The organism is Microcoleus sp. Z1_A1 (genome assembly GCF_036700305.1).
GTDB lineage: Bacteria > Cyanobacteriota > Cyanobacteriia > Cyanobacteriales > Microcoleaceae > Microcoleus.
On sequence record NZ_JAUBOR010000030.1, the window covers coordinates 16,034 to 73,704 of the forward strand.

Sequence of the window (57,671 nt, forward strand, 5' to 3'; positions counted from 1 at the left end):
AGCTTGTTTGGTGTCAAAAACACCACCAAATTTAGGAATTGTGGAACAGGCATCTTGCCTGTTCTTCCAAGCTTGTTTGGTGTCAAAAACACCACCAAATTTAGGAATTGTGGAACAGGCATCTTGCCTGTTCTTCCAAGCTTGTTGATAATGATACAACATATGAGTTTATCCTCACCTACTGAAAGCCAGAAATATTTTTTGCACTAAATTTGGTTTTTCCTCATTGAGATAACGATAATGTTTCCAAAGTTGCCAATAAGGACTACCCGATTTAATCGGTATTCCAGCCCAGTGAATATATTTTAACCTTTTGCCTTTGTCATAAAGAACATAATCTATTTCTTGAAAATGTTTAGAACCAGCCCAGCTTCCAGGTTCGGTTGCTGAATCTTTAACCAGGTTGCAGCGTTTGGGAATCAGTTTAAGAATGATATAATTTAGTATAGGTTGATCGGTGACATTTTGAGTAAAGTCAAAATATTCTCGATGCTGCGAACATTCTTGCAAAATTTCATACATTTGCGATTCTGTAATCGTTCCTTTTCTCGAAGCCCAAAAGCCGCTGTTGAATACATCTTGAAGCTGTGAGTCTGTAAAGATATTTTGTTCTTTTACAGCGGGTGAAAATACATTTCGCAGTTTTTCGCTGAGGTGGTGATAGTCGCAGCAAAAAAAGTCTACTTCTGATAGTTTGTTTAAGTTGGCTGCGATATCTTCAAAGACGATGATATCGGTATCGATGTACAGAAATTCGTCAAGGGGGCCAAACCAGGCGGCGAGTTTTCGCATTTTGTTGGGGAGGGCTAAAAAGTTGCGATCGAACATTTGGCCAATTTCTCTGGTAAACTGTTCCACAAACTCCAGATTTGGGAACAATTGCACACCGTGGAGACTGCTGAGTGCGGCTGCGACTTGCTGATAATTGTCGTCGAAGGGAATCAGAAAAACAGGTACTTGACAATTGTACAGACGTATGCTGTTTAGAAGGGCGATCGCACTTTCGATCACCTTATCATTCGCAACAATATAAATACCGCGATTCATACATTTATCCTCAACCTTCTCAATACCCTGGTTAACAAATTCGCCCCAGAAACCTCAGTATAAGACTTGGGCGCTTGGGCAAAAATCGGACGCTTTGACGGTTCGCGGAGATAGCGGTAATGCAGGAACAAATCGCGATAGGGAAACTCAATATTTTCCCCCGCACAAACTCTCCGAATTAAATCCGGCGGCACACCAATATAATGAATGTAAGTAAGTCGGTTTCCCTTGTCGTACAAAATCTGATCTTGCTCTTCAAAATGTTTAGAAGTGACACTGCACCCAGTTTTTTCGCCATCCGGGAGGCTATAAGCAAAATTATAGCTATTCATCCCCGTTTTCATCACCATATAATTGAGCAACGGCTGTTCTCCCGCACCTTTATAGAGAATTTCCGCCTCGCCCGATTGCAGTTGAGCTAACAGCCATTCCCTAGTATCTTGCTCAAACAATCCTTGCTTGCTGGCGTAAAATCCCGAACAAAATATTTCCGAGTCTATCCGATTTTGCTCAAAAACTTCGAGCAGTTTCGGCGACTTAATATTGTATACTTTAGTTGGAGCTCGAAATTGAAAATCATAAACCACAAAATCCGATTCCTCTAACTTCTGAAAAACCGCATCAAGGGAATTCATCACCAAAGTATCCGCATCCATATAGATAAAATTTTCAAACGGGCCGTCGAAAGCGCAAAAGCGCCGATGTGCGCCGTAAAGCCGGAATTTTTTGCGATTCAAACGCTCTGGTGCGGCTGCTTGCATGAATTTATCCCATCGCTGGATTGATGCGCTATCTTCATAAATAAAGACGTTGGGACGGTTGACAATTTCTGCTTTGATTTGCTCTATTTGGTCGTCGAAAGGATAAATACAGACGGGAATAGTTGAGCCTAAGATAACTTCAATACTGTTGAGCAAGGCAATTAGTTGGTCGTAAACTGTATCGTTGGCTAGCGTGCAAATTCCATTCATATATAGTTGCTCAATTATATCGTGTCCGCTCGATTAATCACGATTTAAAGCTTTCAAATAAAAGTCTATCGGCATCGGGCAAAAATGACAAGACATAAAAATCATCGCCGGATACTACAAACCGAAAACGAGAGACTACGCTAAAACACAAGCCACGCGAAAACCAACGTCTATAGCCCGGAAGCTAGCCGAATATCTAAGACGAGTGGCACTGCGGCAATATACCGCAGAATATTCCCAGGAACCGCCACGCTGCATACGTTTATCATTTGCGCCAGTTTCCCAAGAACTTCCGTCAGTTGGTGCACCGTTATAGTTTTCGTGCCAGGTATCGCTGCACCACTCCCAAACATTGCCGTGCATATCGTACAGTCCAAAGGCATTGGGGGTAAAACTCCCGACATCCGTTGTTTCTCGGCTGCGATGATAAGAGTCTGTGGGGGGAGCGTTTGCGTAGGCAGGGTATTTGTCATGGTTGACTAATTCTATGGTAATGGTTTCCCCAAAATGAAATGGCCCTGTTGTACCCCCACGACAGGCGTATTCCCATTCTGCTTCACTCAGGAGGCGATATTTTTTCCCGGTTTTTTCTGAGAGTTTGTCGCAGAATTTGACGGCATCTTGCCACGACACACCTATTACAGGACGTTTTTCACCTTTGACAACCGATGGATTTTTTTCCATCACTGCTCGCCACTGTGCTTCGGTGATGGGATACTTACCAGCAAAAAAAGCGGGTACTTTTACTTGATGCTGCGGACTTTCCCTCTCTTTTCTACCTTCTTCTGTTTCTGGCGAACCCATCATAAATACCCCGTCGGGAATCGATACCATTTCGAGCACAACTGAGTTCCCTAAGTCTTCAGGGAAGAAGCGAGCAAAGAACTGACTACGGCTGTTTTCCTTTCCTGTAGCATCGACTGCGATAACATCAAATTCAAAAGAGCTACGTAAATGTTGTTGAATCTTCTCCTCATCTCTATTTCTCAGCAGCGAATAGGCGGCAAACTTCACCGCCATTGATCCATCTTGCAGTGCCCCAATTATTAAATCTAAACCTGCATCTCCATATTTGAGCGCTTCAGATAGTGCAGCAATTTTTACCTCAAGAATCGGTGAAGCCAAACGACTCTTAACGCCGGGAATCCCACCTAAAACAGCAGCACCTATGGGGGGAGGATTTTGACCGCCGAGTACGGCATCGTATTCTCTGGGTTGATTTTGGTTTTCTGTCATGGCGCTATTTCCTAAGATGCAAAGTTAGACAGCCAATTGAGCAAGTTTAATTCGTGGAGAATGATTTGTCTGGCTTCAGCAATTTTTTCCCTCGCTTCATGCCAATAATCCGGCGTAGCTACAACCTCTTTAATAAATTCTACTCCTTTCTCATCCAAACTCGGCAGCCGCAGAAAACTCCCCGCCGGCAACAACTTATCGGCCGCCGAACCGCCGTAATAAATTGGCAAACACCAAGCTAACAAAGCATCCCAAAGCTTCTCGCTGACATACCAATCGTTTTCGGCATAATTTTCAATAGCTAAGTTGTAATAGTATGGTGCGACGGCGTGCCATTTATTGTTCATAGTGCCGTTTCCGCGCGCCCAAGTTGGCAAGTTTCGCCCGTAAAGGTCAAAGTCTAATTCTTGTGCTTGCAGCAATTTGATAAAGTCTAATCTGTGGCGGTGATTGGCGGTGCGGCTAACACCTGAAGTAATCCAAGAACAGGATTTAGTTTTCGGCGGCGCCGGCATTTCATCTAGTTCTCGAAACGAGTTAGAGTGATACCAAATCGCGGGCATATAATCGGGTTTTGGTGCGAAATCGTCGGGCCCGGAAACGTAACCGCAATAAAGTTTGGCTTGTTCGTAGTTGGCTTTGGTAATCTCAATTACTTCTGGTAATGGCGGCTCGCGGATCAGGTAAATTATGCGTTCCTTGGGGACACCGCGCAATTTTTCTCGAATGTCGTTTTCGGGATTTCTGGGGCTTGGACGGCGGATTTTGTCGAGCCAGGATTGCTGTTTGGAAGGTTGGGGAAAGTCGAATTGATACATGAGTAAAAAGTCTGGTTCGGGGTGGTTGGCGAGCATTTGAATGTTGCCCCAGTTGCCGAAGTTTTGGGAGGTTTGTTGCCACAGCCAGTCGCTTTGACTCATGCCTGGATAGGTGGTGATTGTGCCGATGATTTTTGGGTTCATATCTAATAATAAATCTGGTTTTTGCGTGTGGGCGGGGCGGGTTTATGAGATTTTTTATTTGAGGCGATTATGGTTGGTAAAACCCGCCCCTACGGATTTTAAATGTGGTTTTTGCTTTTGGCAGGGCGGGTTTATGAGATTGTTTATTTGAGGCGATGATTGTTGGTAAAACCCGCCCCTACGGAATTTTGAATTATCGGATATCGCACTTGCTGATCCACATAACCCATAATTCTCTCGATCCTGTTTTCCCACGAAAATTGCTTGACAAAATCCATTGTTTCTGCATAACCTTCGGTTTTCCTCGGATATTCGGTTAAACAATCTCGAATGCTTTGCGCGAACTGGTGCGGGTTATCCGGTTCGCACCAAGTTGCTGCTATATTTCCCGATTTAAATTCCATTAAAGACGCAATCTCCGTCGCTACAATCGGGGTTCCCGATGCCATGTAATCAAAGAATTTTAAAGGAGATGTGAATGTCGCGGCTTCTGTCAAACAGTGCGGGTGAGTCAAAACATCGGCTGCTTGCAGCAAGCTAGCTAGTTGATTTTGAGGGAGGTAGCCGAGAAATTTAATGTTGTTAACTTGCTTGGATTTGGCTAATTGCTGGTAGGCTGTTACTTGGGATGAATCACCGCCGGCGATCGCAAATTGAACCAGCGGCAATTCCTTAGCCACATCCACCAACATATCGACACCTTTAAACGGGTAAAGTCCCCCTGCATAAACTGCTAAATGCCGTCTGTCATCTTCTAATAATTGCTGTCGCCAATTCTGGGCTGCTTCTGTTTGTCTCGCGAGAAACAAATGGTTAAAACCATTGTGCAGTGTAATTACTTTTTCCGGCGGCATTCCATTCTTAATCATGCTGTCTCGGACAGTATGGGCAACAGTTACGGAAATCTGAAACAGAGGATTGCGGATAATTTCTGATTCAAATTGCTTGTTTTCATGGTGGTGCTGTTCGTAGATAGCGGGAATACCGTTTTTAATGGCAGCTTTGACAAAGTTCCAGTCGCGGCTGTGGACAATTTGAGTCGATTTAAGCAGGTGAATCGGTAAGTAGTATTTTGATACTATTGTACTCGCACTCGTCCACTTGCTGTCGCAAAGGTCGATCGGCCACGGCATCGGTAAATCTGCTACTTTTAATTTATCTTGAATATTGTAAATTTTGGCAAGTTTGTCATCGGGTTTCCTGGGTTGAAAAGGAAAAAGCCAATCAACTGGATTCAAAGCACTCCAGCCTTTGCGGAGATATACCAAAACTGCTGGTAAACCGAGATTTGCTGCGGCATTGGCAGAGTGTGCAACTTGAACTAAGCTTGCTACATTGGGTTGCGGCAAGATATTTCTGGTAAAAAATACATAATATTTAGACATGGTAATTGGTAGTTAGTAAATGGTAATATCATGTCCGATCGATTGACCGCGATTAAAGGCCGGGGCGGGTTTACAGATTTTCCCGTTTTTATTCAATATCTTGGTGAACCCGCCCCTACAGGAATCATGGTTAATTGACCGGACATGATATAATTGGTAATTGGTAATTGGTAATTGGTAATTGGTAATTGGTAATTGGTAATTGTTGACTGTGCAGACTGTTGACTAATGACTACTTTTTAACTGCCTGACGCTTAATAGTATTTTCTATAAATTCTAAAGTAGTGAAAATATTAGCAGCAGAATGAAATGATTCTCTGATTAATTCGTCTCTTTCTTCGGGAGAGTCTACCATTTCATCTACTAGCAATTTGAGGTAAGCTATCATGGGAGTCAGGCGGGTGCGAATTTCGTAAGAACCTCTAATTAGAGCTTCATCGCGAGCGGTTTCTTCGGCAAATTGCACTGAATACAAGCGAGTGTAGTATCCTCCTTTTGCTAGCAATTCTTCGTGGGAACCCATTTCTACTACTTGCCCGCGATCGATCACGGCGATTTTGTTGGCTTTTTGGACTGTGGAGAGGCGGTGGGCGATGACTAAGGTGGTGCGATCGCAACTCAATTTCTCGATCGCCGCTTGTACGTACCTTTCCGAAACCGTATCCAGCGAACTCGTTGCCTCATCTAAAATTAAGATTTCCGGGTTTTGCAGCAGGGCTCTAGCAATTGAAATTCTCTGACGCTGCCCTCCCGATAAAATCACGCCCCGATCGCCAATTTGAGTATCCAACCCCTCCGGCAACAGTTGGATAAACTCGTAAGCATTAGCTCCCTTCGCCGCTTCCACAATTTCTTCCTCAGTCGCTTGAGGCCTAGCGTAAGCAATATTTTCGCGCACTGAAGCATTAAACAAAAACGTATCTTGGCTAACAATACCCATCGCTTGTCTGAGACTTTTCAGCTCAAATTCGCGCAAATCTCTACCATCGATCGAGATATGACCTTCAGTTGGATCGTAAAATCTCGGCAGTAAATCTGCCAAAGTTGATTTGCCAGAACCCGAAGTTCCTACCAAAGCTAAAGTAGTGCCGTGAGGTAGAAATAAATCAATTCCTTGCAGAACTAAATTCTTGTGATTGGGATAACTAAAAGATATTTTATTAAAATGAATTCCCGATCGCAAATGAGTGTAAGGCACAGAACCGTTCAGCATAAATGGCTTGTCCTCGCAGCTCAAAAAATCATTAACCACCTCTACACTAGCCGACGTATTAGCAAATTGACTGCGCCCGCTATTCAACTGTGAAATTAAAGGAATTAACCTAAAAAGTACCAATAAGTAGGTTAATAAAATTGTAGCAATAGACTCTATCTCATTCGCAAATATGGTGCGGCCTATAAATACAATCAGAATTATAACTATCAAATTAACAACTTCGTTAATTGGGGCGATCGCCGCATAATTTACCTGAGCCTGAAAATCCGCTTGTTCTCGCCTTTGAATTAAATACTTGATCCGCTGATACTCCCTTTCCTCGTTCCCAGTTGACTTGACGAGCCGAATCCCCGTAATGGTTTCCAGCACCCTAACCGAATAATCTTTCGACATTTCAGAAAGCAGGTGGCCAAAATGCTTGGAACGGTTAATAATATATTGATTTGCCCAAGCAACTAACGCCAGCAAAACTGTAGCTGTCACCGTCAGTTTCCACGAGATAGAAAGTAGCAGGCCCAGAAACACCAAAACCGTGATTGACGTAGTAAACATTCCGATGGCCGTACCAACTGCACTAGCAGTCCGACCAATCTCTCCGCCCAATCTATTAATTAAATCCCCGACTTTTGTTTTAGAGTAAAAATCTAAATCTACTTCTAACAACAACCGCAAACCTGCTTCTCGCAAATCAAAAGTCAGAGAGCGCGTCAGAGAAGTAGCTACTAAAGTATTGATATAACTCGCAACATTTTTTAAAAAAATTGCCAGCACAACCGCCCCGGTCATCAACATTAAACGCTGATTTCCGGGCATTCCCTCAAAGGGATACATCAAAGTTTTAATTAGAGGTGGAGCACCCCGCAGCTCGATAGTTTCCTCTAAAAAACTTAAAAGCACTGGTACAATCAGAGTAGTGCTGATACCGTTGAATAAAGCGCCAGAAAAGCCCAGCATCACAGTTAAGAGAATCCTGCCGGGATATCGTCTGGCAAATTTTAGGAGTAGCTTATTGGCAGACATGAAGCATTCCCAGCTAAACAGTACGGCATCTTAAAATATTCTTTAATAACAGCCAGCTTTTCTTCCTCCATTGAGTCGTTTTAAAATAACATTTACATACCTGCGATTATCTCTGAAAGTATCGGTTTCATTGCTTGAATACTATATTTTTTCACACATCTTTCCCTAGCTTTCATTCCTTGTAAATTAGCCGCTGTCAAATTTTGAAATATCCATTGAATTTTTTGTGAAATTTGAGCGAGAGAACTCGGATCGACTAAATAACCCGTTCCTCCTAAAATTGATGGAATATCCCCCACTCGCGTAGATAAAACAGGCTTAGCCATTGCCATACCATCTGTCAGCTTGAGCGGAAACTGAGCCACGGCTGTGAGAGTTTCTCGCTGAGGAACAACGACAACATGAGCCGCCGCTACAACCGACGGCATCGTCTCCACTGGAAACCTTGGCAGTTTAATAATCCAACGTCCCCATTGTTTCACAAGTTTATCATCATAATCATCATAAGGACTCCCGCCGACGATCGCTAATTTTAAATCGGGTTCATTTAACTGTTCGAGGGCCATCAAAACATCCTCAACACCTTTGTGAGGTCGCGGCGCACCGGGAAACATTAAGATTCTATACCCGGACAAGCCGTAACGCTGTCTGCTCAATTCAGGATTGTATTTAGCAGGGTCGAACATTGCAGTATCCTTACCATTAGGCAAATATACACCACCAAAACGCTGTTGTAAAAACTCAGTATCAACGGTGACTGCATCCGCACGGTGAATGAGACCTTCCATCCACTTGAGATAGAGGGGATGATCTGGTTCTCTCAATTGACCGTTATGTTTAAAAATATCTCGATAAAGTTGTTTGAAAGAGGGACGGTATTGCCATTCATCTCCCCCGTACCAGCTCAGTTCCCAGTCGTCTATATCTAAAATTATAGAGTGGCGAGTCGCCAGTTTTTTTAGCAGTGATAATCCAAAGCTTGTAGGTTTAGGTTTAACTGCATAAATAATATCCCCATCTATTTTTTTCCAAAGTTTTTGAGCATCCATTAAAAACCCCGGATAATTTTTCCCCGGTATCGCACATACCGGGATGTCTCTGGGAGGAGTAGCGTACAATTCCTTGCCAAACTGAAATCCAACAACTTCTACATCACATTTAAGCTCTATCAAGACTTGAGCTAATAAAAAAGCACGAATTGCACCTCCTCCTGACAAATCGCTCACTACTAATGAAACTTTCACTGAGTATTTTGTTTAAAACATTTGTTTAATTTTCCTGCTTAACCGAGCTTTTGTCAAGGCGATGGGGACTCACGCACTCCCGACCAAAGCAACCAGGTTTTTAACCACGGGAAAGGGCAGCAACGCGTCTTTTGGTAAAAAAACACAATAATGAACCCAAGACTGTTATTCAAGCCAGCAATAATTCTTCTAGGTAAATTTTCGGATATGTTGAGGCTAATTTTTTTGTGTTTGGGCAAAACTTTGTTGCTTTTGATGCAGTTTGCCAACAAACTTTAATTATTTTAAACGCCAGGGATTGTTAAGTTGATTTGGTAAAAATATTTTAGCCGTGCGATCGACTATTCTAGTAAAGAGCGATCGCGTCACGTTCTTCGCGTACTGAGGGCGGTAAGGATAAGTGCAGTGCATTACTTTAATCGGTTTGTCGATCGTATAAACATCTTTCCACTTATCCAAGTAGTTGTAAACCGGGGACAAAGTTGTCATTTTCGGTTTCACTGATTCAACAGCCGCCGCAAAAGCTCCCTGGTCTTTCAACAGTAGCACATTTTGATGCGCCACTACCATCTCGAAATATTTCTTAAAGTTTATAAACAATTCCTGAGTTTTACTGCTTTTCGTAAAACCGATAAATCCGCCATTGTATTGAACGCTATTTTCATTTAGCGGCAACCCGACAGACTGCAAAGTTGACAGAATATCCTGCTTGACTCTTAATAAATTTGCAGCTTTAGCAATCGCAGGCTGCACATCTTCTGTTATCAGCAAATCTACTTCATCAAGATAGTCAAAAACTTCATATATTGGCGATAGCAAACAAATATCGCAGTCCAGATAAATAGTTTTCTCAAAAGGAGATTGTTGATACAAAGCCAGCTTAGCTAGCCGCGACGCTAAAACAGGATTTTCGTGAGACGGTGCAGGTTTCAATATGACATTTCCAAACACCTGAAGTAAAGGATATAAAATTAGAGGGACTCTATCTATTAAAATAATAATTGGTTCGCGGTGAAACTTCCTGACTGAAGCTAGAAAATGTATGCAGTCTTGAAATGAGTACAATCCAATTAAAATGGTGATAAATCCTCTATACATCTCTTTTCTCTAGCGATAGTAAAAATTGAAATTTAATAAGGCAATTAACTGTGTTTTTAATAACCTATAGAGATATTGCCAATGCTCAAACTGCAATTTATCCCAAACTTTATCCCAAAAGGTTCTTACTTGATTTTTTTGCCAGTCCCAATGAGCAAAAGAATGCTCCATACTTTGAGCGAGTTCCTGCCACCCGTCATTACGAATATTCCACCCAACTTTAGCAGTTGCTAACCCAATGGGATTACCGTCTTTTGTTTTGACTTTTTGCACTTCAAAAAATCTTCCAATCTTTCCCCATTCTTGAATAAACTGAATTTCTTTCCCATTGTCTCTCGCAATTACGAACAAATTTTCTTGAACAAAACTTACAGGTTCCAATGGTATTTCTAGCTTTTTTGCTAATTTATCAATTGCCTCTTTTCTACCTGGCAAAGATTGATTAGGTGGATGTTCTAGAATGGGAATAAACCCTTTACAAGTAATTCCTGACATCCATTCTCTCTCCGGCACTTTTCCTATGATTCTTGTATCTGCATCCACAAAGATTGCCACTCGGAATAATTCTAAGGCTTTTTTTAGTGCAAATCGTTTATCATTATAACAATAATCTACACCTTCGCGACTTTTTTTAAAAGCGAAAACATTCGTCAAATTCTGAAAGTCATTTGGGTAGTCAGTACAAACAACTAGCATCGTCCCTAGAGAATGAGTTTCTAAGTCTGCTGCTAGTTGTTTGGCTAATTCGCAATACTTTTTCCCAAAAGCTAAGGTGCAAAAACAAAAATCTTTGTGACTGTTTAACATTATTTTAGACTCAATTTTTGCACTTTTTTTATTTGACTTTATGCTAAGTGTGACGCTTTTGATGCCACTGCCAAGCATGGGAGATAATATCCTTAATGTCGGGATATTCTGGAGACCAACCCAAGATTTCGATCGCCTTTTTGCTGCTGCCAACTAAAGCAGGCGGGTCTCCTGGACGCCGATCGCACTCAACAGCCTTAATCTCTTTTCCAGTCACTTGGCGAGCCGTTTCTATCACCTCTTTCACCGAAAACCCGCCCCCATTGCCCAAATTAAAAAAATCTGATTTGCCACCATTTAGCAAATATTCTAATCCCAAAATGTGAGCAGATGCCAAATCGTTAACGTGAATGTAATCCCGAATGCAAGTACCGTCAGGAGTATCGTAATCCGTGCCAAAAATCGCGATCGAATCTCGTTTACCCAAAGCCGCGAACAACACCAGCGGGATCAGGTGAGTTTCTGGATTGTGATCCTCTCCTAACAACCCGTTCGGGTCAGCCCCAGCCGCGTTAAAATAGCGGAAACAAACAGACTTGAAATCATACGCAGCGTCAAAATCCGACAAAATCCGTTCTACCATTAACTTAGTAGCACCGTAGGGATTGATCGGGTTTTGCGGGTGGTCTTCTGTGAGCGGGATTTTCTGCGGTACACCGTAAGTCGCGCAAGTAGAAGAAAACACAAATTTCTTCACGTCAGCAGCGATCATTGCTTCCAAAAGCGTAATAGTGCCGATGACATTGTTGCGATAATATTTAGCTGGGTCGGTAACAGATTCGCCCACGTAAGCGTAAGCCGAAAAGTGCATTACCGCATCAATCTTGTGCGTAGCAAACAAGTTATCGAGAAGAGTGCGATCGTTCGTGTCGCCAACTACCAACTCCACCTGCAAAGCCCGATCTACTAAATCTCTGTGACCGTAAACTAAATTATCCAAAATCACCACACCGTAACCGGCGTTTTTCAGCGCTAATACTGCGTGAGAGCCAATATATCCAGCTCCGCCCGTCACCAAAATAGTTGGTTTGTCTGCACTCATTTTATTCTGCCTGTTTTTGTAGCTGGGATTGCTAAGAGCCTTGTTAATTTGAGACTGCCACAACTGACGCCTTCACACTCCGCGTGAGCCGGAGAATTCAAGCGAAATATATAGGCTTTGCTGTGCCCGACGGGACGATCGCACTCCTAAAAAACGCTTTTTATACTCCAGATAGATGCTGACTGTGCAAGTCTTTGTTTTCAATCGATAAACTTGAGGCGACCAATTTGGATATAATCAAATATCCGATTGATTTGATGTCGATCCTCTTCTGAAATTTTATCATCTGACAGGATAGCCGAAGTCAAAACTAAGTGTTCCCTGCGAGTTATCTTACCAGACGCTACAATCCGATCGACTTTTTGAGAAATTGTTAAGTTTGATTTGTTGTGAGATGTTCGCATTTATTCGATCGCTTTTATGCCAAAATAGTTAAAGCCGATTGTAGTTATTGACTCAAAAATGGTGCGTACTCGACCGCAAATCAATTTGCTGGCACAGCAGAAATAACGTATCCGAGTTTTACATCCCAAGTTTTACATCCCAAGTTTTACATCCCAAGATAGATATGCGGACTTAATAAATCTGCAATCAGCCTTCGGATAGCGTTCAGAGTAACTTAATTATATAATATTTTTCCGAGAGAGGCACTTTTCTATGCAGGTTTATCGGCTTCCGGTACTGTCCGACAATTACATTTTTTTACTGCACGACCCCGATCGCCACACCGCAGCAGTCGTCGATCCAGCACGATCGCAGCCAGTATTAGAGCAACTGCGATCGCTCGGAGCCGAATTAACCGCAATTTTCATTACCCACCACCACAGCGACCACGTAGGCGGCAATCAGGAACTGATCGATCGCTTTCCCCAAATTAAAGTTTATGGTGGCGCAGAAGATAGAGGCAGAATACCCGGACAGCAAGTGTTTTTACAAGCGGGCGATCGAGTTTCTTTCGCCAACAGAACCGCCGAAGTCTTCTTCCTACCCGGCCACACAAAAGCTCACATCGCCTACTATTTCCCCCCCAGCAACCCCAGCGAAACCGGCGAATTGTTTTGCGGCGACACCTTATTTGCCGGCGGCTGCGGCAGGCTCAAAGAAGGCACTCCCGCCCAAATGTTAGCCTCTCTGCGGCAACTCCGAAACCTGCCCGATAGTACGAGAGTCTGGTGCGCCCACGAATACACGCTGAACAACCTGCAATTTGCCTTGAGTGTGGATGGCGACAATCCCGATTTACAGCAGCGCTTCGCCGAAGTCAAGGAAGCGCGCAGTCGATCGCAACCTACAATACCATCATCGATCGGCATCGAAAAAAGCACAAACCCATTTTTGCGCTGGGATTTTCCCAACCTCCAATCAGCCACCAACACCTCCGATCCAGTGCAAACCTTCGCTCGATTGCGCGGCATGAAAGACCAATTTTGACCCCCTCGCATCCAGGATACCCGCCACGTGATTCATCTCGCGCAAGTCAATGCTTCAATTCTAAAATCTAAAATCTAAAATCTAAAATTGATTGACCTTAACGTTTTTGTTTCTTCAGGTAACTCTTAAACTTGGTTGTCGGTTCCCTCAACCACTGGCCAAATGCTCTGTATTTTATCTTAAATCTCGACAACCAATTAAAATTCTTGGGAATTTTTTCCACTTCGTCCTTAAACGGTGTCTGAGACAACATATCGAGCCATAATTGATTGGGGGTTGAGCTTTCCCACGGTTTCGGTCTTGACATAAAGTGCATCACTTTACTTGACATATCATCAGTCTTGTGGTTGTTCCAGATTTGGTCTAATTGCTTCCACCTTCCCGCTAAAACAGAATTTAATGCACCCTGATCGTGATCCCCCCAAAGGTTTAATCGAGCGTTTTCCATCAACTTTTCGGACAGTTGCTCTTCCTCCCAAAGCTTCATGTTGTAAACTAAAACACCCGTATTGAAATAAGGGTTTCGATCTTGAGAATTGTTCGTATTTCCCCAGACATTGGGTGCGGCTGCTATCGGCATTGTTTGAAGATCGAGGTTCCACAGTGGCTCTAAACTTCCCAGAACGATCGTGTCGCTGTCGAGCCAAATCAGCCTTTCTGTTTCCTTGGTATATTTTTCAGGCTGCAATTTAACGTAAGCAAGTTTAGAACCTGACAGAGAAAGAAGTTGGTCGTAACTAGATTGCAATTCTTGCCATTCAATCTGGTATTTGCAGCAATTCTGTAACTGTTCCTTTTGCTGTGGAGCTATGCCGGTAGATACAATGGTAATTTTTACCTGCTCCTGTCCCGATTTACTAACATTCAAATCTATAGACTTAAGAAGTGCTGCCAACCCCAGAATATAGTTGCGATCGCCGGCGGTGAATATGTGCATAGGATTAAGTTTGTGAAATTAACAAAGGTAAAAGGCGCGCGGTCAAACTTGACACAAACGTCGGCACGGGAGGAAGCAGGCTGCCCTGTATTGGGTAAATACGATCGCCCGTTTACCGTTGAGACGAACAGAACCTTGCCTAAATTTACCATCTGGTTTACGCAAAGAAACCGGGTTTTTAAGTAGGTAGGCGCAAATAAAGTTTACCACAATGTAACAGAAGGTAACGCGGGCGTAACCAGAGCGATTGCTTCGTTTCACTCGCTGCAAGAGAGGGCTTATTTATTTTCCAGCTTAATCTACTTATTTATCTGTGTGCAAGTGCCATCTGTTCGCGCGAAAACCAGCAACAGCAATGGGTAATATGCAGCAACACGGAAAACTGATGAGACGGACTAACCTGGTATTTGAAACAGCCAGAAAATTCCCCGTCGCCTCTGCCGAATCCCGCAAATGGTTCAGACGTGGGACTCTACGATAAAATAAATTGTCTAGATATCGATATTATTACCGCAGAACGATCGACATCCATCTTAGGTTTGAAGTGTCACCCTGCTCAAGTCAAAAGTTCCTCTGGTTATTTCCCTATTATTGAGCGCGATTTGCTTTTCCAAAAGTAAAATGATCGTTGTTAGAAACCGATGCAAAACCCACGCAATACTGAACCCCAAGCAAAAATCGACCCCTCTGTTTCAACGGATTCTAACAAAGCGTTTTACCCAGCCCCGCCTTTGCCAACTGATGTAGGGATGGTTCTGCAATTGGCAGATGGTAGCATTCAGGGGTGCAATTGTCACGCCCAGGAGCTGTTGGGGATGACAGCAGAACAGATGCTCTTATGCACTTCAATCAACAGTCGCTGGCAGACTCTGCGTGAAGATGGCTCGGATTTTCCCGGCGAGACGCATCCGGCGATGGTGGCGCTGCAAACCGGGCAACCATCCTCAAATGTCATCATGGGCTTTGAGCGGCCACAGGGAGAATTGATTTGGTTGACGCTCAATTCTCAACCTTTATTTCAGGGAGATCGATCGACTCCCTATGCGGTAGTAACAACCTTCACTCCTATCGCTCAGCCTCAACCCGAACCAGTCTGTAACGCGCCCGCGGCCCAACTGTCAGACACCCTCGAAAGTATTTCGGACGGGTTCTTTGCTTTGGATCGAGACTGGCGATTTACCTACCTCAATTCGCAAGCGGCGCGGTGGCTGAATCGACCCTCGAAAGATTTGATTGGCAACAGCATTTGGGAAGAGTTTCCCGAATCAGTGGGCAGTTTGTTTGAGATCGCATCTTGCACCATTCTCAAGAACGGGCAAGATGCCCGTTTCACAAAAGATGAATTTTCTTCTTGTGGAACAGGCATCTTGCCTGTTCGGGAACAAATTACGGTGAGTTTTGAATTTTTTGATCCGCCACTCAATGCTTGGTATGCGGTACGAGCTTATCTCATCCCATCGGGACTTGCCGTTTATTTTCAAGATGTCACCGAGCAGAAAGCGGATCGGGCTGATTCAATTAAACAAGCACAAACTTCGCAGCAACAACTAACAGAAATCGAGGCGATTTATGCTAGTGCGCCGATCGGACTTTGCTTCCTCGATACCGAGTTGCGGTTTGTCCGCATCAACGATCGGCTAGCAGAAATAAACGGAGTTCCAGCCGCCGCCCACATCGGCAAAACATTGCGCGAAATCTTGCCAGAAATGGCAGATGATTTAGAGCCACTTTACCGACAAGTTATTGAAACTAAAGTTCCACTTCAACAGCTCGAACTTAGCAGGACGAACTCAGCACAGCCGGGAGTCGATCGCGATTGGCTGTTGAGTGTCTATCCACTCAGGGCCGAGGACGATCGCGTTTTGGGAGTGAATGTGACGGTGCTAGAAATTACCGATCGCAAAGCTACTAAAAAAGAAATTGAACGGCTCAACCAAGAACTAGAGCGACGAGTCAATGAACTGGAATCGATACTTGATGCTGTACCCGTTGGCATTACGATCGCCCGCGACCCACAGTGTAAAGTAATTCGCGCTAACCGATTTGCCCAGTCGATGTTGAAAGTGCCGCCGGATACCAATGTTTCTGGAACCGGAGAGCAAGCCGCAACCCTTCCCTTTAGACGATTCCGCAACGGAGAAGAAATTCCAGGAGAACAACTCCCAATGCAACTAGCTGCGGCTTCCGGCGTCCAAGTGCGAGATGTGGAAATTCAAATGGTGCGCGAGGACGGGGTAGCCTTTGATTGGTTGGTGAATGCGGTGCCGTTATTTGACGAAGAGGGCGCAGTTCGCGGCTGTGTGGCGGCGTTTATGGATATTAGCGATCGCAAACAAGCTCTTGCTGCTTTGGGTCGTTCCGAGGAACGCTATCGCACTTTGTTTGAGTCCCTAGACGAAGGTTTTTGCGTCATCGAAATGCTGTTTGACGCCAACGAAAAGCCGATCGATTACCGCTTTTTGGAAGTCAATCCTGCTTTTGTGAAACAAACCGGACTCGAACAAGCTACAGGTAAAACGGTGCGACAGCTCCTTCCAAATCACGAAAATTATTGGTTTGAGATGTACGGCAAAGTCGCGCTCACGGGGGAACCATTGCGCTTTGAACACGGCTCGGAAGCCATGAACCGCTGGTTTGAGGTTTCGGCGTTCCGCACTCCTGAGCCGGACAGCCGCAAAGTTGCCATACTTTTCAAAGACATCAGCGATCGCAAACAATCGGAGAATCTGCTGCAGCAACAGTCCGAGCAACTGCGACTGTTCGTCAAACATTCGCCTGCGGGGGTGGCGATGTTTGACTGCCAGATGCGGTATATGCTGGTGAGCGACCGCTGGCTGGCAAGTTACGGGCTCGGCACTCAAAACATTGTGGGCCGATCGCACTACGACATCTTTCCCAATTTGCCCGATCATTTCAAACAAATCCACCAGCGCTGTCTGGCGGGAGCAGTCGAAACCTGCCCTGAAGAGCAGTTTCCCCGCCCTGATGGCTCGATCGACTGGGTGCGCTGGGAAATTCACCCTTGGCGAACCAACACTAATGAGATTGGCGGCATCATGATTTTTTGCGAAATCATCACCGAACGCAAAAACGCTGAACTCGCGCTCTCTGGGGCCAACCAACAAGTCAGCAATATTATAGAAAGTATTACCGATGCCTTTATCGCGATCGATTCACAATGGCGCTTTACCTACGTTAATGCCACAGCAGAAAAACTGCTTTCTCGATCGAGAAACGACTTGCTAGGTCGATCGATCTGGGAGGTATTCCCCGCCGAGAAAGAATCCAATTCAAGGGCATATCAAGAATTTCATCGAGTTGTTTCCGAACAAGTTTCTGTCAAGTTTGAAGAGTTCTCGCCCTCGCTCCAAATGTATATAGAAGTGAGCGCCTATCCTGCGGCCGAAGGACTTACGGCTTATTGGAGCGATATTAGCGATCGCAAACGCACGGAAGAAGAACTGCGACAAAAAAATGCGATTTTGAACGTAATTAACGAGTCAGCACCCACGCCCATTTTTGTCAAAGATCGAGAAGGACGGATTATTTATGCCAATCCAGCCACGCTGGAAATAATGGGCAAATCTGCTTCTGAAGTAATTGGTGGTCGCGATATCGATTTATACCCAGTAACAGAACTTGCAGTCGCAGTCACGGAAAACGATCGGCGGATTATGGAGTCGGGACAAACAGAAGTCCTCGAAGAATCTCACGATGGCATTCGCACATTTCTGGTAATGAAAGCTCCCTACCGCAATCAGGCGGGAGAAGTCATCGGCCTGATTGGCATCTCCAGCGAAATCACAAATCGCAAACGAGCCGAAGTCGCCCGGGAAGAACAAACTAAGTTACTGCAAGTCATCATTGACAGCATTGGCGATGGTTTAATTTTGGCAAACCAACAAGGGGAGTTTGTGTTGTTTAACCAAGCCGCAGTGGGGGTATTCGGTCAGCTATCGAATGAAAAATCTTGTGAGGAATGGTCGAACACCTACGGACTATTTTTGGCAGACCAAAAAACCCTTTTCCCCGCCGCTGAACTACCTCTAGCCAGAGCAATAAAAGGTGAATATGTCAATGATGTAGAGGTATTTGTCCGTCGCCAAGATACCGAAGGTCGCTGGATCAGTATCAGCGGTTATCCGGTAGTTGATATTAGCAACGAAATCAAAGGCGGAGTGATTGTCTGTCGGGATATCACAGAACGCAAACAAGCAGAAGCAGCGCTGCAAGAAAGCGAAGAACGATTCCGCACTATGGCTAACAATGCTCCTTTTATGGTATGGGTAACAGACTCCACAGGCTATTGCACTTTCTTGAGCGAAACCTGGTATGAATTCACAGGTCAAACTGAGGAAACAGGTTTAGGATTGGGTTGGATAAACGCGCTGCATCCAGAAGACCGCGAACAGGTCAAGAACGCATTTTTTACCGCCAAGGAACGCCAGGAACGGTACAGCGTTGAATATCGCGTCGGGCGCAAGGATGGCGGATATTCTTGGGCGATCGATGCGGCGGCTCCCAGATTTTCCGAAAGCGGACAATTTGAGGGTTATATCGGCTCTGTAATCGACATTACAGAACGCAAACAAGTGGAAACCGACCGTGATATAGTTCTCCAATTAGAACAAACTGCCCGCACGGAAGCCGAGCGAGCTAACCGCATTAAAGATGAGTTTCTGGCTGTGCTTTCTCACGAGTTGCGATCGCCCCTGAATCCGATTTTAGGCTGGTCGCAACTGCTCGTCGGCGGCAAGCTGAACGCCAGTCAAAGTGCCAAAGCTTTTGAGACTATTGAGCGCAACGCCAGACTGCAATCTCAATTAATCGAAGACTTGCTTGACGTATCTCGGATTCTGCAAGGAAAACTCAGATTGAATGTTGCTCCAATGAATCTGGCAACCATTATTCCATCTGCTGTGGAAACCGTGCAATTAGCAGCGGAAGCTAAAAAAATTCAAATCCAAACAATCTTAAATCCCGATGTCGGGCAAGTTCTCGGTGATACAAGTCGCTTGCAACAAATTGTGTGGAATTTGTTATCAAATGCTGTGAAATTCACGCCAGAAGGCGGTCGAGTAGAAGTTCGATTAGGGCAAATCGAACACCAAGCTCAAATTAAAGTTACGGACACGGGTAAAGGTATTCTTCCCGATTTCTTGCCTTATGTTTTTGACCATTTCCGACAAGAAGATGGCGCAACAACTCGCAAATTTGGCGGCTTGGGACTGGGATTGGCGATCGTTCGCCAACTGATCGAACTTCACGGCGGAACGGTGTTTGCAGAAAGCGCAGGAGAAGGTCAAGGAGCGACGTTTACGGTGAGATTACCGCTATTAAATGATGATTCTAGAAGGCAGGAGGATGAAGCCCTCAATTGGTCTGCTTGTCCCGCTCTCTCATCCTTGCCCCTAGCTGGATTGAGAATTTTGGTGGTAGATGATGAACTCGACTCGCGAGATTTTGTGGCTTTCGTGCTTGAGGAAGCGGGTGCAGAGGTGATTTCCCTGTCATCTGCTGCTGAGGCGCTAGAGTCGATCGAACAAACTGCACCGGATTTGCTCGTCAGCGACATCGGAATGCCCCAGATGGACGGATATATGTTGATCCATCGCATCCGCACTCAGCTTGCGCCTGAGTATCGGCAGTTGTTGGCGATCGCCTTAACGGCCTATGCTGGAGAAGCCAACGAGCGCCAAATTTTGCAAGCCGGATTTGACAAACACTTAGCCAAGCCGATCAATTCGACCCAGTTAGTTGCTACTGTAGCGCGATCGATCGCCCGTGAGCGCCTTGAAAATAAAGCCTGAGCGATCGGTAAGACATGGCACTGTAGTTGATTTAGCTCATTACAGCACCCGCGTTTTGCGTAATTTCAAACTGAATTTGCCCCTTAAAAATATTATCCCTGTTTCTTCCCTCGAACGTCGAATCTCGAACCTCGAATCTCAACATCCATCCATTAAATCCGTTAAATCCCTTACATCCGCTACATAATCCGTTGCCGAACTCCCTTGCGATCGCCCCTAAAACTTCGCTATTATAAAAAGTTGCAGTTAAAACCCCACAACCCACGATCATGGCCAAGCGCGTTCAATTAGTTTTAAATAAAGATGTCAGCAAACTCGGCAAAGCTGGCGACGTAGTAGAAGTAGCCCCAGGCTACGCCCGCAACTACCTAGTACCCCAAGGCATGGGATTTAAAGCCACTCCAGGCATTCTCAAGCAAGCAGAGCGCCGCCGTGAAGAAGAAAGACTGCGCCAGCTAGAGCTCAAGCAGCAAGCTGAAGTCCGCAAAACCGCCCTCGAATCGGCTGGGCCTTTCATCATTTCCAAGCAAGTTGGCGAAGCTGACGCGATTTTTGGTACTGTTACCAACCAAGAAGTAGCAGAACTGATTTTCAACTCTACCAGTCAAGAAGTCGATCGGCGCGGCATCACTCTGCCCGAAATTCGCCAAACTGGTACATACAAAGCTGAAATCAAACTACATGCAGAAGTTACTGCCGAAGTTGATATTCAAGTGGTTCCGATGTAATTAAGAGTTATCAGTCATTAGTTGTTAGTCATTAGTCATTAGCTAACAACTAAGCACTGCTAAGTAAGGACTCAGTAACGCTAACTTGCAGATTGAGAACCGGAGCATCTCTGCAGAGAGTAAGAAGCATTTTTTCAGGAGTGCGAGATCGAGAGAGCGTGAGTCTGGTATAAACGCGAGCTCGCGACAGATCGCACTCCTACAAAACCTTACACTGATAATAACTAATGACCCCGCCGGAAAAACGGACACAAGCCCCGACGCTCCTGATGGTCGAACCTACAATTTTAGGATATTGTTCAAGCTCCCAGATTCATCTGTAGAGTAAATCTAAAATCGAAAATCGAAAATCGAAAATCTACAACCTAAAACCTAAAATCGAAAATCTACAACCTAAAACCTAAAGCCGAAAATCTAAAACCTAAAACCTAAAACAGAAAATCTAAAATCTAAAATCTAAAATCTAAAATCGACTGACTGAGGACTATTGACTAATGAGCGATTTGATGCCGACAAATATAGAGGCAGAAGAAGCAATTTTGGGCGGGATTTTAATTGACCCCGAAGCTATTTCCCGAATTGCCGAACTGCTGCGCCCGGAGTTTTTTGCCATCACCGCTCATCAAGTCATTTATCGATCGGCATTAGGGCTATTTTTACAGGGCCAACCTACCGATTTAATGACGGTAACAACTGCGCTAACCGACCGCAACCAGTTAGAGCAAGTAGGAGGACTAACTAAATTAGCACAATTAGTCGATCGCACAGTTTCCGCAGTCAACATCGACCAATATGCAGTTTTAGTTGAAGACAAATATCAGCGCCGCAAATTAATCGAAGCTGGCAACAACATAGTACAATTAGGTTACGAGACAGCAGTACCGCTAGAAACAGTCTTAGACCGCGCCGAACAAGAAATTTTCAGCATAACTCAAGAACGCCCGCAACAGGATTTAGTGTCGATCGGCGAAACACTAAACCAAACATTTCAAGACCTAGAAAATCGCAATGAAGGCCTCACACTTCCCGGTATTCCGTGCGGTTTTTATGACTTAGATGCTATGACAGGAGGCTTTCAGCGATCGGATTTAATCATCGTTGCAGCCAGGCCGGCGATGGGCAAGTGCCAAGCAGCCTCTACCGTAATAGTAGAAAGTGATGGAACTGTTTCTAGTATAGAACAAATCTATCAAAAACGTCAAGCTGAATTACTAACATTAGGAGAAGATTGGCAATTTCACCTAACTAGACCATCAGCTTTTATAGATGATGGAATTAAGCCTGTATTTCGGGTTACAACAAGACTGGGACGATTTATAGAAACTACAATTACACACCCATTTTTAACAATTAAGGGCTGGCGGCAGTTGAGGGAAATACAAGTAGGCGATAAGATTGCTGTTCCCCGCAGGATGAATGTTTTTGGTAAAGAAACCATCCGAGACTGTGAAGTTAAATTATTGGCTTATCTAATTGGCGATGGGTGTTTGACACGCAGCGCGCCACACTTCACCAATGGAAATACTGCTATACTACAAGATTTTGCTGAAGCTGCTACTAGCTTCGGAGGTCTTAAGCTGCGATTTAACGATAAAGGGAGACGCGCACCAGAATATTATGTCATGGGCGATCGAGAAAGTTACACAGATAGTATAAAAAACTTTGGTTATAATTTAGAACTAATCCTTTTAAAACGAAATTTTGACTCTAAAAAATTAGCGCTAGAATTGAAAGTTCCACCGCGATTAGTCCGGTCTTGGGTGGAAGGAATAGCATTTCCCAATCAAGAATTATTTAGTGGCATTTGCAGAGTTTTAAGAGTAGATCCAGAACACCTTGCCGATGAGGGAATGGATGTTATTAATACAAGTCATAAAAATCCCCTGAGAAATTGGTTAGAAAAGTTAGGTCTGATGGGAAAAAATGCTCATGAGAAAACCGTACCGGACATAGTGTTTAGATTGCGGCGATCGCAAGTTGCCCTTTTCCTCAACCGCCTCTTTTCAACTGACGGCTGGGCAACCCTACTTACCAGCGGTCAATCTCAACTAGGCTACTGTTCTGTCAGCGAAGGACTAGCCAGACACGTACAGCATCTACTGCTGAGATTTGGCATCATTGCAGCCCTCAAAAAGCGTTCTGTCAAATACAAAAATACTCGTAGACCAGCTTGGCAAATCGATATTACTGATGCAAAATCAATCAAAACATTCATATCAGAAATTGGCATTTTTGGCAAAGAGGTAGCCTTATTCAAAGTAAAAGAAGCATTAGAAAATAAAGAATCTCACAATAACCGCGATTTGATTCCTGTAGAGGCGTGGGAATACCTAGCATTAGCAAAAGGCAACGAATCTTGGGCATCCTTAGCAAAACGCGCAGACATCAAAGGTCACTCAAATATCCACGTTGGTAAACGTGCGCTGTCCAGAGAAAGATTTTTAGTTTTAGCAACGGCTTTAGATAATTTATGGCTGAAAAAACTGGCAGATAGCGAGGTTTACTGGGATGAAATAGTTTCTATCGAACCGATGGGAAACAAGCAAGTTTACGACTTAACTATCCCGGAGACACACAATTTTGTGGCTAACGATATCTGCGTTCACAATACAGCTTTCTGTACCAACATCGCCCATCACATCGCCGCCGGACAGCAAAAATTGCCGGTTGCCGTTTTCAGCTTAGAAATGTCGAAAGAACAGCTAGTGCAGCGTATCCTGTCGAGTGAAGCCAAAATAGAAAGCAACAGGTTGCGATCGGGTAGAATCAGTCAAAACGAATGGGAACCAATCAGTACAGCCATTGGCAATTTATCAGAACTACCACTATTTATTGACGATACTCCCAATATTACCGTCACAGAAATACGATCGAAAGTCCGCCGCCTCCAAGCAGAACAAGGCGGAAGCCTAGGATTAGTCTTGCTAGATTACCTGCAATTAATGGAAGGTACTAGCGACAACCGTGTGCAAGAACTATCTCGAATTACCAGAAGTCTTAAAGGTTTAGCCCGCGAACTCAACGTGCCGATTATTGCCTTATCTCAGTTGAGTCGGGGTGTGGAAGCGAGGACAAACAAGCGGCCTATGATGTCTGATTTACGCGAAAGCGGATCGATCGAGCAAGACGCGGATTTAGTAATTATGCTCTACCGCGATGAATACTATAACCCTGACTCGCCCGATCGCGGAATAGCAGAAGTAATTATTACCAAACACAGAAACGGGCCCACAGGAATCATCAAACTATTATTTGACGCCCAATATACCTGCTTTCGCAATCTGGCATCTCCGAAGCGATCGTAAATCAACCAGAACATACACAGAAACCCGGTTTCTCAAAAAAAACCGGGTTTCTAAACACCGTAAAAGTTTTACGTTGAATTAGATTGAGCTACCTAGCCACCGATTCTCAACAATTCCACATCAAAAATCAGCGTAGCATTAGGAGGAATCACCCCGCCCGCACCGCGAGCGCCGTAACCGAGTTCAGGGGGAATAATCAACTTGCGCCGGTCTCCAACTTTCATCGTACCGACACCTTCATCCCAACCCTTAATTACTTGACCCACGCCAATTTTGAACTGAAAAGGTGAATTGCGATCGCGCGAACTGTCAAACTTCGTGCCATCCTCCAAAGTTCCAGTGTAGTGTACGACAACCGTCTGCCCGGTTTTTGGAGTCGCCCCCTTACCCTCTGTCAATTCAACATATTTCAGACCTGAATCTGTGGTGACAGTTTTCTCAGTATTAACAGTTTTCTCAGTATTATCAGTCATGTTATTGCCAGCGATAGTAGCTGGTACCTTCGGTAAAGTAGCATCAGCTACTAGCAAGCTATTTTCATTCAAAGACTGCGCTGACAACTTCTCAATAGCAGTCTCGGGTAAAAGATTGTTCAATTCGGCTGCAACTGCTTGGGACCCAGAACCGCCCATTTGAGCGACTATCAAAAACAAAAAGCAAACCAGCATTACTCCCAAGCTGACTAGAACTCCTCGCAAAATTAATCCTCCTAATACTTTTAACCGCGATATCTCAGATATCTAAGACATCTAGTACAACAAGAACTACCAAATTTTATCTGAACTTTTCCACCAAAAAACGGCAGGTATCAGATAATTTTAAAGGCAAAAGTATGAAGTCAAAATGTTTGTTATTCTACATAAATGGCTTCTACATAAGTGCCTTTTTTAGCCTTCTGCCTTCGGGTGACAATCTTATCACAAGATAGCAGCCAACTTCTCGCGGGCGTTAGCGAAGCTTGCAGAAGAGGAGCGAACTCAGCGCCAGTTACGGTTTTCTAAATCCCGCATCTGACGTTCCAAACGATCGAGCCTTCCCCGCAACTCATCCATTTCGGACTGTCGGGGGACTCCCATATCTTGCAGCATATTCCGTAGTTGCCGCTGCAACTGCGTCTCCCAATTCCCCTGTTCAGACTTGATGTGCTCCGTCATGTCATCGACAAAGGTTTTGGCTTGCTCAGGATTGATTTTGCCATCTTTGACCCATTGCTCGCTGACTTCCTGCAATTTCTCTGCCACCAGAGAGGTAGTACCAATGCCCAGCATTACCAGTTGTTTGAGTAAGTTGCTATTGTTATCCATAGATTTTTCCTAATGTTTGCCCTTTGATACCCGATCGGCTCAGGTCGCCTGCAGTCGCTGCGAAACCATCTGTAAACTTAAAGTTACATCAGCGCACACCTACCTTTCTATTTTGGAGCATCCAGCCGCCTGATGGCGAGCCGATCGCCCATTCTCGGCGTTCGGAAAACCCGCTAATGAGCCTACCCACCACATTACCCCATCACCCTGCTGTCTATGCCTGATTGCCCCCGCTGTCACCAACCTGTAGACGCCCAAGCGCTCGCCTGTCCACACTGCAAAATCCCCCTCAAAGCTTTCGGTCATCCGGGTATCCCTCTTTATCGATCGAAACCCGAAGAATTTCTGTGCGCTACCTGTATTTATCACGAAGACGATACTTGCAACTACCCGCAGCGTCCTTTTGCCAAAGAATGCACGCTTTATCACGATCGAGCTGAGCCACTTGTGCCACAGACGATTCCTTACAGCAGCGGCGACGGGCTGCAATCAATCAAAAATTGGTGTCAGCGCCATCTGGTTTGGTTAGCATTATTAGGTTTAATTATTATTAGCATTGCTCTGTCGATTTAATCTCACATCTTGCACCATTCTGAAGAACAGGCTTTCCGGTCTGTTCCACAGGAGATTAATTTTCTTGTGGAACAGGCCGGAAAGCCTGTTCATAAAAGGCTTATTGACAATGGTACAACATCTCAGTTTAATCTGATTGTACAAAGCGTAGAATAGAGAGATATCTGTTAATCTGGGTTGCTCTATTATTCTCTAAATTATTCATGAGCTACGTATTCGGCATCGACGGCGGCGGCACTAAAACAATCTGCCTTTTAATGGATGACAACCACCTTGTTTTAGGACGGGGTGAAGCAGGGCCGTCCAATTATCAAACCCTGGGAATTGAGACAGCCAAAGAATCCATCCAATTGGCGATCGAACGAGCAGTTCTGTCCGCTAAAATCGAGACGAATAGCAATCTCAACATAGAAGCAATTGGTCTGGGACTAGCAGGCGTCGGGCGTCCAAAAGATCGTGAAATAGTGCAATTTGTAGTGCAGAACTTGCAGTTGACGAATACTTTACCAGTAACCCGATCGTTCCTGCCCAGGAATATAGTAATTAGCAGCGACTGCGCGATCGCACTTGCTGGCGGTACAGGTTATCCAGTAGGTATCGCCGTTATTTCAGGAACAGGTTCGATTGTTTTCGGGCAAAACCGTCAAGGAAAAACTAAACGAGTCGGCGGTTGGGGATATATTTTAGGCGATGAAGGCAGCGGATATAACATTGCCCTTCAGGGTTTGCAAGCTGCTTTGAAGTTCTATGACGGACGCGAAGATTTTACCGTGCTTGCGGAAAAATTTCAAACGCATTTAGGCCTCAATAACCTAGAAGAATTGGTAGAAGTCGTTTACGGGCGCGGTTGGGGAGTCAAAGAAATTGCTGCTTTAGCGCCGATTGTCCAACAAGCCGCAGCAGAGGGCGATCGCGTCGCTGACTGCATTATCAATAATGCTGTAGCAGAATTAACCTATTCAACCAAAATAGCCATTTCAGCGCTATTTAACCAAACAGAAGAATTTGAAATTGTGATCGTAGGAGGTGTGTGGGGTGGAGAGGCAAATTGCCGAGGTCGGTTTGAAGCAGCCATAAGTGCGATCGCCCCAAAAGCTAAGGTAATTTCGCCCCGATACGAACCAGCTTTCGGTGCTGGATTGCTAGCCTTAAACGCTCTCAACAATTAATTGTTGACTGTTGACTGTTGACAAGCGAAATATTTTACACCTACTTTCCAGCTTCCAGATTCATCTGTGGAGTCAAGTCTAAAATCTAAAATCTAAAATCTAAAATCTAAAATCGACTGGCTGTTGACTATCTTCCTTATCTTCCCGATCGCCCCTGTATTGGGGATTTTCTCGATTTTTCCAAATTTTCAACTTCTTGATTATCAACCTTATCTTCCCAACTGGTAGAATTCCAGCCTGCCATAATCAAAACATCAGATGAATGCGAAACCAGAAACAAATTTAGCAGTAGTGCGTTCCTAAGTAAACAAAAACCGAAGCAAGGAGACAATTTATATGATTACTTCTCAAAAATGGCGTTCAGCAACAGCAGCAATCCTCGCACTGGGCATTACAGTGGGAACCAGCGCGCCGCTGGTGGTAGCTACTCCCGCAGAAGCCCAACAAAGAATTTCCCAATTTGATAGCATCCGAATTCCGTCGGGCAGTGTAATTCCAGTTAGGTATGAAAAAGACAAAATAGTTGTCACCCGCGAAGAAACTTCACCTTTAACTTTAACAGTAGCGCAAGACATCCGCACACCTCAAGGCAGAGTGTTAATCCCCGGAGGCAGCCAGATAGTCGGGGCACTGCAACCTGTCAGAAGAGGCAATCAAATCGGTACTCAATTTGTTGCCAGAGAGTTAATTATCAGCCGCCGCCAACGCTATCGGATTGATGGCTATTCGGGAATTATTACCCGAACCGAAAGAGTCCAAAAAGGTGCTGGCACAGGTTCAGTAGCGCAAGGTGCAGCCTTGGGTGCTGCTGCTGCGGCTGCACTCGCAGGCATTACCGGCGACAAAGCGATCGCGACTGAAGAAGTATTGGGAGGCGTTGGGATCGGCGCTTTAGCTGGAGTATTGTTGGGGCGGCGCAGCGTTGACGTGCTGGTGATTCGCCCGGAACAAGATTTGGCAGTGAGATTGCGATCGGACATCGTGCTCCGCTAATATTGGTATCTTCCGAATCAATTATTTGCAGTAAAACATTGTCGATCGCTAACTTGTGGTCTCCCGATAATTGGCTAGGCATACTTTTAAGGTTGTGCCTAGCCATGTTTGTTGGCGGAATTATTGGATGGGAGCGCCAACTCAGAAATAAACCAGCGGGATTGAGAACTCATATGCTAGTTAGTATGGGTTGTGCGCTGTTTGTTTTAATGCCGCTGGCAATGGGGAAAAATGAAAACGGAGGAGATGCTGTAGCGCGCGTAATTCAAGGCGTTGCTGCCGGGATTGGGTTTTTGGGAGGCGGAGAAATCCTGCGGCAAAATCGACATGAAATAGGCAAAGTTGAAGTTCACGGGCTCACATCTGCCGCCGCTATTTGGGTGTCAGCAGCTTTAGGAACGGCTGCAGGATGCGGGTTGTGGCAACTGGCCTTAATTGGCGCTTTAATGTCGCTCTTTGTTCTGAGAGGAATTAAAGAGTTAGAGCGTCGAAGTCGTAGGAAATAGTCTCAGTGATGATAGAAAATCGGGTATTATAACCGTTATAACGTTTGGAGTGACGACGGAAGTACGAGCTAGTTTTATGACGGTTAAATTACTCACTACGAACTAACTTTATTACGGTCGATGGAGGGAAAATAATATTAGCTGTTTCATACCAACCCCAGTTAATCATTGATCGTAAATTGTTTGCCATTATCCCAGCCATATCTGTCAATAAGGTGAAAAAGGAGCGTTACACAATTTGAGGATGATTATTGTGGGCATTGGTGTTAACTTAACGTTAAACCCTTATTCCAGCACGGGTTTCAACAAGAGTCTCCATCAAAGCGAAAGTCCTCGCTATGAGGACTAATGAGTTCTTCAGTCCTCTTTGAGAGGACTTTTGCTCTCTCGACAGGGAATTCATTCCCTGGCGGACTGACGGGTAAGCGGGAGGACTGGCGGACTAAAAGCTTAAGTTGACACTAATATATTGTGGGGGGTTCCGCCTGCGGTGAAAATACACGCTTTCGGGCTAAGCTGTCGCGCATTTAAATTGTATATTCAGGGCGGGCGGGACGCCCACCTCACAAGACTTTGATTTTTTTTGACATACAATTTAAATGCCGCAACAGCTTACGAGAGCCCATTCCACAAAAAAACAATCAAAATCATCCCGCAATTATGCAACGGCTAAAAAGTGGCTAAAACGCTGGAAATCTCTGCTTGGGGCGAGCGAGAAATATTCTCGATTTGATAGATAATTAACCATAAGCTGTCGCGCATTTAAATTGTATATTCAGGGCAGCCAGGACGCCCAACCCCTACTCCCCACAAAACTTTGATTGTTTTTTAACAGACAATTTCAAGGTAGAACAGCTTAAACAACATCTCAATAATAATGCTCAAATTTTACGAACCAAACACTGTGACTACGCCTTGACAGGTCTGGTCATCCGGTCATCCAGCCTGACCTTTGATGAGTGAAGTCCTCACTATCCACTTAAATCTTCATTTTAATATTTATTTCAATTTTAGTGAATTTGCTTAACACCCCTTGAAGCAAAATACCAATATTTTTTAAATTAATTAGTATATAAATCAGCCAATAATTATATGCTTTCACCCTTTATTTTAAATAAAGCTTAATATTTATATCCCCAGATGATTGAATAACAAATTAATTCCTATCATGGAAATTTGGCATTTTAATCACTTCCAAAGACTCTTGCCTCACCCGACCCGCCATCGCAGCTAACTGCAAGCTCATAAAAGCATTCAAATCTTCCAAATCACACTTGGCTGAGGAAAAAATCTTCTGCATTTCATTTTCTGCTTCCAAACTCAGATATCCAGCGGCAATAGCTTGTTTTACAACTTCACGAACCTGCACGGTAAAAATGTCCCTTACTAAATTTTAACTAATCAAAAGCCAACTAATTACTAACAGGAAGTTTCGGAAGCCGTCTCGCCAAAGATTTCAAACTTTTTTAGCTCGCGAGACTCTTGTTTCACTCCTCCAGACATAGCTGCTAGTTGCAAAGCCATAAAAGCATTTAAGTCTTCCAAGTCATAATGGGTGGTAGTTAACATCCGCCGCAGTTGATTTTCGGCTTCAAGGGTTAGATAGCCCAGAGCCAGAGCTTGCTGGGCGAGGTCGCGAATTAGTACCATAACACTTCGGGATTTTATTGGTTCAAGCCTAAGTATCGAATGTTTTCACAGAATCAGCAGTGACGGCTATTGCTCAATAGGTGTGACATTGTGACGGGCCACTCGTGACAGCCGGAGTCGCAGAGTGTGACTAAGTATTTGCACTGTTGTGACGGAGATCACGCGGGGGATACCAGAGGAGGAGTCGGAGAGTGGGGAGTCGGAGAGTGTCCGGGTGTCTGGATGGGGGAGTCGGAGAGTATCCGAGTGGAGGAGTCGGAGAGGGGGAGCATTTTTCTTCTTCCCTGGGACTAATGACTAAGGGTGAGAATTAAATAAAATCCACTTTTCATGACTGTTGTGGGATGGGCCTAAGAGCCCGTCCCACAAGAAAAAAGGGAAATTATTTAATTGACGATCCTAATGACCGAAAGCGTCTAGGATACAAGCCCCCGGGTTCATCCGTCCAGAAATAAAAAACCTGTATCCGATAAAGGAGCCCCCGAATTTATCCGTGCGGTCAAGGCTTCAATCTAAAATCTCAAATCTAAAATCTAAAATCCATTGACTACTGCCTTCTACCTTCAGAAGACGCTCAACGTCTATAATCAGCAAGTTAAATATTTACTGCAAGACATATGGAAGCACCACATAAAGATTTGCTACAACAAATAGCCCGACTATCGGAAACTTATGCTAATTTGGCCGATCGCCTATCAATGGCAGCAAAACAACTGCAAGACTCCGGCCTTCCTCCCTCCGACAGCTTGCTGCAAGAAGTTGCCGCCTACAGTCGCAACTTTGCCGCAGTCCAAAAACAAGCTCTCGATCTCAACAAATCCGGTATCGCACCGGGGGAAATTACTTCCCTCAAAGACATTCAAAACTTAGTCGAGACTGCCTCCGCTTCTGAAGGTAAAGCAGAAATTCGCGATGCAGCATTGAAAGTGATCGATCGAGTATTGGCGATCGCCCACCGCGAACAAAGCGACTTCGCACCCTTACAATCAGTTCATGCCAGAGCCCGCGAACTGCAGCGCGCGATTTCCGAATCCACCCCAACTCAACTGCATTCCGACGCAGAATCCTTAGTCAGCGGCAAACACCCAGTTTCAGCAGTCCTCGCCCTGGTGGAACAGCAAGACAAATTAGACGACGAACAGTGGGTAATTCTCGAAGAAACAGTCAGCGCCGCTTTTGGCAAACAAATAGCCGTAGCCATTTCCAGAGGCAAATTAACCATTGCTGAGATGGTAAAAGCAGCACCTGCAAAAGTCGAACCCGCATTTAAACCAGCGCCAGAACAAAAAATCAGCGCCGAACCTTTGCCAGAAGTGATTGTCATCCCGTCAGGAAATGTGGCACCGAAACAAGTTACAGTTGCGCCACAGATCCAGATTTTGGAATCCCCCGCGCCTTCTGTCCCCATGCACGAGGTAATTATTGTTCCCAGCGTGGAAGTACCTAAGTCTCTTCAGACAACCGGTTCCGGGAACATTGTTTTTGGGGCACCTCGGGACATTCAACAACCGGTGGCAGTAGAGGGCGGTTTGGGAATCAAAGTTTTGGTGCACATTCAGGGAATTGGCGATCGAACTTTCGGTTCTCAAGAATACGCGGGTTCTAAGGGTCAAGGGCGGCGCGTCGAAGGATTTCAAATTAATATCGATCCCCCAATTCCCGGCTTAAATGTCGAGTACATGGCTCACGTCGAAGGTGTTGGCGACACTCCTTGGCTCAGCCAGGGAGAATTGGCGGGTTTTAGGGGTCAAGCGAAACGAATTGAAGGATTTGCGGTGCGGTTGAGCGGGCCGCAAGCTGATAAGTACGACGTATTTTATAGCGCTCACATTCAGAATATCGGCGACACCGACGTGTCCTCCAATGGCGAATATTGCGGTACTCGCGGTAAAGCTTTGAGAATAGAGGGTATCAAAGTTTGGATTGCTCCGTCTGCCAGTGCCCAAAAAGCTGCACCTGTGGGTTTAAAAGTGTTGGCGCATATTCAAGGAATTGGCGATCGAACTTTTAGCGATCGAGAATATGCGGGTACTAAAGCTCAAGGCCGCCGCGTGGAAGGATTTCAAATTAAAATAGAGCCGCCCGTTGCCGGTTTAAATTTGCAGTACATGGCTCACGTTGAAGGAGTTGGCGATACTGCTTGGATCTCGGAAGGGGAGTTAGCTGGATTCCGGGGCAAAGCCAAGCGCATTGAGGGATTTGCCGCCCGCCTGACAGGGCCGCAAGCTGATAAATACGACGTATTTTATACGGCTCATATCCAGAATGTGGGCGATACTCCTGTTACTGCTAACGGTCAATATTGCGGCACTCGCGGCAAAGGTTTGAGGGTTGAGGGGATGACTATTTGGGTTGAGCCGAAAGCCTAAAAAGTGAGAATGAATGGAAAATTTGCAGGGGATTTTCCCTTCATTGAAAACCGGGTTTTTTCACCAAAATATGCCATGACAGTCAGGGGTATTAGGTGAAAAAATCCGGTTTATCGCCATCCAACGACAGGAATTATAGCGCACGATCTCAGAAACCGGGTTTCTGAGTGTATTTTTCGTACTCAACCGAAATTTGTCGCAGAAACCCGGTTTCTCGTCACCTGCAAAGTCTTGGCGCACGCTAATCTCACTACTATTTGTTAAATTGGTTGAAAATAATGCTTGAACAATAGGTAAAAGCTTCAAAAACAATAGTTAAGTTTAATCAAATTTTGTATATTAAACTGATCAAAGTGCTATGACACAAAATCATAATGAGCCTAAAGAATACGATGCCGTCCTTGGCGGTCAATCCTCAATACCAACTAACGCTGCTGTTTTGGGAGGTATTGAAGGTGTAAAAAAACGCTTGGTGAGTACAATTATTTATCAAAAAATTGCCGCTGTTTCCGAAGCGCTTAAGTATGGAGAAGCTGGTTTAGATTTGATAATTCGTGCTTTAGAAGATGAATCAGAGCAAGTAAGAAAAGCTGCATATTTGTCGCTTCGAGATAGATCGGAACCGAGAGTGGAAGATATTTTAAAAGAATACAACCTGTGGAGGACGGGAGGGCAATCGTATACTTTTGGTTGGCATCTAGGCTTAATTGATTTCGTTGTTATCTGCCCGGACGGACAAACTTTTGTCAGTGGAGGTCGCGACGAAAAAACCATCAAAGTTTGGAACTTGCATACTGGAGAATTGATAAGAACTCTTACAGGACATTCAAACTCGGTTACATCCATTGCTATCAGCCCGGATGGGCAAACTCTTGTCAGTGGTAGTTACGATTGCACCATCAAAGTCTGGAATCCACACACCGGAGAATTGATGAGAACTCTTACCAAACATTCATCCCCCGATACAACATCTATTGCGATCAGCCCAGACGCGCAAAGTTTTGTCAGCGGTAGCCGTGACGGTACCGTCGAAGTCTGGAACCTGCATAGCGGGGAATTGATAAGAACTCTTACAGGACATTCATCTTCGCCATATTCATCTAGGGTTACATCCATTGCTATCAGCCCGGATGGGCAAATTTTTGTCAGTGGGAGTTACGATTGGACCATCAAAGTCTGGAATCTACATACCGGAGAATTGATAAGAATTCTTACAGAACATTCATGCTCGGTTTATTCTCTTGTCATTAGCCCGGATGGGCAAATTCTTATTAGTGGGAGTAATAATAATACCATCAACGTCTGGAATTTGCATAGTGGGGAATTAATAAGAACTCTTACAAAAAACCCACGCTTGAACTCGGTTTTTTCCATGGCTATCAGCCCGAATGGGCAAACTCTTGCCAGTGGCAATGACCGTACAATCAAAGTCTGGAATTTGCATAGCGGGGAATTGATAAAAACTCTTATTAGAGAACATTCAGGCTCGGTTTTGGCTTCTTCCCTTGCCATCAGCCCGGATGGACAAACTCTTGTCAGTGGGAGTTACTATAAAATCCAAGTCTGGAATCTACATAGCGGGGAATTGATAAGAACTATTGAAGGATATTTAACATCGGTTAATTCTGTGACTGTCAGCCCGGATGGGCAAACTTTTATCTGTGGGAGTCGCAACAAACTCGGAATTTGGAATCTGCATACTAAAAAATTTAGCGCAATTATAGAAGGACTTTCAACTTCAGTTAATTCTTTAGCTATTAGCGCGGACGGGCAAAGTCTTATCAGTGGGAGTAAAGACTGCACTATCAAAGTTTGTAACCTGCATAGCAGGAAATTGATAAGAACTCTTGCAGGACATTCAGGCTTAGTTAATTCTGCCACCATCACCCTGGATGGACAAATTCTTCTCAGTGCAAGTAACGACAAAACCATCAAAGTCTGGAACCTGCATAGCGGACAATTGATAAAAACTCTTGAAGGACATTCATCTTCGGTTAAATCCATTGCTATCTGCTCATACAGACAAACTATTGTCAGTGGCAGTAGGGACAAAACCATCAAAGTCTGGAGTCTGTATAGTGGAGAATTGATAAAAACTCTTGCAGGGCATTCAGGTTCAGTTAATTCCATTGCTATTAGCGCGGATAGGGGAACTATTGTCAGTGGCAGTGAGGACAAAACCATCAAAATCTGGAATCTGCATACTGGGGAATTGAGTAAAACCCTTACAGAACATTCAGGGTCAGTTAATTTGGTAGCCATTAGCCAGAACGGAAAACTTATGGTCAGTGGAAGTAGCGATCAAACCATTAAAATTTGGAGCTTGCCGGACAAAAAATTGATAAAAACTCTTTCAGCTTCAGAGTTGGGTAAATACATTGCCATGAGTGCCGATGGCAAAACTATTGTTAGTGGGGGTAATGATCGAACAATCCAAGTGTGGGAAGTGCCGTAAAGTTTCAATCACCCTTTAACCATCAAACTCAGAAATTAAAAAACAATGACATAAATTTCCTAGCATAATTAGGAAAGTTCCTTAATGAAGCGCTGTATTGAAACGCTCGAAATCAAACCTATAAAGTGTGTAAAATAAAAAAATCATGCCATACAGTCAATTTACTACGATCGCCAAAGCGAAACAAGCTTTCGGTCTCACAGTCCAAGAGGGATCTCGCTTTATACCTCCGCTAAACCCGATCGCACCCTCAGACATCCTCAGCGGTACTCTCAAAGATAGCCTCCCCATCGTCGCCACATCGGGAAGTGAAAAAGCGCGATCGGAAGGAATCATCTATCCCGTACTGCTGGAAGTGAGGCGGATTCTCGATCGCCAAATTAGCCTTTTTTCCGGCGAAGATTTCACCATCGACGAAGCTGTCGGACTGAATGGAGTGTTTGATTTTCTACTGACGCGATCGTCCGAAGTGCTAGAAATTGAAGCCCCCGCCGTTGTAATTGTCGAAGCTAAAAAGACCGACCTCAAAAGCGGATTGGGTCAGTGTATTGCCGAAATGGTTGCCGCTCAACGCTTCAATCAAGCCAAAGAAAAAAACATCCCCATCATTTATGGGAGTGTGAGTAATGGCATTCAATGGCAATTTATCAAACTCGAAAACCAAACTGTGACGATCGACTTATCCGTCTATCCTCTGCCCCCTGTCGAGCAAATCCTCAGCTTTTTCGTTTGGATGATGCAGAATGATGCCGTTAACTCAGAAACAATGTAACCGTTAATCAACCTTCCAAAGCCGCCAACAGACACAGCAACAAAGCCTCCGTCCACTCGACTACAGCACCGTAAGTATCGCCTGTGTGGCCACCCAAACGGTGGTTAAACCAGGCTCCGGCAAAAATTCCGATCGCACTTCCCCCCAAAGCCATCCCCACCGCCAACAGCCACCGATCGCCATCCAAGACAACTTGCACCACGCTCAAACTCAGCAGCAACAACACTCCCGGTATAAAATCAAAAGGAGAATAAATCGATTCCTTGTGAAAAGCTCCCTTACCCTCGGCCCGGAGATAGGGATAGCGGGCGATCGCCACCAGTTGGGCCCACCTCCCCCAACCCGCGACACCCATCAAAGCCAGCCAGCGATAGTTATTCAAGTCCGAGAGAGCCGCAGTTTTCAGCAGCACGATCGCGATCGCAGCCATCGCCCCAAAAGCCCCTGTAACGCTGTCCCGCATGACTTCCAGCCTGCGTACCGGGTCGGGTACAGCCAGCCCGTCGGCCGCGTCCATTGCCCCGTCTAGGTGCAGCCCGCCAGTCACGGCGATGCCCAAAACTACCACCAAGGCCGATCGAGTCAGAGCAGGCATTCCCAACAACTGCAACCCAACATCCGCCAGTCCCACCATCCCCCCAATCAAAAGCCCGATCGCCGGTGCCAAGCGGGCAATGCCCCGAAACTCCAAAGTCCAGGACACCGGTACCGGCAAACAAGTATAAAAAGCGACTGCGGCTGCGATGGCAGCGCCTTGATTCCGGAAAAAGTCGATCGTAGAGCGAACCCATTTATCATGCACCATAAGATAGAAAATTTTTCATCAGGTATGCAGTTGTCAATCGATTAGCGTGTGCCAGAATTGGACTGTAACACCCTAGTTTTTTGGATCGAGCATTCCTCCTGTCGCCGGCTCTTTTCCCAGGAAAACCTCTGTCGGCAGCGATCCCCAAGCTCCCTATCTAAAAAGACTAAACTCAAGATCCGCGTTTCCCGTACCAAGAATTCTAGCTAACTCCCTGATTTTCAAGACGGGAAAATACTACAACAGAGGCTTTTACTCCATGAGTCACGATCAATTGAATAACAGGGTAGTTGCTCCTTGCATCATCGATACAGGGATCGTCGTCAACAAACGCGATATCAAAAGATTGCTGTTTGATTTAGGACGTGTCCGCTACCTTCACATACAAGATGGCCAGATTTATAGCGAAGGGGAAGGTTATGTACTCGAAGTCTTCGCCAACCCCCAGCGTTCTACCCTGATTGCCAACCATGCGCTTTATTTGAACGTGTATAGTTTTGATTACCTGGAACTGAAACAGTCTCCTGAAGATGGTGCTTATTTTGACCTGGTTCAAGACGGACGGCTGTTGCGGTTAATTCCCCTCTCCAATCCTTTGCAAGAGCAATTCGCCCGGAATTTAAATGCTGCGGCTTTGGATGCGGTTGTCGATCAGGTACTCTCAGGCAACTGGGATCTGCAATTGGACGAAGATGATTCCCCCTTTTAATGGTCAGTCAGTCGATTTTAGATTTTAGATTTTAGATTTTAGATTTACTCGCAGCGCCGTGAATCTGGGAGATAGAACTAAGGTCTAAAATTTTTTGCCCTCCACGACGATTGTCGGAAAGTTGTCTCCGTTTTTGGGCGGGGTCATTCGATTTTAGATTTTCGATTGTCGATTTTGGATTGACTTGCGCGAGATAAATTCGGGGGACGCAAGGATTTTCGATTGTCGGTTTTGGATTGATTTGCGCGAGATAAATCACGTGGCGGGTACCATCTAGAAATTCTCGGTCATGAGTTTTTTGTCGCGATGTCATCAACAATAGATTAGATAACACTCACATCTTGCACCATTCTCGGTTAACAGGCTTTTCGGCCTGTTCCACAAAGAGTGAATTTTCTTGTGGAACAGGCCGAAAAGCCTGTTCCTAAACAAGTAATTGAGAATGGTGCAACATCTCAAATAACACGGACGGCCGAGTAGCGGTTAACGAGCATCGAGGACTAATGACTGAGGACAAGGCGAAATTTTCTTTTAAATGTCAGGCTAATTGCAGCCATACCCAAGCGCGTGCAGGGGTTTTTGCCACTCCCCACGGTGTGGTGGAAACACCTAAATTTATGCCAGTGGGGACGCTAGCTAATGTCAAAACTTTGACGCCGGCACATCTTGAGGCGGCGGGTTCTCAAATGGTTTTGGCAAATACTTATCACTTGCATTTGCAGCCGGGGGAAGCGATTGTCGCAGGCGCCGGCGGATTGCACAAATTTATGGCTTGGCCAGGCCCGATGCTGACGGATTCGGGCGGCTTTCAGGTGTTTAGCTTGAGCCAAATGCGGACTATTTCTGAGAATGGGGTGACTTTTCGCTCTCCCCGCGATGGCCGCATGATTAATTTGACGCCGGAACGATCGATCGAAATTCAGAATCAGTTGGGCGCCGATGTGATTATGGCCTTTGACGAGTGTCCCCCTTACCCCGCTACGCGGGAGGAGGTGGAGGCTGCCACAAATCGTACTTACCGCTGGCTGCAACGCTGCATTCAAGCTCACTCGCGCCCGGATCAAGCTTTGTTTGGCATCGTCCAGGGGGGCGTTTTCCCCGATTTGCGATCGCGCGCGGCGAACCAGTTGGTAGATTTGGATTTACCAGGCTATGCCATCGGCGGGGTTAGTGTGGGGGAATCGGGGGATTTGATCGCAGAGATTGTGAAGGTGACTGCGCCTCTGTTGCCGGCAAATAAACCGCGTTATTTGATGGGGATTGGGACTTATCGGGAAATGGCGCTGGCGGTGGCGAGTGGCGTAGATATGTTTGACTGCGTGATTCCGACTCGGCTGGCCCGCCACGGGACGGCTTTTGTTCGTGGGGAACGCTGGAATTTGAAAAATGCTCGGTTCCGGGAGGATTTTGCTCCGCTGGATGAGTCTTGTCCTTGTTATACCTGCCAAAAATTCAGTCGGGCTTATTTGGCTCATTTGGCGCGGGCTAACGAAGTGCTGGGCTATACTTTGCTGGCGATTCACAATGTGACGGAGTTGATTCGCTTTACTGGGAGGATGCGGGAGGCGATTTTGGCAGATCGATTTACTGAAGAGTTTGCCTACTGGCTTGCACCGACAGTCGATCGATCGTGATTGCCTTGGGTGAAGATATGCGACAATTATCTGAAAATTGGGTTTAAAACCCAGTCGTTGTAGGACGGCTTTTTCCACACCGTGCGAAGTCAGAAATCCTAGGTATTTGGGTAAACATATCCACGCGCTTTGTGTGGTATGCTATCGAGATCAGACAAGATTTAAAAACCTACCCCCGGACTGGGGGAAAGTCTACGCCCAAAACATTCTTGAGGAGACATGACTACGCACGTAACGTGCATACGTGGTCAGCCTGGGAACCCTAGCAATAGGGATATTAACTACCAGCCGGGAAGTCCCTCGGTATATTTAGAGGGGATTAATCAGAGCGCTGCGCGAAGTACCCCGAATAAATTACGCCCGCGTGATGAAAGGCGTGTTGGGTGTAGGTACGGAAACCGACAATTATTCTTGTACACCCCAAGATGATCTGGAAATACTCTGATACTATATTAGCAAGTGGGGGTGGAACTACCTCACTATAAAAAGCCTTTGAAAAAAAGGAAAAAGAAGCCTCCGGTCTAACTGTACTCAGTTGACCGTCAGGTTTGTTCACGACTCAAAAGTCTTAAAAATCCTCACGCCTTTAGGCTGAGGAGTGTCAAGAAAATTCTGTTGGATAGGTAGGTTGATTCATGGAAGCTGCATTACTCTTAGCAAAACTGCCCGAAGCTTATTCGATTTTTGAGCCTTTGGTTAATGTTTTGCCAGTCATTCCCGTATTTTTCTTGCTGCTGGCTTTTGTTTGGCAGGCGGCTGTCGGATTTAGATAAGTTTGATTTTAATAAAAGCAGGGGCAATTCTGGAATTGCCCCTGATTTTACGTGTTGAGTTTTTGGGCTGATCTCGTTTACGGTTGTTTCGGAATGATTTAACCGCAGAGACCGCAGAGACCGCAGAGGAAGAGAAGAGAGAGATGAATAATTAATCCGTGTAGTGCCTTCCTTCAGCTACCGCCGATCGCACTTTTGAATGCCGGCCTTTCTGTGATCCGCTTGATGTAATCTACAACAGCCGGATAAGCACTAAGGTCTAGTTTTAGCATCATCGGAATGTAGGCCAACATTGATCCGACTGCTGCGTCGGCGACGCCGAATTCATCACCCATTAAAAATGGCTGTTTCTCGAAGATTTCATTTAACGGTTTTAACAACTTGGGAGTTTCGCGATCGCGAGTTGCTTCTGTAAATATTCCCGGCCCCAACGTAGCGTTAGCAAACGTTACCCACTGCACGATTTGAGCTTGCTGCTCCAAAGTGTCTGGCATCTTACCATATTTTTGAGCTAAATACAGCAGAATTGCGCCGGATTCCCAAAGTTTAAAATCTCCGTCGGCGATCGCTGGTACTTTGCCGATCGGGTTAATTTCGAGAAACTCTGGCTGCAAGTGTTCCCCTGCTTGCATATCTAGGGTGACGAATTCGTAAGGAATTCCTATTTCTTCTAGATACCACTTGACAATTGAGGCCCGGCTGCGGGCTGCTCCGTAAAGTTTCAGCACGAAATTTTTATCCTTTAACACAATATTGCTGTTATAGCATTTTTTGGTCAGTTGTCAGTTGTCAGTTGTCAGTTGTCAGTTGTTAGGAAAGCAGTTGTCAGTTGTCATTTGGGAAAATTCCCAATTACCTTTTTGCCAATTACCTTTTTCCCAATTACCCATTCCATTACCAATGACTACTGACTAATGACTACTGACTAATTACTAATTGCCGATAACTAATGGCACTTCTGTCAAGTGCATAAACAAGATTCTGCTGCCAATGAAAATCAAAATTGCTCCGCCCAATATCTCAATCTTATTAGCAAACAAGTTGCCGCACTTGTGTCCGATAAACACGCCAGCAAATACGACAAAGAAAGTAATAAATCCGATCGCAGTCACCGCAGGAGCAATAGAATCTTTCAGGACAGCAAATCCGAGGCCAACTGCGAGGGCATCGATACTCGTCGCCACCGACAGCGTTATCAAAGTCCCAGTATCTAAGGGATTGAACTTTTTCTCGCATTCTTCGCCTTGCAGCGATTCGTAAATCATTCTCCCGCCAATGAAACTCAAAAGCCCAAAAGCTATCCAATGGTCGATCGGTGTTATCAAAAAACTAAAACTAAGACCGATGAGCCATCCTATTACGGGCATTAAAGCTTGAAAACCTCCGAAAAATAAGGCAATTTTTAAAGCTTTATTGACCTTCATGTGCTTGATTGCTAAACCGCTCGAAACAGCGACAGCAAAAGCATCTGCTGCTAGTCCCAAGGAAAGTAATATGGTAGTGGCTGCATCCATTTTTGTAAAGTGTTAGGTGTTATAAATAAAGTGTTCCTCTTGACTGTTTTAGTTTACACTAAATTTTGATATAAGTGCGTTTTTATCATAATCTATTCATTTTTGACTCACATTTATTTCACAATTGGCGAAGGTTGAAAAAATCAGCGGTTAGCTGTATTGTGTAAAAGATTATTTATCAAGTAGCAGAATTGACTATGCCGCAATCTAGACCCTACCAGCCATTGCTGCTCAGGTTACTGCACGGGGTTAACGCTGCGATCGCCCTTTTAGCAATTTTGAGCGCATTTCTGGTTTACAACACCTACGATGGGCGGTTTGGCAAAGTCCCCGTGCCTCAAATTGCAGATATTATCGGGATTCACGGCACTTTTGGCAAGATGTTGCTGTTAGGAATAATGCCGGCTTTTGCATTGTACAGTTTCCACGCAGGTCAAAAACGCTTGGTGCAGCCGGATTCTTTTGGGAAACTAACGCAGTTGGGAAAACCGATTTGGTGGTACAGTTTGCACCGGATTGTGAATACATTGATGTTGCTAGCACTGACTTGGGCGATCGCTTCTGGCAGTATGGTTAAGGAAGAATGGCTGCCGGCTGGGGAATTGACGCGGGTTTGGTATTATTTACACGCTTCTGGTTGGGTGGTATTGGTATTTTGTCTGGCAATGCACTTGTTGATGAGTGCGAAGGTGGGGGGTTTGCCGCTAATTTTGTCGATGTTTGATGCCGCCTATCGCCCGGAAGATTCGCCTGCTGCTTGGTGGAAGAAAATTCGCTCTTTTGTCGATCGCTCTTAATGTGAAAATGCTTAATGTGAAAATGAACAGAAATAATTTATTAATTGTTGCGGAAGTCTTGGTAATGGGAGGCTGGTTGTTTGCTGTGGTTGCACCTTTATTATTTCCCTAATCCTAGGCTATCAATTTTTCTTAACAAATGATAGTTAGCTCTATACTGAGGACTTCAGCCCTCCGTTTTATGACGACTAAAGTCTTGACTATGGGATGAGAATTAAATAAAATCCACTTTTCATGACTGTTGTGGGATGGGCGTCCCGCCCGTCCTTTCTGGGCGGGCGGGACGCCCATCCTACAAGAAAAAAGGGAAATTATTTAATTGACGATCCTATGAAGCCAAATTAAGCTTTTCGCGCCGCTTACTAGCAAGATTTGCGACGGGTTTTCCTGGCGGCAAAATGCGATATCAAACGATCGGCAATTTTACCATAAACTCAGCACCGCCCCCAGTTTGAGATTTAATTTGAGGTTGCACCGGAGATTCAACTTTCAGCCTGCCACCGTGCAATTCTACAATAATTTTATAGCACACCGACAGATCCAATCCTGTAAATTTTTTAAAGGATTTAGTAGGGCCAAACTCCTCAAATATTATTTGTTGAATTTCCGGCGGAATTGTTGAACCATTGTGGGCGATCGATACAACAATAAACCTACCTGTATCATCCTCGAAAATATCGGTTTTGATAGTAATAATTTGAGCCGAGTTTTCAATACTTTTAACTGCATCTATAGCATGGCAGATCAGACTCGCGAATACCTGGCTCAGTTGAGCGGGATAACACAAAATTGGCGGCAGGTTGTGGTATTCCTTGACTACTAATATTTTTTGCTCCAGTCTGTGAGCCAGCAACAGCAAAATATTGTCGATGCTCTCATTAACGTTGGCGTGTTCTTTGTTGGCTTCGTCAGGAAGTGAAAATTTTCGCAAAGCTAGGACTATCTGGCGAATGCCATCGGCTCCTATTTTCAAAAAATTGAGGATTTGTGGCAACTCTTTGCTGATAAAATCTAGGTCGCAACGCTCTATTTTTTTGGCAATTCGCGGCACAGGTTCGGGATATTGTTCGCGATAGAGGCGAATTATACTAAGCAAATCTTTGATATAATCGTTGAGGTGTATCAGGCGACCGTAAATAAAGTTAATTGGGTTATTGATTTCCTGGGCAACTTCGGCGGCTAGTTGACCCACCATTGTAATTTTTTCGCTTTGTACTAAATGCTCTTCGGTGATTCTGAGTTTGGCTAATACTTCTTCCAAAAGTTTGAGTTCTTCTTGAATTTGCCCGTGGAGTTGGGATTGGGAAATTGCGATCGCCAGCGAGTCGGCAATTGCTTCCAAAACTTGCACCTCGTCGGGACTCGCAAATCGGCGGTTTGCACAGGCGAACAGATATCCAAGCCGATGATTCTCGGTTAGTACGGGTACTGCTGCGTAGTGACTATTTGTAAGTTCGATATGGGCGTGTTCCTCAGACGCTGTGGCATCAGGGGCGGCGGTTTTATGTAGCAGTATCGTTTCGCAGCGGTGAAGCCGTGCAGCTAAATCTCCAGAGGGCCCTCCTGGAACACCAAAGATTCCCAAGCGCCCCGGCAAACCTTCCCGGCAATATTCCCAGCTAAATTCTAAAGTATCTTGTCGGGGATCGTACCAGGCGAAAATTGCTCGATCGAGCTTCAGTAAAGTACCGAGTTCGTCTACTGTAGTTTGGAGGATGCGATCGAGGCCCAAGCAAGCGCGAATGCGGCCAGTCAAGCGGTGGAGAAGGGCTTCTGTGCGACTGCGAATGCCATTTAGGGCAAACAGCTTGAGCGCCACAATTGCACAGAAAATAGCTGCTGCTGCAAGTACGCCGGCGGCTACTGCTAGTATCTTGAAAGGAAGGAGTTCTTTTTCGAGATTGTCGCGGGGAATTACGAGGGCGATCGACCATTCAGCTTGTTCTAAAGGAAGATAGGCAACATAAACTCTGGCGTCGTTAATTTGAGTCAGCACAATGCCAGTTTTTTGATAAACCATCTCCCGCGCTACATTTGCCAAATTAGCATCTGCAGACTCTAAAAGACTGGGAGCCGAATTGTCGATATTTCCGATTAATCGAGCGTCGGGATGCACAATCGGCACTCCTTGAGAATTGAGAACAAAAGCGTAAGTTCCGGGGCCATATTCCAGCTTTCTTACTACTTGGGCAATTCGAGCCATGCTAATGACGCCGTTCATTACGCCGATCGGCTTTTCGGTTGTTTTATCAATAGAATTTGCTGAATTTGACCACACAGGAGCCGAAATGGGAACAATACTTTGTCCTTTGAGCGTGCGAGAAATGGTAGGATCGGAAACATAGACTTCCCCAGCCATTGCCTTTTTGAAGTGTGCGCGGTCGCTGACATTAATCAACGCTCTGCCGACTTTTGTGGTGAAATAAGAACCGTCAGGATCAATTAATGTGAAGTATTGGAATTTTTGTAGTCGATTTACTTCCGATTTTAAATAAGGCTCTGCCACTGACCAATTCATCGAACGAACGGGAGCAGTATTGGCGAGGACTTCGATCTCAGCCTTTCTAGTGCCGAGCCAGCGATCGATCTTGTTGGCCCGCTCCCTAACTTCTAACAAAGCATTTCGCTCTAAATTTGTGATAATCAAGCGACTAACGCTTTGATAGCTCATACAACCAGTGATGCTAGCTGCCAGAATTGTTACGCCCAAAATTAAGAGCGCAGTTTGGTACCCAAGAAGGTATTCGCCCTTTAATCCCGCTGGCAATAGTCTAGTTAATTTCCACCACTTTACTCTCGCAAAGCTTCGCATGGTTTGACCAATTTGTGAGATTGAAATCTTTAGCTCACCTACGATCTACTCGCCCGCCTGCCAGTAGTCTTAAACTACTAGCATTCAATAATTGCGGGGATTTTTTAATTTTTTCCCGCCGAGCGGCTCCTATCGTTTGCGGTTACACTCCTTATGATATAAAGGACACGGCCGTGCCGTTTCCCTACCCAGATTAATTGTAAGGACACGGCACTGCCGTGTCGAAAGCGGTGGGTAATATTAATTCTGATGCTACTCGATTTGATATCACTTTGTTAAACAGGAATAATATTATACCACTTCTTTGACAAAATAAAAAAAATCATCAACTACTTAATTCTTTTTGACAGGCGTTAATAATTGATGTTATTTAGGTGATGTGAGAAGTAGACTTTTTAGGTTGAGATGCTTGGTGTGTGTCTTAATCAAAAGTCCTGACTGTTTTTACTTCGTAGTCTGAAACCCTAGATTTTCAGTTGATAGTTCGATTGCTGAATCGCCTTAAAACCCTTATTCTACGGTTGTCATCAAAAACTGTCAGCACTATTGCTTGATAACGAAATATTGAAAATTTTTCGTTCATTATTAATGAAGGAAAAACTTGTTAAATATTTTATTTACATCTCAAAAATCAAAACTTTTTGCGGTGCATCCGCTGGCTGAGGCACTGTTAAATTGCCCCAGTTGCGGGATTTGTTTAAAGAACCTTGTGAGTGTGTTCGTGCTGTTTCACATTATCTTCAGTGCGAATGACGCGCTCGGAGTTGAGCACCCTTTTGCGTTCTAAGGAATAAGTAAAGTCGTTGCGAACTGTTCCCAAGGGAATGTGAAGTTGAGCTTGGGGGCGGATTTTGTAAGTGCGGGCAGCAGCGATCGCCCGAAAGCCAAATTCTTCACTAAACTGAGATGATGTCGGGAATTCTGGCAACATTTTGGGTGTTTCGCCGTCGAGCACTGCTCCCAAAGTCGTCCCGCAAATCATTAAATAGGATGTGGGAATTCCCTTCAAAATTGCTTCTAAAGCTGCTGAGGGAATAGCTTCTATTACTTGCACTTCAAAAACTTCGCCTTCTTCTTTGATGAAGCAGGTAGCTACACCGACTGCTATGTAGTCGTCGGTGCAGAGATCGGGAGCGTTGGGATAAACTGTTGCAGTCGTCATAAGAAAAGCTTGGTAGTGTGGAAACCGGAAACGAGAAATTAAGCGATTTTAGATTTGAGATTTGAGATTTATTCCACGATTTTTTTCGGGGATTTTACGTTAAAAATCTCAAACCGGCGGTTCTAATAGCTAAAATTTTTGGTTAAGCTCCAAGGAGCCGATCGCACGATTGTGTCGATCGTACCACATCAAGGTAGATGCCGGATGATTCGGCAAGGATTCCCCGCCGCCACGACGTTTGCGGGAATATTTTTGACAACAACACTGCCTGCGCCGATCGTGCTATTGTCGCCAATAGTGACTCCTGGACAAATAATACTGCCGCCGCCAATCCAAACATTATTGCCAATATTAATTTCAGCGGCGATTTCCCGGCCAGAAAGTCTAATTTCCGGGTCTGTGGGGTGAAAAGCGGTGTAAATTTGTACATTTGGCCCGCACAGCAAATTCTCGCCAATGTTAACTCGATTGCAGTCGAGAATCACGCAACCAAAATTCATGTACAATCCGTTTCCCGCATAAATATTACTGCCGTAGTCGCAGTAGAAAGGTGGCTCGATTTCAACTTTTGGGCCAACTGCACCGAACCATTCTGCGAGAATTTCTAACCGTTTGTCTGGTTCGTCTTCGCCGGTAGAATTGTAAGTTCTGGCGAGGCGGCGGGCTCGCTGGCGCTCTAAAATTAATTGCTCATCAGCAGCTAAATACAATTCACCGGCGAGCATTTTTTGTTTTTCGGTTTTTTCCACAGTTTTTTCCACGGTAAGAATCGGCGGTTTCAACCGCTACTTCACCAACGAACTTCATCTCTAAGAGACTGAAAAATAATGTAGGGTGCGAAGGGCGCACCTTACCGCTATAAGCTGTTGCGGCATTTAAATTGTCTGTCAAAAAAAAATCTTGTGGGTGGGCGTCCCGCCCGCCCTGAATATACAATTTAAATGCGCGACAGCTTAATTAGCGCGTCAGATCATTTTTTGATGTTGTAGCATACATTTAGGGTTCAGGTTTTGACTGCAAACAAACAGCTAAATCCAGATTGGCTAATTTCTCAAAAGCTCGATCGATCGATCCTTTTCCCCGCAAAAAACCAGTATTTGCACCGGGGCAAATATATTGTAAAGTTTCCGGCGAAAATCGATCGATAATTGACTTCACGCTGTTAATTTGCCTAGGCCAGTGAAAAGTTTTTGCCGTCAACAGCGGTACTGGGGCGGCTTCTCGGTTGGGGAGCAAGTGCCTACCCGAAAACAGCACTCCACCGCTGCCACTATGATAAAGGCAAGAGGAACCAGGAGAATGGCCAGGAGTCCAAAATGCTTTGATTCGATCGCTCACAACAAATTCTCGCTCAAAAACCGTCACCTTCAAACCCGGCAGTAAATAAGCTTCCTGCTCTTGAATCAGGATCTCGCACCCCGTGGCTTCCTGAATCTCCCGCGCCTTGGCGATAGCGCCACGGTGGGTGAGAAACAGCAGTCGCACGCCGCCGTGTTCCCGCAAAAATGTTTGGTTAATCTCATCCCAAGCGGGACAATCCACCAGGATGTTAGTTTGGTTTTCTACAATGAAATAGGCTGTTGCACCCAGGGTATCCCGGTTAGGGGGGAAAGCCAGGATATTGTCGAGCACGGGCCTGGGTTGTTTGGAGACTGAACTCTGTTGTTTCAAGGAAGTATTTCAGAAGGGAATGGGATAAATATTATGTTCTTTTTACTATGGTTGTTCGTATTGGGGCTGATATCCTACTACTTGTTGCAAAACGGCACCAGCCGCATCACCAAGACTCCGATATGGCTGCTGTGGCTGGTAATGATGGCGCCCGCGCTGATTTGGGGTGGTTGGATGTTAGTTTACGGCACGAGCAAAACTGTACCGCCGGAGTTGGTAATTATACCTTTTCTGGTTTGCCCTTTTTTGTATTGGTTTTTGGTACAGTTGGGGCGCAAGAAAATTACCGCCGAAACTGCACAGCAGGTAGCAGACTCGGAGACTGAACCTGTAAAGCCAAAACCGCCCGTGCGGCCGATCGATGCAGCAGAAGAAGCGAGTTTGCGCGATTGTTTTCCTTGGTCAATTTACTTTTTGCGAGATTTGGAATTTCGGCCCCAGGCTGTAATTTGTCGCGGACAGTTGCGGACGAACCCGGAGGCGGCTTATGAGGCAATTCGGGAGAATGTGGAGAGGCTGTTTGGCGATCGCTTTTTAGTAGTATTTCAAAACAGCTTGAGCGGTCAACCTTTTTTTGCTATAGTTCCCAATCCCAGCCACCAATCAGGCGAAACTCCTGTCAAAACCGAATCTGTAACCAGGCCATTTTTTGCATTAGCTTTGCTGCTGATCACGGTGTTTACGACTACACTTGTCGGGACGCGACTTGCCGGAGTTAGTGAACAAGCTTTGCAGTCTAACCCATCAATGTTGCTGCAGGGTTTGGCTTACTCGCTGGCTCTAATTACATTTTTGGGAATTCACGAATCCGGCCACTATTTAGCGGCCCGATTTTACAAAATTCGCACGACTTTGCCTTATTTTATTCCGATTCCTTTTTTCTTGGGAACTTTTGGCGCCTTCATTCAAATACGGAGTCCCATTCCCAACCGCCGAGCTTTATTTGATGTTAGCATTGCCGGCCCCCTGGCGGGTTTAGTGGCGACAGTGCCATTATTAATTTGGGGTTTGAATCATTCGACTATTGTACCGCTGTCAGACAAGTCGGGAATGTTAAATTTTGACTCTTTCAAACCCAGTTTTTCGCTGCTGATGACTTTGTTGAGCAAGTTAACCTTGGGTGGTGCTTTCAATGCGGAAACTGCGATCGATTTGCATCCGGTAGCGGTGGCGGGTTATTTGGGTTTGATCGTGACGGCGTTTAATTTGATGCCGGTGGGACAACTCGACGGCGGGCACATTGTACACGCGATGTTCGGCCAGCGAGCGAGTATGGCGATCGGGCAAGTTGCTAGACTTTGTATGCTGCTGCTTTCTTTTTTGGAACAGGGTTTGCTGCTGTGGGCGATTATTTTGTTTTTCACGCCGCTAAACGACGAACCGGCGTTGAATGATGTCAGTGAATTGGACGATCGGCGGGATTTTTTGGGGCTAATGGCGATCGGGCTTTTGTTAATGATTTTGTTGCCGGCGCCCAGGGTACTCCTTGAGTGGTTAAATGTTTAGCAGGAAGAGGGAAGTTCGGCAACGGATTCGCTCGACGGATTTAACTAACGGATCGATGTCGAAGTTCGAGGTAATAGAGAGGAAGGAAGAAAAGAGAGGTTGACAAAATCCTGCAAGGGTTGCTATACAAGCGAGTTTAGAATTTATCGACTCGCTTTCTATCTCGAAGTAATCTTTATTTTCACCGACTGATTAGAGAAATATGTCTTACAAATCCTTTACTTTCCAACAATTAGAAGAGCGCTTTGGATTGGAGCTATCACTCAGTCCTCTTTTGAGTGCCAAGGTGGTTCCAATAGAACCCTCCGAATGGCTTTGGAGAGCAATCGAAATTAGTTCTAACACTGCTGTTACAACTGTAAAAGAACGTTCGGAACGGATTATTTCTCCTATTCTGTTAGAATTTAGAGAAAGGAACAACAGACAATTTTCTCTTTTTTCTGGTTGGTCATTTGATGTAGATCCTGAGCGGGGATTGAATGGGGAATGCGACTTTCTATTGTCTTCCGTTCCGTTTGATTTGGAAATTAAAGTTCCGGTTTTTGTATTGAGAGAAACTAAAGGCGGAGAAATAGAATCTTGTCTGCCACAGTGTGCAGCACAAATGGTAGCGGCTCAGCTATTTAACGAACGCGAACACAGTTCCATACCTGCAATATATGGCTGCGTAACTACTGGGGTTGTCTGGCGGTTTCTTAAATTAGAAGGAAATAATTTAATTATTGATGTTGATGTTTATTGTCTAGATAATGTTTCTATGATTTTAGGTGTTTTGCAAACAATCGTTAATTTATACCAATAAGTTGACGAATCTAATAAAATAGGTTTATAGGAAAAATCCCTGGTTATTACCAACTTAATAATATTTTTTTCCCAGAGGCGAGAGCGAAAAAAATTACCGAAAATCAAATAATATCAAATCCGTTGGCATCGGAATGATTCATCTGTCTCTTCCGTTTCTCTGTATTCTCTGCGCCCTCTGCGGTTTAATCATTCCAATACAACCGGAATTCATTTAATATAGCTGTACCAATAATCGCAATGACTCCAGAAAAAACAGCGCTAATTCCGATTTATCGCGAGCAGTGGCGACAAATTGGACTTTCGATCGCACAGATCGATCGCCCGCAAGCGACAGCGGCCATCAACACCGCCTACAAGGGAATCAATCCAAAATCGAAAATCGAAAATCCTCAAGCCCCCGCATTTATCCGTGGAATCGCCTCTAAAATCTAAAATCTAAAATCTAAAATCTAAAATCGATTGACAGCCCTTACATAGCTTTGCAAGCAGTTGAACCGCTAAGGATACGCGATTCTGGTCTGGGAATGGCCAGCGAAATCAGAAACAAAATTCATAATGAATTGTACGATATATTAAGAAGTCAACTGGACAGGAAATTAGAAAATAAGATTTACAGCCAACTCTATAATCCGCTGTACGCTCAACTGATGAATCAACTGCACCTTCATGTTAAAGACGAAGTTTACGTCAAATTAGCAAGGAAGTTGGGCGGGAGATTTCAGATGGAAAACTGCGGCTGGATTTACCCGTTTGAGAAAATGTGCTTTGTGTGCGATCGCTCGATCCAACTTCATTTTGACAACGAATATTTGCTCCACGCTTTATGTCAACCAGCGGTTGAATTTGCTGACAAGTTCAGTCTATACTCTTATCGTGGCGTCCGACTGCCGGAAATAATCGGTCAAATTCCGCCCCAATCTTGGCAAGCTTCATGGCTGTTAAAAGAACAGAATGCCGAAGTGCGGCGAGTTTTGATTCAGGCGATCGGCTATCCGAAAATTTGTCAAGAATTGCAAGCAACTGAATTGGATAAGTGGGTAGCCACGGGGGGCTACCCCAACGAAGAATATACTTTGTTGAAAATTGAGAATAATATTGACATAGAGCCAATTTATTTGTTAAAGATGACTTGTCCGAGTACGGGACACCTTCACGCTTTGCGAGTGCCGCCAAAAGTGTGCTCCGCTAAAGAAGCGATTAGCTGGGTAAATTGGGGAATAGATCCCGAAGAATTTCAAGTCCAGACTTGAGGCGAAAGTTTAGAGTTTTGAGTGCGCGAGTTTACAGTTAAAGAATTACAGCGCCACAAAAGCAGCGTTGTGCACAAGTCCAGAACAATTAAAAAATGTAGAATTGCAGCCACCGCTTGATACTATGTACTCTGGCAGCTAAAACCCACAACTTCAAATCGACATGAGCCAGCATTCAGACCGCATTGCCCCTCACGGCGGCATCCTGGTCAACCGCATTGCCACACTAGACCAAAGACAAGAATTTTTCGACAAAGCAGAGTCCCTGCCGCGAGTTCAGCTTTCAGATCGATCGATCTCCGACCTGCAAATGATCGCTATCGGCGCCCTGAGTCCCCTCAAAGGGTTCATGAACGAAGCTGATTATCGATCAGTCGTTAAACAAATGCGCCTCTCCAACGGCCTTCCGTGGTCGGTTCCCATCACCCTCTCGGTAACAGAAGAAGTCGCCGCCCCCCTGAAAGCAGGAACTTTAGTGCGCCTCGACACCCAGGCGGGCGAGTTTGTCGGCATCTTGGAACTTGCAGAAAAATATCACTACAGTAAAGAAGAAGAAGCCATCAACGTCTACCGCACCGACGACATCAAACACCCAGGTGTCCAAGTAGTAGACCAATCCGGGCCCGTTAACCTCGCAGGCGACATTTGGCTGCTGGAACGCGAACTAGATGTTCGCTTCCCCCAATACCAAATTGACCCGGCGAAATCGAGAATGCTGTTCACAGAAAAAGGATGGAAAACCATAGTCGGTTTCCAAACCCGAAACCCCATCCACCGGGCCCACGAATACATTCAAAAATGCGCCTTAGAAACAGTAGACGGCTTGTTCTTGCACCCGCTAGTCGGGACGACAAAAGAAGACGACATCCCGGCTGATGTGCGGATGCGCTGCTACGAAATTCTGCTAGAAAAATACTATCCAAAAGATCGCGTAATTTTGGCAATTAATCCGGCGGCGATGCGCTACGCCGGGCCGCGAGAAGCAATTTTTCATGCTTTAATCCGCAAAAACTACGGCTGCACTCACTTTATCGTGGGGCGCGATCACGCTGGAGTTGGCGATTATTACGGGACTTATGATGCCCAATATATTTTTGACGAATTTGAGCCGGGAGAATTGGGAATTGTGCCGATGAAATTCGAGCACGCTTTCTATTGCACACTGACGGAACAAATGGCTACAACTAAAACAAGCCCCAGCACTCCCGAACAACGGGTGCATTTGTCGGGAACCAAAGTGCGGGAAATGCTGCGCGCTGGAAAATTGCCGCCGCCCCAGTTTTCCCGGCCGGAAGTCGCTGCTGAATTAGCCAAGGCAATGAATATTTTTAGTTACGAGATTTAAATCTTGAACTTTGGTGGGGGCGACATTCTGAAGAGTTTTGAATTTTGAGTTTTGAGTTAAAATTTTATAATTTTAAACTTAAAGCTCAAAACTTAAAACTTAAAACTTATCTTAATACTAAACACTCACAACTTAATTAAATTCCCTAAAATTATTGCGGGGAATTTAACTAAAAAGTCACAACTTAAAATTCAAAGCTATTTAAAAATGGGACTCAAGCGGCGGGAATTTTTGCAGCAAGCTGGCCGGGTGCTGGCCGCCATCGGAATCAGCGAGGCCCTGTGGCTGCAGTTGGGCGATGGCTACCTCCAAGCCTTAGCGCAACCGACAGCCAGGAAATTGGCTTTGTTGGTGGGCGTTGACAAATATCCAGACTCGCCCCTGCACGGCTGCGTCACGGATGTGGAAATGCAGCGGGAACTGCTGATATATCGGTTTGGGTTTGTGCCGTCGGACATTTTGACTTTGACTGACGCTCAAGCTACGAGGGAGAATATCGAGACGGCTTTTGTGACTCACTTGACTCAACAAGCAAAACCCGGTGACGTGGTAGTTTTTCACTTTAGTGGCTGCGGTAGCCGAGTCAGTTTGGGCGAGTCTCCCGGAAAAATCCAAAACAGTTTGGTGCCGGCGGATGATGTTTTGCCGTTGTTAGCCAACCGGGCGGTGAACGATATTTTAGAGGAAACGCTGTTGCTGTTGATGCGATCGCTCGCGACAGAAAATGCGATCGCCATCCTCGACACCAGCTACCCCTATCCGGGTTTCTCCAAAAACGGTAACTTTCGCATTCGCTCCCGCCCCCGCCCCACCATCGGCCAGCCTCGCCTCGCAGAATTAACGTTTGCCCAAGGCCTCCGAACCCGCAAAAATCTTCGTCCTGCCGCCGCCGTAGTTGCCGCAGGCGCGAATTCCCAACTCGCCGCCGAACAAGAGTGGGACGGATTTACCGCAGGTTTGTTTACCTACGCCCTCACCCAAACTTTGTGGTGGGCAACTCCCGCTAGCAGCTTCAGCGTCAGTTTCAGTCGCGCTGCGGGCAATGTTTACAGCAAGCTGGCGGGGTTATCGCAGCAACCGCAAATTCTCAATCACGATTTAACAATCGCGCCGGCGGTGAATTTTTCAAATTTAATCTTCAATTCCCCTGCATCTGACGGCGCTGTGACGGCGGTGGAAGAGGGGGGCAAAACTGTGCAGTTGTGGCTGGGGGGGTTGTCGCCCTCGGTTTTGGAGTGCTCCGGGGGTTCTGTGTTTGCTGTGGATTCTTCCGAGGGCGCGAGGCTGTTGCTGCGGGGACGCACGGGCCTCTCTGCTAAAGCCCAAGTTTTAGATGGGTCTGCTCAAACAGACGGCCAATTAACAGTCGGCGAAGTGGTGAGGGAAGAAATTCGGGTTTTGCCGCGAAACATCGGTTTGACAGTAGCTTTGGACTCGGGTTTGGAACGCATCGAGCGGGTGGACGCTACCAGCGCCTTTGCGACTGTGCCGCAAGTTTCGGCGGTAGCCAGCGAGCAATTGGCTGACTGTCGGTTCGGCAGAGTCCCGGAAACGACTTTAGCCGAAACTTCTTCGGCTCACGAGCCTGCTTTGTATCCCAGCCGTTACGGTTTGTTTTCTTTGGCTCAAACGCTGATTCCCGATACTGAGGGCGACGGGGGAGAAGCAGTTAAGGTGGCGGTGCAGCGCTTGACTCCGCAGTTGAAAGCGCTGCACGCTGGGAAGTTGCTGCGGCTGACAGCCAATGAGGGGTCTTCGCGCCTGAAGGTGCGGGCGGTTCTGGCAACTACCGCACCGCAAGCGCGGGCTGTGGCGCAGCGAGAGCCGGTGCGGGCCGGCGGTGATTATCGGCTGGAACCGCTGAGCGGAGAAAGTGAGAAATCCGCCCGCGATCATATATTAAGTGTGAGCAACAGCAGCCGAATTCAGTGCAGATTGTATAACGACAGCGATCGCCCGGTTTACTTTGCGGTGTTTGGCTCGGACAGCGGGGGACGGCTGTCTGTGCTGGGCGCTGAGGGCAAAGACGCTGTGGGGGGAATGTCGCGGCCGATCGCTCCGGGGGAGAATTTGACCGTGCCGGCGGCTGGGACGATCGGGTGGCCGGTATCTGCGCCGATCGGACTTGCGGAAATCGTGATTATATTTAGTGAGACTACCTTCGATCGAACTCTAGCTGCAATAGAAGCCGAGATCCAGCAAACGAGGGATGCCCAGCCAATTCGAGTGCTGTTGAATCCTTTAAATGTGGCGCGGGCGGTACTCGAAGATTTGCACGCCGCTAGCATTCCGGGGGTACAGAAAGTGGGGCTATCGACGGATGATTTGGCTTTGGATGTGAATGTTTGGGCAACTCTGAGTTTTGTTTATCGGGTAGTTTAATTGTTAAAAACTCCTCGATCAGAGTCGGCGATTGAAATCGCTTTTGATATTATGTCCGGTCGATTACCCCTAATACGGTAGAGGCGGGTTCACGAAAAATATCTGTCAATAATTGACAATCTCAAAAACCCGCCCTTTTAATCGCGGTCACTCGATCGGACTCGGACTTTGTTTGACTCTCGACAGCGGTTTCAACCGCCGCATCATAAAGGGGGTGGATTTCGCCGGATTTGGTATCAGAAATCAAGACTGATAAAGCTTTTCTACCATTTGAGCCAAGCGTTTCATGGCAGTTTCAATCTCATCATTTGTTGCAGTCAAACTGATGCGTATACACTCATGTTTGTGCTGCCAATCTTCCCGCAAACCGGGGAAAAAAGAACTTCCTGGCACCACAATTACGCCGACTTTCTTCAACTCTTGATACAGTTCCCAATCAGTCATTGGCAAATCTTTCAGCCACAACCATGCGAAAATTGCTCCTTCGCCTCGGTGCAAAAACCACGGTAAATCTTTCGGCATTGCTTGTTCTAGAGTGCTTTCTACGATCGCAAATTTGCTTTGATAGTACGGGCGAATTACGTTGATGGAAATATCGGCAAGAGCGCCGGAAGCAATAGCACGAGTTGCGATCGCCTGTCCGTATCTCGGCGAATGAATGCACATATTGGTCTGAAAACATTCTAATATTTGAATGATTTTTTCATCGCCGATCGCAATTCCGATTCTTTCACCCGGCAATCCGGCTTTCGACAAACTCATACAGTGCACGATATTGCCGCCAAAAATCGGCGTCATTTCGGTAAAATTCAAGGACGGGAACGGAGGGCCGTAGGCGGAATCAACGAACACCGGCGCGTCAAAAGCGGCCGCTAAATCGGCAATTTTCTTCACTTCGTCGTCGCTGAGAACGTTGCCGGTGGGGTTGCAGGGACGGGAAAAAATGACGCAACCGGTGGTTTGGTCGATCGACAATTGGCTGAAATCCGGGCGGTACTTGAACCTGTGGGCGGCCGCATCAATATCGAGGGTAGGTTTGCAGGCGACTACCGCTTCGGGAATCAAGCTCACGCCGCCGTAACCGGTGTAGTCTGGGCTCAGCGGTAGCACGATATTTTTAAGGCTACCCCCCCTAGCCCCCCCTTGGTAAGGGGGGGATGGGGGGGGTGCGGTGTAGCCGCCGAAAGCGTTGGCTGCGTAGAAGTAAATCGATTGACTTCCGGGAGTAATTAGGATATTGCGATCGGTCAAATTCAGTCCGTAACGCTGATTAAAATCCGCCAACACCGCATTGATAAAGGGCTGATAACCTTGACTGGAACCGTAGCGACAAACCACCTCGCCGTATTCCGGGCTCGCCAAAAGTTCCGCAGTGCAGTCGCGCCACAACTGCTCGACTTCCGGCAAAATCACCGGATTTCCGGCGCTCAAATTGATAAACTCCTGCCCGCTGCCGGCTCGGAGTGTTTCAATAATATCTTTCATAATTGCCCGAACTCCCGTGAGGTGGGACATCTGAGCGCCAAATTGAGTCAGGGCAGGGTTCATAGCAAATGCAGCGACAATGATAGAAGTTTACAGTTTACCCATGATAACTCCAGTCGCCGGCGTTAGCCTAGCTGATCTGGGGCATGGGTTGTCGATCGAGCATCTGATTAATTCAATAAACTCGATCGCACAGCGTTTTATTTCTTCCCCTGTGCGCGCCGGAGTATAAGATTGCGGCCATTTGTGGAGTTCGATCGAACTGAGATGTTGCACCATTCTCAATAAGCTTTTTAGGAACAGGCTTTTCGGCCTGTTCCACAAGAAAATTCACTCTTTGTGGAACAGGCCGAAAAGCCTGTTCTTGACAATGGTGCAAGATGTGAGATCGAACAGTGTTTTTTACCTAAAAATTAGCGAACCGAACAGCCATCTCTAATTCAAGAGTTGTGGTAAGAGTTCACGCCGTCGCGCCCGATGAATTGCCGATCCTTGACAACAACCATTGGAAACATCTAAAATTAGTCGTAAAACCCGATCGCAACAGAATTTTATGGGAGCCTGTTACTGCTATAATTACAGGTTTAATCCAGCCTCAAAAATCCGATTTGTTGCTAGCTCATTTTCATGATTCGCGGTTTTTTGACAGCGGTGCATTTTATTATCAATCCGACTCAAGCCAATATCTGTCGTAAGATCGACCTTTGAGTAGCATTACATAACAAAAACGTAAATTATCACCCAGTTAATTGCCGTAAAATTCAACAAAAAAATGACACACTTTCCACTTATAGAATACGAGCAACTTACAGATCCTAAAGCCAAAGCAGTGTACGAAGAAATCTTGACAGAATTGGGGTTTGGCATCGTCCCCAACCTGTTCAAGTCAATGGCAATCAACCCTGACATATTAGAAGCAAATTGGAAAAAATTCCGGGGAACCATTCTGCAAGGAGACTTACCCCGCACGCTTAAAGAAATGGTCGGCGTCG

At 45.5% G+C, this 57,671-nt stretch carries 48 protein-coding genes (1 of these 48 cut by a window edge); 23 read left to right on the plus strand and 25 right to left on the minus strand.

Features of this window, described 5'->3' with window-relative positions; genetic code table 11:
- Positions 1 to 174: 174 nt before the first annotated feature.
- The 11 genes from QT973_RS19155 to QT973_RS19205 all read right to left on the minus strand — a co-directional run bounded on the left by QT973_RS19155 (position 175) and on the right by QT973_RS19205 (position 12,432).
- On the minus strand, positions 175 to 1,047 hold the full coding sequence (locus tag QT973_RS19155) for an Npun_R2821/Npun_R2822 family protein (RefSeq protein ID WP_333053818.1): 873 nt from the start codon (positions 1,045 to 1,047) through the stop codon (positions 175 to 177).
- The gene (locus QT973_RS19160; protein WP_333053819.1) at positions 1,044 to 2,018 is read right to left on the minus strand and encodes an Npun_R2821/Npun_R2822 family protein; all 975 of its coding nucleotides are present in this window, start codon (positions 2,016 to 2,018) and stop codon (positions 1,044 to 1,046) included. Before QT973_RS19160 ends, QT973_RS19155 begins: the two co-directional genes overlap by 4 nt.
- Positions 2,019 to 2,153: 135 nt before the next feature.
- The gene (locus tag QT973_RS19165; RefSeq protein ID WP_333053820.1) at positions 2,154 to 3,254 is read right to left on the minus strand and encodes a formylglycine-generating enzyme family protein; all 1,101 of its coding nucleotides are present in this window, start codon (positions 3,252 to 3,254) and stop codon (positions 2,154 to 2,156) included.
- Positions 3,255 to 3,265: 11 nt separating this feature from the next.
- Complete coding sequence (locus QT973_RS19170) at positions 3,266 to 4,216, minus strand: glycosyltransferase family 10 domain-containing protein (protein ID WP_333391973.1); 951 nt, start codon at positions 4,214 to 4,216, stop codon at positions 3,266 to 3,268.
- Positions 4,217 to 4,359: 143 nt separating this feature from the next.
- Complete coding sequence (locus QT973_RS19175) at positions 4,360 to 5,601, minus strand: glycosyltransferase family 4 protein (protein ID WP_333272742.1); 1,242 nt, start codon at positions 5,599 to 5,601, stop codon at positions 4,360 to 4,362.
- Between the two features lie 232 nt (positions 5,602 to 5,833).
- A complete protein-coding gene (locus QT973_RS19180; protein ID WP_333053823.1) occupies positions 5,834 to 7,837 on the minus strand; it encodes an ABC transporter ATP-binding protein in 2,004 nt (667 codons plus the stop codon).
- 92 nt (positions 7,838 to 7,929) lie between these two features.
- Positions 7,930 to 9,081, minus strand: a complete 1,152-nt coding sequence (locus QT973_RS19185) for a glycosyltransferase family 4 protein (protein WP_333053824.1) — start codon at positions 9,079 to 9,081, stop codon at positions 7,930 to 7,932.
- Positions 9,082 to 9,360: 279 nt separating this feature from the next.
- A complete protein-coding gene (locus QT973_RS19190) occupies positions 9,361 to 10,179 on the minus strand; it encodes a hypothetical protein (RefSeq protein WP_333053825.1) in 819 nt (272 codons plus the stop codon).
- 9 nt (positions 10,180 to 10,188) lie between these two features.
- Positions 10,189 to 11,064 (minus strand): hypothetical protein, encoded by an 876-nt coding sequence (locus QT973_RS19195; RefSeq protein ID WP_333313290.1) that lies wholly within the window; start codon positions 11,062 to 11,064, stop codon positions 10,189 to 10,191.
- On the minus strand, positions 11,030 to 12,028 hold the full coding sequence (gene galE / locus QT973_RS19200) for a UDP-glucose 4-epimerase GalE (protein ID WP_333053827.1): 999 nt from the start codon (positions 12,026 to 12,028) through the stop codon (positions 11,030 to 11,032). The genes QT973_RS19195 and galE overlap by 35 nt, the downstream gene beginning before the upstream one ends.
- Positions 12,029 to 12,228: 200 nt before the next feature.
- Entirely contained in the window at positions 12,229 to 12,432 is a 204-nt protein-coding gene (locus QT973_RS19205) for a hypothetical protein (RefSeq protein ID WP_190659093.1), read from the minus strand.
- 253 nt (positions 12,433 to 12,685) lie between these two features.
- Here QT973_RS19205 and gloB point away from each other — a divergent pair, with 253 nt between their 5' ends.
- On the plus strand, positions 12,686 to 13,459 hold the full coding sequence (gene gloB, locus QT973_RS19210) for a hydroxyacylglutathione hydrolase (RefSeq protein ID WP_333053828.1): 774 nt from the start codon (positions 12,686 to 12,688) through the stop codon (positions 13,457 to 13,459).
- A 97-nt stretch (positions 13,460 to 13,556) separates the two neighbouring features.
- Here gloB and QT973_RS19215 read toward each other — a convergent pair whose 3' ends face one another.
- Entirely contained in the window at positions 13,557 to 14,396 is an 840-nt protein-coding gene (locus tag QT973_RS19215) for a glycosyltransferase (RefSeq protein WP_333391975.1), read from the minus strand.
- Between the two features lie 641 nt (positions 14,397 to 15,037).
- On the opposite strand from QT973_RS19215, the gene QT973_RS19220 reads away from it, so the two are divergent.
- The 3 genes from QT973_RS19220 (at position 15,038) to dnaB (ending at position 24,239) form a co-directional block, all read left to right on the plus strand.
- Complete coding sequence (locus tag QT973_RS19220; protein WP_333391977.1) at positions 15,038 to 20,206, plus strand: PAS domain S-box protein; 5,169 nt, start codon at positions 15,038 to 15,040, stop codon at positions 20,204 to 20,206.
- Between the two features lie 269 nt (positions 20,207 to 20,475).
- Positions 20,476 to 20,934, plus strand: coding sequence for a 50S ribosomal protein L9 (rplI, locus tag QT973_RS19225; RefSeq protein ID WP_333053831.1), 459 nt, complete (start codon positions 20,476 to 20,478; stop codon positions 20,932 to 20,934).
- Between the two features lie 494 nt (positions 20,935 to 21,428).
- Entirely contained in the window at positions 21,429 to 24,239 is a 2,811-nt protein-coding gene (gene dnaB, locus QT973_RS19230; protein ID WP_333053832.1) for a replicative DNA helicase, read from the plus strand.
- A gap of 92 nt (positions 24,240 to 24,331) precedes the next feature.
- Here the strand turns inward: dnaB and QT973_RS19235 are convergent, their stop codons facing one another.
- Both QT973_RS19235 and QT973_RS19240 read right to left on the minus strand, forming a co-directional pair.
- Entirely contained in the window at positions 24,332 to 24,937 is a 606-nt protein-coding gene (locus QT973_RS19235; RefSeq protein ID WP_333053834.1) for an FKBP-type peptidyl-prolyl cis-trans isomerase, read from the minus strand.
- Positions 24,938 to 25,216: 279 nt separating this feature from the next.
- Positions 25,217 to 25,543, minus strand: coding sequence for a phasin family protein (locus QT973_RS19240; protein WP_333053835.1), 327 nt, complete (start codon positions 25,541 to 25,543; stop codon positions 25,217 to 25,219).
- A gap of 216 nt (positions 25,544 to 25,759) precedes the next feature.
- On the opposite strand from QT973_RS19240, the gene QT973_RS19245 reads away from it, so the two are divergent.
- From QT973_RS19245 to QT973_RS19260, 4 genes are all read left to right on the plus strand, one after another.
- Positions 25,760 to 26,116 carry a zinc ribbon domain-containing protein gene (locus QT973_RS19245; RefSeq protein ID WP_333053836.1) on the plus strand — a complete coding sequence of 119 codons (357 nt, stop codon included), beginning with the start codon at positions 25,760 to 25,762 and terminating at the stop codon, positions 26,114 to 26,116.
- A 203-nt stretch (positions 26,117 to 26,319) separates the two neighbouring features.
- Positions 26,320 to 27,285 carry a BadF/BadG/BcrA/BcrD ATPase family protein gene (locus QT973_RS19250; protein ID WP_333053837.1) on the plus strand — a complete coding sequence of 322 codons (966 nt, stop codon included), beginning with the start codon at positions 26,320 to 26,322 and terminating at the stop codon, positions 27,283 to 27,285.
- 336 nt (positions 27,286 to 27,621) lie between these two features.
- Entirely contained in the window at positions 27,622 to 28,278 is a 657-nt protein-coding gene (locus tag QT973_RS19255; protein WP_333053838.1) for a hypothetical protein, read from the plus strand.
- Between the two features lie 104 nt (positions 28,279 to 28,382).
- Positions 28,383 to 28,784 carry an MgtC/SapB family protein gene (locus tag QT973_RS19260; protein WP_333053839.1) on the plus strand — a complete coding sequence of 134 codons (402 nt, stop codon included), beginning with the start codon at positions 28,383 to 28,385 and terminating at the stop codon, positions 28,782 to 28,784.
- Between the two features lie 1,156 nt (positions 28,785 to 29,940).
- Here QT973_RS19260 and QT973_RS19265 read toward each other — a convergent pair.
- Both QT973_RS19265 and QT973_RS19270 read right to left on the minus strand, forming a co-directional pair.
- On the minus strand, positions 29,941 to 30,153 hold the full coding sequence (locus QT973_RS19265; RefSeq protein WP_333053841.1) for a hypothetical protein: 213 nt from the start codon (positions 30,151 to 30,153) through the stop codon (positions 29,941 to 29,943).
- 50 nt (positions 30,154 to 30,203) lie between these two features.
- On the minus strand, positions 30,204 to 30,434 hold the full coding sequence (locus QT973_RS19270; RefSeq protein WP_333053842.1) for a hypothetical protein: 231 nt from the start codon (positions 30,432 to 30,434) through the stop codon (positions 30,204 to 30,206).
- Between the two features lie 617 nt (positions 30,435 to 31,051).
- On the opposite strand from QT973_RS19270, the gene QT973_RS19275 reads away from it, so the two are divergent.
- The 3 genes from QT973_RS19275 (at position 31,052) to QT973_RS19285 (ending at position 36,030) form a co-directional block, all read left to right on the plus strand.
- Positions 31,052 to 32,803 (plus strand): hypothetical protein, encoded by a 1,752-nt coding sequence (locus QT973_RS19275; protein ID WP_333338630.1) that lies wholly within the window; start codon positions 31,052 to 31,054, stop codon positions 32,801 to 32,803.
- 358 nt (positions 32,804 to 33,161) lie between these two features.
- A complete protein-coding gene (locus tag QT973_RS19280) occupies positions 33,162 to 35,258 on the plus strand; it encodes a beta-propeller domain-containing protein (RefSeq protein ID WP_333338627.1) in 2,097 nt (698 codons plus the stop codon).
- A 145-nt stretch (positions 35,259 to 35,403) separates the two neighbouring features.
- Positions 35,404 to 36,030 (plus strand): hypothetical protein, encoded by a 627-nt coding sequence (locus QT973_RS19285; RefSeq protein ID WP_333210299.1) that lies wholly within the window; start codon positions 35,404 to 35,406, stop codon positions 36,028 to 36,030.
- Positions 36,031 to 36,037: 7 nt separating this feature from the next.
- Here QT973_RS19285 and cobS read toward each other — a convergent pair whose 3' ends face one another.
- Positions 36,038 to 36,835 (minus strand): adenosylcobinamide-GDP ribazoletransferase, encoded by a 798-nt coding sequence (cobS, locus tag QT973_RS19290; protein WP_333391980.1) that lies wholly within the window; start codon positions 36,833 to 36,835, stop codon positions 36,038 to 36,040.
- A 259-nt stretch (positions 36,836 to 37,094) separates the two neighbouring features.
- On the opposite strand from cobS, the gene QT973_RS19295 reads away from it, so the two are divergent.
- From QT973_RS19295 to QT973_RS19305, 3 genes are all read left to right on the plus strand, one after another.
- Entirely contained in the window at positions 37,095 to 37,544 is a 450-nt protein-coding gene (locus QT973_RS19295; RefSeq protein WP_333053847.1) for a hypothetical protein, read from the plus strand.
- A 503-nt stretch (positions 37,545 to 38,047) separates the two neighbouring features.
- The gene (gene tgt / locus QT973_RS19300) at positions 38,048 to 39,178 is read left to right on the plus strand and encodes a tRNA guanosine(34) transglycosylase Tgt (RefSeq protein ID WP_333053848.1); all 1,131 of its coding nucleotides are present in this window, start codon (positions 38,048 to 38,050) and stop codon (positions 39,176 to 39,178) included.
- A gap of 635 nt (positions 39,179 to 39,813) precedes the next feature.
- Complete coding sequence (locus QT973_RS19305; protein ID WP_006634808.1) at positions 39,814 to 39,951, plus strand: photosystem II reaction center protein K; 138 nt, start codon at positions 39,814 to 39,816, stop codon at positions 39,949 to 39,951.
- 173 nt (positions 39,952 to 40,124) lie between these two features.
- On the opposite strand, the gene QT973_RS19310 is transcribed toward QT973_RS19305, so the two are convergent.
- On the minus strand, positions 40,125 to 40,679 hold the full coding sequence (locus tag QT973_RS19310) for a glutathione S-transferase family protein (RefSeq protein WP_333391993.1): 555 nt from the start codon (positions 40,677 to 40,679) through the stop codon (positions 40,125 to 40,127).
- A 204-nt stretch (positions 40,680 to 40,883) separates the two neighbouring features.
- Positions 40,884 to 41,465 (minus strand): manganese efflux pump MntP family protein, encoded by a 582-nt coding sequence (locus QT973_RS19315; RefSeq protein ID WP_333264012.1) that lies wholly within the window; start codon positions 41,463 to 41,465, stop codon positions 40,884 to 40,886.
- A 197-nt stretch (positions 41,466 to 41,662) separates the two neighbouring features.
- Here QT973_RS19315 and QT973_RS19320 point away from each other — a divergent pair, with 197 nt between their 5' ends.
- On the plus strand, positions 41,663 to 42,262 hold the full coding sequence (locus QT973_RS19320) for a cytochrome b/b6 domain-containing protein (protein ID WP_333053851.1): 600 nt from the start codon (positions 41,663 to 41,665) through the stop codon (positions 42,260 to 42,262).
- A gap of 406 nt (positions 42,263 to 42,668) precedes the next feature.
- On the opposite strand, the gene QT973_RS19325 is transcribed toward QT973_RS19320, so the two are convergent.
- The 4 genes from QT973_RS19325 to QT973_RS19340 all read right to left on the minus strand — a co-directional run bounded on the left by QT973_RS19325 (position 42,669) and on the right by QT973_RS19340 (position 47,907).
- Positions 42,669 to 44,972, minus strand: coding sequence for a cache domain-containing protein (locus tag QT973_RS19325; protein ID WP_333391982.1), 2,304 nt, complete (start codon positions 44,970 to 44,972; stop codon positions 42,669 to 42,671).
- A gap of 799 nt (positions 44,973 to 45,771) precedes the next feature.
- On the minus strand, positions 45,772 to 46,236 hold the full coding sequence (locus QT973_RS19330; protein ID WP_333053853.1) for a hypothetical protein: 465 nt from the start codon (positions 46,234 to 46,236) through the stop codon (positions 45,772 to 45,774).
- A 188-nt stretch (positions 46,237 to 46,424) separates the two neighbouring features.
- A complete protein-coding gene (locus tag QT973_RS19335) occupies positions 46,425 to 46,985 on the minus strand; it encodes a sugar O-acetyltransferase (protein WP_333053855.1) in 561 nt (186 codons plus the stop codon).
- A gap of 247 nt (positions 46,986 to 47,232) precedes the next feature.
- Positions 47,233 to 47,907 carry an MBL fold metallo-hydrolase gene (locus tag QT973_RS19340; RefSeq protein WP_333053856.1) on the minus strand — a complete coding sequence of 225 codons (675 nt, stop codon included), beginning with the start codon at positions 47,905 to 47,907 and terminating at the stop codon, positions 47,233 to 47,235.
- Positions 47,908 to 47,940: 33 nt separating this feature from the next.
- Between QT973_RS19340 and QT973_RS19345 the strand changes: the two genes are divergently transcribed.
- From QT973_RS19345 to QT973_RS19370, 6 genes are all read left to right on the plus strand, one after another.
- On the plus strand, positions 47,941 to 49,413 hold the full coding sequence (locus tag QT973_RS19345) for a site-2 protease family protein (RefSeq protein WP_333391983.1): 1,473 nt from the start codon (positions 47,941 to 47,943) through the stop codon (positions 49,411 to 49,413).
- Positions 49,414 to 49,615: 202 nt separating this feature from the next.
- Positions 49,616 to 50,215, plus strand: coding sequence for a hypothetical protein (locus QT973_RS19350; RefSeq protein ID WP_333210286.1), 600 nt, complete (start codon positions 49,616 to 49,618; stop codon positions 50,213 to 50,215).
- 239 nt (positions 50,216 to 50,454) lie between these two features.
- Entirely contained in the window at positions 50,455 to 50,649 is a 195-nt protein-coding gene (locus tag QT973_RS19355) for a hypothetical protein (protein ID WP_333053863.1), read from the plus strand.
- Positions 50,650 to 50,741: 92 nt separating this feature from the next.
- Complete coding sequence (locus tag QT973_RS19360) at positions 50,742 to 51,467, plus strand: DUF6745 domain-containing protein (protein ID WP_333391985.1); 726 nt, start codon at positions 50,742 to 50,744, stop codon at positions 51,465 to 51,467.
- A 163-nt stretch (positions 51,468 to 51,630) separates the two neighbouring features.
- Entirely contained in the window at positions 51,631 to 52,812 is a 1,182-nt protein-coding gene (gene sat, locus QT973_RS19365) for a sulfate adenylyltransferase (protein ID WP_333391987.1), read from the plus strand.
- Positions 52,813 to 53,019: 207 nt separating this feature from the next.
- Positions 53,020 to 55,194, plus strand: a complete 2,175-nt coding sequence (locus tag QT973_RS19370; protein ID WP_333233032.1) for a caspase family protein — start codon at positions 53,020 to 53,022, stop codon at positions 55,192 to 55,194.
- Between the two features lie 243 nt (positions 55,195 to 55,437).
- Here the strand turns inward: QT973_RS19370 and QT973_RS19375 are convergent, their stop codons facing one another.
- Both QT973_RS19375 and QT973_RS19380 read right to left on the minus strand, forming a co-directional pair.
- A complete protein-coding gene (locus QT973_RS19375; RefSeq protein WP_333264007.1) occupies positions 55,438 to 56,742 on the minus strand; it encodes a valine--pyruvate transaminase in 1,305 nt (434 codons plus the stop codon).
- Between the two features lie 27 nt (positions 56,743 to 56,769).
- A complete protein-coding gene (locus tag QT973_RS19380; protein WP_333391988.1) occupies positions 56,770 to 56,958 on the minus strand; it encodes a hypothetical protein in 189 nt (62 codons plus the stop codon).
- 170 nt (positions 56,959 to 57,128) lie between these two features.
- On the opposite strand from QT973_RS19380, the gene QT973_RS19385 reads away from it, so the two are divergent.
- Positions 57,129 to 57,374, plus strand: a complete 246-nt coding sequence (locus QT973_RS19385; RefSeq protein WP_333391991.1) for a hypothetical protein — start codon at positions 57,129 to 57,131, stop codon at positions 57,372 to 57,374.
- Positions 57,375 to 57,451: 77 nt separating this feature from the next.
- On the plus strand, positions 57,452 to 57,671 hold the start of the coding sequence (locus tag QT973_RS19390; protein WP_333263997.1) for a peroxidase-related enzyme. The gene runs 323 nt beyond the window's last position; 220 of the gene's 543 nt are visible here — the first part of the coding sequence; its start codon is at positions 57,452 to 57,454; the stop codon falls past the right edge of the window.

Bases quoted from the DNA above. Each gene is read 5' to 3' on its own strand.
- QT973_RS19155 (WP_333053818.1), bottom strand. From the start codon at position 1,047: ATGAATCGCGGTATTTATATTGTTGCGAATGATAAGGTGATCGAAAGT.
- QT973_RS19160 (WP_333053819.1), bottom strand. From the start codon at position 2,018: ATGAATGGAATTTGCACGCTAGCCAACGATACAGTTTACGACCAACTA.
- QT973_RS19165 (WP_333053820.1), bottom strand. From the start codon at position 3,254: ATGACAGAAAACCAAAATCAACCCAGAGAATACGATGCCGTACTCGGC.
- QT973_RS19170 (WP_333391973.1), bottom strand. From the start codon at position 4,216: ATGAACCCAAAAATCATCGGCACAATCACCACCTATCCAGGCATGAGT.
- QT973_RS19175 (WP_333272742.1), bottom strand. From the start codon at position 5,601: ATGTCTAAATATTATGTATTTTTTACCAGAAATATCTTGCCGCAACCC.
- QT973_RS19180 (WP_333053823.1), bottom strand. From the start codon at position 7,837: ATGTCTGCCAATAAGCTACTCCTAAAATTTGCCAGACGATATCCCGGC.
- QT973_RS19190 (WP_333053825.1), bottom strand. From the start codon at position 10,179: ATGTATAGAGGATTTATCACCATTTTAATTGGATTGTACTCATTTCAA.
- QT973_RS19195 (WP_333313290.1), bottom strand. From the start codon at position 11,064: ATGCTTGGCAGTGGCATCAAAAGCGTCACACTTAGCATAAAGTCAAAT.
- galE (WP_333053827.1), bottom strand. From the start codon at position 12,028: ATGAGTGCAGACAAACCAACTATTTTGGTGACGGGCGGAGCTGGATAT.
- QT973_RS19205 (WP_190659093.1), bottom strand. From the start codon at position 12,432: ATGCGAACATCTCACAACAAATCAAACTTAACAATTTCTCAAAAAGTC.
- gloB (WP_333053828.1), top strand. From the start codon at position 12,686: ATGCAGGTTTATCGGCTTCCGGTACTGTCCGACAATTACATTTTTTTA.
- QT973_RS19215 (WP_333391975.1), bottom strand. From the start codon at position 14,396: ATGCACATATTCACCGCCGGCGATCGCAACTATATTCTGGGGTTGGCA.
- QT973_RS19220 (WP_333391977.1), top strand. From the start codon at position 15,038: ATGCAAAACCCACGCAATACTGAACCCCAAGCAAAAATCGACCCCTCT.
- rplI (WP_333053831.1), top strand. From the start codon at position 20,476: ATGGCCAAGCGCGTTCAATTAGTTTTAAATAAAGATGTCAGCAAACTC.
- dnaB (WP_333053832.1), top strand. From the start codon at position 21,429: ATGAGCGATTTGATGCCGACAAATATAGAGGCAGAAGAAGCAATTTTG.
- QT973_RS19240 (WP_333053835.1), bottom strand. From the start codon at position 25,543: ATGGATAACAATAGCAACTTACTCAAACAACTGGTAATGCTGGGCATT.
- QT973_RS19245 (WP_333053836.1), top strand. From the start codon at position 25,760: ATGCCTGATTGCCCCCGCTGTCACCAACCTGTAGACGCCCAAGCGCTC.
- QT973_RS19250 (WP_333053837.1), top strand. From the start codon at position 26,320: ATGAGCTACGTATTCGGCATCGACGGCGGCGGCACTAAAACAATCTGC.
- QT973_RS19255 (WP_333053838.1), top strand. From the start codon at position 27,622: ATGATTACTTCTCAAAAATGGCGTTCAGCAACAGCAGCAATCCTCGCA.
- QT973_RS19260 (WP_333053839.1), top strand. From the start codon at position 28,383: ATGTTTGTTGGCGGAATTATTGGATGGGAGCGCCAACTCAGAAATAAA.
- QT973_RS19270 (WP_333053842.1), bottom strand. From the start codon at position 30,434: ATGGTACTAATTCGCGACCTCGCCCAGCAAGCTCTGGCTCTGGGCTAT.
- QT973_RS19275 (WP_333338630.1), top strand. From the start codon at position 31,052: ATGGAAGCACCACATAAAGATTTGCTACAACAAATAGCCCGACTATCG.
- QT973_RS19280 (WP_333338627.1), top strand. From the start codon at position 33,162: ATGACACAAAATCATAATGAGCCTAAAGAATACGATGCCGTCCTTGGC.
- QT973_RS19285 (WP_333210299.1), top strand. From the start codon at position 35,404: ATGCCATACAGTCAATTTACTACGATCGCCAAAGCGAAACAAGCTTTC.
- cobS (WP_333391980.1), bottom strand. From the start codon at position 36,835: ATGGTGCATGATAAATGGGTTCGCTCTACGATCGACTTTTTCCGGAAT.
- QT973_RS19295 (WP_333053847.1), top strand. From the start codon at position 37,095: ATGAGTCACGATCAATTGAATAACAGGGTAGTTGCTCCTTGCATCATC.
- tgt (WP_333053848.1), top strand. From the start codon at position 38,048: ATGACTGAGGACAAGGCGAAATTTTCTTTTAAATGTCAGGCTAATTGC.
- QT973_RS19305 (WP_006634808.1), top strand. From the start codon at position 39,814: ATGGAAGCTGCATTACTCTTAGCAAAACTGCCCGAAGCTTATTCGATT.
- QT973_RS19315 (WP_333264012.1), bottom strand. From the start codon at position 41,465: ATGGATGCAGCCACTACCATATTACTTTCCTTGGGACTAGCAGCAGAT.
- QT973_RS19320 (WP_333053851.1), top strand. From the start codon at position 41,663: ATGCCGCAATCTAGACCCTACCAGCCATTGCTGCTCAGGTTACTGCAC.
- QT973_RS19330 (WP_333053853.1), bottom strand. From the start codon at position 46,236: ATGACGACTGCAACAGTTTATCCCAACGCTCCCGATCTCTGCACCGAC.
- QT973_RS19345 (WP_333391983.1), top strand. From the start codon at position 47,941: ATGTTCTTTTTACTATGGTTGTTCGTATTGGGGCTGATATCCTACTAC.
- QT973_RS19350 (WP_333210286.1), top strand. From the start codon at position 49,616: ATGTCTTACAAATCCTTTACTTTCCAACAATTAGAAGAGCGCTTTGGA.
- QT973_RS19355 (WP_333053863.1), top strand. From the start codon at position 50,455: ATGACTCCAGAAAAAACAGCGCTAATTCCGATTTATCGCGAGCAGTGG.
- QT973_RS19360 (WP_333391985.1), top strand. From the start codon at position 50,742: ATGGCCAGCGAAATCAGAAACAAAATTCATAATGAATTGTACGATATA.
- sat (WP_333391987.1), top strand. From the start codon at position 51,631: ATGAGCCAGCATTCAGACCGCATTGCCCCTCACGGCGGCATCCTGGTC.
- QT973_RS19370 (WP_333233032.1), top strand. From the start codon at position 53,020: ATGGGACTCAAGCGGCGGGAATTTTTGCAGCAAGCTGGCCGGGTGCTG.
- QT973_RS19375 (WP_333264007.1), bottom strand. From the start codon at position 56,742: ATGAACCCTGCCCTGACTCAATTTGGCGCTCAGATGTCCCACCTCACG.
- QT973_RS19380 (WP_333391988.1), bottom strand. From the start codon at position 56,958: ATGGTGCAACATCTCAGTTCGATCGAACTCCACAAATGGCCGCAATCT.